Below are 57,671 nucleotides of genomic sequence, written 5' to 3'. Positions count from 1 at the left end.
AGTAATATTGAAAATAAAAATATTTGCGATAGCCTAGAGATTCTTGATGCAATATGTAAAAGATTAAACCTCAGCCTTGAGAGTGTATTAGATGATAATGACGAAAAAAAGCTGACTACTTTATTAGATCAGGTTGAAGAATTATGTAATACGTTTAAACATAAAGAAGCTCATTCACTTTTACAATCCACATCGATAAACGCTTCTGATATTCAAAATAGAGAATTAGAAGTTCGCTGGTTTTATTTTATGGGAATTACAAATTTATTAGGTTACAATAATACAACGGATAGTCTGTTTCATTTTTACAGAGCTGATGAGCTTGGCGATTCAAACTCTGTTTATGCGATCCTTTCTGTCAATAGTTTAGGGATCGTTTACGAAATGGCTAATGAGTTGGATAAAGCGCAAGTCTATTATGAAAAGTCGATCAATATGCTAAAAAAAATAACGATTAAAATACCAATTGAAGCAACTAAAATATTCTTTAATACTGCTAAATTTTATTCGTTGATAAAAGATTACCAAACAGCTTTTAATCTAGCTTCTGAAGGAATGGCCTTAAATAAAATCCATCAATCGTTATATATGCTGGATCTCTTGGCTTATGAAGTCGCTTTTAATGATTTTATGAAGTCACCAGATCTAAAAGCACCTGATTTTAATAGTGCCAAAGTTTTCGCTACCTTTAATGACAATGAAAATTTATTAGCGGTGATTGCAAATGATGAAAAAACATTAGTTGATTCAAAAGCATAGCAGGCTTTGAATGAGAAACGATAAATAAATAATCATAATAAAATCACCCGTTGGGAAAATGCCTTCAGCAAATTCCAACGGGCTTATTTTATTTTCAATCAATCATCATAGAAAAAATGCTTCTCTTTGATAGAACTTTTTTCACATATTCCTTTATTTTATATTACATAAAAATTTATTTTCGTATTATTTGAATAATATAAAATGACATGTTACATTAAAATATGTAAGCGCTATAAAAATATTATTAGGAGGAAATACAATGAAAAAAACAATGCTCTCAGCGGTCCTAACACTCGGTATATTAGTAGGAGGTTTATCTGTTTCAGCTACTGTCACAGATGCTCATGGCTATGTTTCATCCCCAGGTAGCCGCGCATACTTTGGTAGTGCGCAAGGTGGAAAATTAAATAAAAATGTTGGTCGTGCCGAATGGGAACCTCAAAGTATCGAAGCAACTAAAAATACCTTTATTCCAGGAAAATTAGCTAGTGCAGGTGTTAGTGGTTTTGAGCCATTAGATGTTCAAAATGCTGATCGTTGGCATAAATCTGATATTATAACAGGTCCTCTTGCAATCAATTGGACATTAACTGCTCGCCATAGAACGTCTACTTGGGATTACTATATGACAAAACAAGGTTGGAATCCAAATCAGCCTTTAGATATCAAAAATTTTGATTTGATTGGACAAGTCGATGACAAAGCGACTATTCCTGAAACTTCTGTCAAACACACGATCACCGTTCCAAGTGATCGTAAAGGGTATCATGTAATTTATGCTGTGTGGAATGTTTATGATACGACAAACGCTTTTTATCAAGCAATCGATGTTAATGTAAAATAATCTATCAATGAAATGAATGGAGCAGTGTATATGAAAATCAAACAATTTATTTCAGCTTTTCTATTATTCTCAGGTATTGCTGCTGCTAATTTTTATGCAGAAACACCTGTTCAAGCTTCAGATGCTACTAATGAAATGGTCAGTATAGCGAATAAAAAAGTTCTTGTCGGCTATTGGCATAACTGGGCTTCTAAAGGTAGAGATGGTTATGAACAAGGAACATCTGCGAATATTTCTTTAACAGAAGTAAACCAGGCATATAATGTAGTTCCTGTATCATTTATGAAAAGTGATGGCATCAGCCGTATCCCAACATTCGCTCCCTATAACAAAACAGATGCTGCATTTAGACAAGACGTGGCGACACTCAACGGTCAAGGTCGGGCAGTTTTACTTGCACTTGGCGGTGCAGATGCTCATATCCAATTAAAAACAGGGGATGAACAAGCTTTTACGGACGAGATTATTCGTCAAGTAGAAACATATGGTTTTGATGGACTGGACATTGATTTAGAGCAATCAGCAATTACTGCAGGGGATAATCAAACCGTGATCCCAACTGCTTTGAAAAAAGTCAAAGAACATTACCGAGCGCAAGGTAAAAATTTTATCATCACGATGGCACCTGAATTTCCTTATTTAAAACCAGGTGGTGCTTATGAAAAATACATTACTTCTTTGAATGGTTATTATGACTATATCGCACCACAATTGTATAATCAAGGCGGCGATGGTGTTTGGGTAGATGAGGTCAATAAATGGATTCCCCAAAGCAACGATGCGATGAAATATGAGTTCCTCTACTATATGTCTGATTCCTTGATCCATGGTACGCGTTCATTCTTGAAGATTCCAAATGACAAGCTTGTTTTAGGACTCCCTGCAAATGTTGACGGGGCTGGTAGTGGTTATGTGAGTGATCAAACAACTGTCTATAAAGCATTGGATCAATTAGCTAAAGATGGTAACCCACTCAAAGGATTGATGACTTGGTCTGCTAACTGGGATGTTGGTTCCAATGTAAATGGGGTATCTTATAATAATGAATTTGCTACAAGATATGCTGGAATTTTACAGTAAGTAATGAAAGAAGAGACTGGATAAAACTCTATGAGTTATTTTCAGTCTCTTTTTCCTATTTATTTTCCCCGCTACTAACTAAGACTTTATCGCTTACTGATAAATCTGCTACCTTTTTCGTCCGATAAACACCAGATTTTCTTAGATGATGATAAATCGTCGAAGTAGCAATACCGCAGCGTTTCGAAATTTCTTCTGTTGAAATATTGGTATTGTGATATAGTTCGAGTGCCTCATTAACTTGATCAACAAGCGGTGGACGTCCCAAAACAACACCATTCTTTTTAGCTGCGCTTAGTCCTGCTAACACTCGCTCACGAATCAGTTCTGCTTCCATTTCAGCGAATGCACCCATAATCGTAAAAAAGAAGCGACCCATTGGTGTTGAGGTATCGATATTATTTTCAATGCTGACAAAATGAATGTTCCTTCGATCGAATTCTTCTAATAAACCCAAAAGTTGCTTGGTTCCTCTAGCTAATCGATCGAGTTTAAAAATAACAAATGTATCACCTGGTTTCAAAATTGTCAAAGCTTTATTCAACTCATTGCGGAAACTTTTACGTCCACTTTCATATTCTTTGAAAATTGTATCAACACCATACTCTTCCAATGCTTGTTGTTGCGAATCAAATTTTTGATAATGTGTACTGACACGCATATAACCAATAACTGCCATGTTATTCTCCCCTTTGCTCTGCGTATATCCCAACCGCTGCTTCTATGTGATATTCATTGGATCAAAATAGATAGAATGGTAATAGCCTTCTAATGCCAATAACTCTTGATGCGTTCCTTCTTCGACGATTTTCCCTTGATCCATCACTAAAATCCTATCGAAATGTTTGATCGTATTTAAACGATGAGCCACAATAATACATGTAAAATCGTAGGTCTTTAAGCGATTCATAATAAAGTTTTCTGAAATATTATCGAGTGAACTTGTCGGTTCATCCATTAGTAATAAACTGGTTTCTTTTACTAACGCTCGAGCAATAGAAATTCGCTGCATTTGACCACCAGATAAATTCATTCCGCCTTCTGAAATCTGTGTTTCTAGACCCAAAGGCAAATTCATGATGATTTCGTCTACTCTTGAATCAAAAATTGCTTGTTCGACTCGTTCATCTTTCGCTTCTGTCTGGTTCAACACAATATTATCGTACAAAGAAGCATTAAAAATCGTCGGCTTTTGGTTAACAATACTAATACATTTTTTTAATGAGTCTTCATCGATTTTCTTTAGATCGATATCATTAAATTTAATCTGACCTGAAGACGTATCATATAAGCCTGCTAATAATTTTAATAATGTACTTTTTCCTGAACCACTTTTTCCAACAATTGCTACTTTATCTCCTCGTTCAATTTGGAAGGAAACAGAATGTAAGATGTCTTCTTCAAAGTAACTGTATTTAAACGAAACATCCTCAACGGCCACTGAATCAATTGCTATTATTTTTTCCCCTTCAATCGCTAGGCGAGGATTATCTTTAGCTTCTAAGATTTCATTTAACTTACCAAAATAAGAACGTAAAAGTAAGAACTCTGTATAAGAATCAAAAACGGTAACGATCGGTGCAATAAAAGCTCCTGATAATGCATTAAAACTGATTAGTTCTCCCAGTGTCAATTGACCTTTCGTCACTTGGAATAATCCAACGTAAATCAATACGATCGGCAAAATAAACTGGATTGAGGTTTGGATCGTCCTAACCCAAGTAGAAAAGCGATTTTTCTCCGCTCGCAACATGATTTGGTTTTTGAATTCATTCCGCCATTTTGTATAAAATTGGTTTTCAGAACCAGATGATTTAACAGTTTCCATCCCTTCAAATAATTCTACTAAAATCCGTTGTACTTTAGATTGAGCAATCAATTCTTTATTCGTAATGCTTTGGACTCTTTTAGAGTTGACGACAGAAATCGCCCCCATCATAAAAGCACCAAAAATAGCGATCAACGTCAAATTCAAAGATAAATTAACCATTAAAATCAAATAGACGAACACAAATAAAAAATCAACTGAAATCGTCAGCATCCGTTGACTCATGATTTGCTGAATGATCACACTAAGATTGGCACGAAAAATCAAATCTCCAGTTGAACGATTAACAAAGAATCGCAAAGGTAAATGAATGATTTTTTTCATAAATGCTTTCATCAAAGTTAAATCAAATAGATTCTCTAACACGATCAAAACCAGACCTCTAGCCACCTGCAGTAGATAATATGCAATAAAGAGAATTGCAATCGTTGTACCGATTTGAAAGATATTAGAGACTGCAACATTGGAGTTATCGATGATTGTTTGTGTTAATCTTGGAATTGCGATCGTCACCATTTGAATCAAGAGTGTTAATACGATAAACAATACAACTTTTGCTTTTTGATCACTTAAAATATCTTTTAAAATTGTCCAAGTTGCATTTTTTTGCTTTTTCCGTTGTGTGATCGTGACATCGACATCGGTCAAAATCAAGGCAATATTAGAGAAACTATCTTGAAATTCGGAGCGTTTGATTTTTTTCCGTCCACTTGCCGGATCTAAGATCGTCGCTTCTTTTGCAGTTAGTTTTTCTAATACAACATAATGGCGCTCTTCCCAAAAACAAATCGTCGGTGTTGTTTGTTCCTCTAAAATTTCTAAATCTAATACTCGAATTGCCTTTGTTTCAATTCCTCGATCCGATAAGATTTGATTTAGATTTGTCAGCGTATTTCCACCTTTTGGAACGCCATAGACATCACGGAGATGACTTAACGTCACATTATCATCATAATAGTTCAAAACCATCGCTGTACAAGCCAAGCCACATTCACTATGCTCACTTTGTTCAGTAAATGGTACTTTTTTCGTCAATATGCTCCCCCCTTATCTTTCTGGTAGTTCTAACGTTAATATGTCCGCCGTCTGATCTGCCGCATGGATTCTTAAAAGTTGATGGCCAATTCCTGCCAAGCCTGTAAACAAGCCATATTTTGGAATAGTTGGCAAGCCCTCAAACGTATACTGTTCATCAGTGACTTTCTGATTTGCTTTTTGTACTTTCGCTTTGATCTGCTCTTTTTGCTGTTTTGAAGCTAGTGACGTTTTGCTATACTCGATTAAAAACGCCAGATCCCCAAAGTTTCCATGACACAAACAATCATCTCTTTTCTCTTGTATGATCAATCGTTGTGCTGCAATTTGAATTTCTTCAGACAAACGAGCATCTTCAAAATCACTATTTAACAAATCTAAATAAGCTAAACCGATTCCAGTTGATCCATAACACCATAAATCGTTGACCATTGGTGGTATTGGTCGAAGATCCAACCAGCCTTTTTGAACAGGATCAAACGTTGTTCTTTCTTTGACTAAACACTTTTTGATTAATAACTCGATTTCAGGATTTTCTTCGATTTTTAACAAGCTGTTAGCTGCATGAATCACACCAGAATACCCATGAGCAAAACCGCCCTGAGTAATTTTAGCAAGGTCTAAATCTAAAAGTAACTGTTTCGCAAATATAAAGTAACTCGCTTTATTCGTTATTTGATATAAATGAACAAAGACTTTTATGATCGAAGCTGTACCGCCATTCCAGTCATAGCTCTCCACACGTTCCTTTTCATACCTTTCCATGTATTTCAAAGCGATTGATTCAGCTGTTTTTAATAATTTAGGATCGTGATTGTATTTATAGGTATACAACAATGGATATACCGCAGCGAAAGAACCATAAAAGGCCGAAATACTATCCACATAATCAGCTTCAAGTTTGAGCACCAGCGCTTCTGCCAACTTGTACGGTTCTTGGAATTTTCTATCCTTAGTAACATGATACAGTTCGCTAAAATATAGATACATTCCAGTAATTCCGTCATAAAAATTTTCATTCATAACATTGACAATATAATTATCAGGGGATGTTTCTTCAATATCTTTCCAAGCAATTGATTCTTCCCCTAAAAATGCTGCTGTAAGTATAGATTCCCCTACAGCCGCTGCACCATCTAAAAAGTTTGCTTGATGTACTTGTTCTTTCAATGGAATTATTTTTTCTTGCAGGTCTGTCGAGTGATATAAGCCAAATGATGTTTTTAAGTAATCCAGCTGCTGTTTTTCTTCTGCTTCTGAATAATTTTTCAACCTTAATACTTCAAGATCAATCGCTTTTTCTTGATACATATTCTTGATGATTTCATCTTGGCTAGCCATTAGATTTTTTGTACTAGTTGGATTAAAGAATATCGGTACATCATGTTGCAACATATCCCGTACTTCATACGGTACAGGTTTTGAATTTGAATAACCATGCATCCATAGATTTTCAAATAGTTTCTCCCGTTCGATATAATCGACCATACAAGTAGGATGTGTTGAATAATCCAGCAAATCACCATAACTTTGAGTGGTTTTGATCACATTGCGAACTAAACAATTTGAAAATGTTTTTTCTGCTAAAAAGGCCAAAGTCTCTTTGTTTTTCATTGCGAATGCTGAAAATTCTTTAAATCCAGCAATGATTGTTTCAATATACGGAACAAAATCAACCTTTTCGCCATTAAATAAAGGAATATTTTCAGCTGCATCTGTAATATGTTCTTGGTACATAAACTGCATATTGACTGAATCAAAATTAATCAATTTCAACACTTTATACGGTAATTTTTGCTCACCACCACTTAAAGCACTCAGTTGAATTCCTTTGTTAGCACCTTCGACATCTGCTTCAGCTCGTTCTTCGAATAAGTAGATTGGAACGAGACCGCTCATAACTACGGACTCACCATTTTCCTGCATAACTTTAACGATTGCATTTTCGCTATCTGGCATAGGAAAATGATTTTGAATGATTGTTTCAAGATCAATCAAAACAGGATATTTACCAAAAGCCAGCACATTTTCTAAGTGAAAATCATTACCATTGAGTAAATAAACTAAAGCTACAGTCTGTCCAAATTGCCGATAATAATGCGTAACTTCATCTTGCGATAAACATTCAGAATAAATCAAGCGTTCTTCAAACGTATACTTTTCCTTAACTATTTTAGTGGTTAAATAAAAATCAAATTCTGGCGCCATTTTATTGATCTCTTGAACAAAGTAATCAAAACATTTACCGATCATCAAATTTTTAGGTTTAAAAACAACATCGATTTTGTCACTAAAGGTTAGGATTGCCACCGATTTTCCTTGATCATGAGAATCACCTGCACCCATTTTTAAACCTGTTAGACAAATTGGCTTTTCTACTTGAAATACTTGGTTCAGTTCTAGTTCACTCTCGGTAACAGCTTCCAACAATTCTCGAAAATTAATAAGTTGAAATTCAATCGTTTCTGCGTAAAGCCTTGTCAGTACAGGATAGTGATCAAAAAATTCAAGTAATTTTTCTTGTGTATTAAAACGTGCGATCAAGTATTGTTGGAACCCTGCTTTTTCATCCATTGATTCTGATATAGACATCTTCTCTTTTTCTGCATGTAGATCATATACAAAAGTCCGTAAGCCTATATCCATAAATCGATTGATCACTTCACCTATATAGTCTGTCATTGCAGTTGCTTGAACTTGAATAGTTGGAAAATCTGCTATTATTCGCTGTAATTGTTTTTCAAAATAATCAATATGCAATCGTAATGAGTAAGTAAAATTTGCTTTATTCTCGTCTAAAACATCTTCAACTAAACGATCCTCTTGAGCAAAAATCAGCTTCGTCGTTTTTACCCATGATTCGTTATAAATAGCCTCTGAAATATATTCTTTTTCTTCCAGTGTCAGCTCTTTTATCGCTAAATCAAATCCTTCTTCTGTCAACTCTAATGAATCTAAAATCTCCTTAAAACGTTCACTTGTCACAGTTGTAGGACGCTTGCGCCACTTTTTATAATTTTTAAGTTTATCCTCAGAATAAGTCATATGATTTTTTAAGTAATATTCTGTTAGAACATCATACCGTTGTCGAATCGATGTTGCTTTTGCCAAATTTTTGAGACTCATGCTAAACTCCTTTATACTTTTATTTATGTAAAATTTCTTTGGTTAAAAACAAGTGCTAGACAAGTCACCCATCAAGATGAACTCGTCTAGCAACTCGCTTATTTTAGATTACCATCCGCAACATCTTGAAGAGCAGCAGCTATAGCTACATCTTGTAGAGTAACAGCTACTTGATGATGATGATGATGAAGATGATGAAGACCAACTCCAGCCGAAGCTTCCTTGTACTTTATTCATTTCTTCTGGTGTTAATTCTTCAAAGGATTTCCCAACTTTTTTCTCAGCTTGTTTGTTCATAGTGTGTTTTCCTCCTAATTTTGTTTTCGATAATAAAATGTGCACCTTTATTACCATCTATTTAAAATAGATTGTTGTTGAAACAATCTATCTTAAAACACTTTTGCATTCACTGATCCAGCTTAAATTACTAGTCTGATGATAGTGAATTTATTTGCTTCGATTTTGAAGCTTGTTGGTTTAGGGGTGAAAGTATAACTTTTTACAACTGGTTCGATTTCATATTCACCAGGCGGCAAGTAAATACTCATTTGCCCAAATGTATTAGATACAACAGTGGTTTCAAATGTCCCACCTTTAATACACGTGATATTGTATTCCAAGCCTTTTAGTCCTTGTTTTGCATCATTACTTGAAAGATAAACTAAGGCCCGACCTTGTTCTTGTTTCGGTTTATTATAAAAAGTTGCTTCTGTAATTTCTCCTGCAGCAATCGATTTATTTTGAGTCGTTGTATCGATTTCATAGCCGTCTGGCGCCTTTGTTTCAGTGATTGTTACTTCTCCCTCTGGTAAATCCGGGAAGAAAAGCTCACCTTGGGTATCCGTGACGCCTCTATGAATCGTTCCAGTTGAATCCTTTACTTCAAATTCTGCATTTGGTAAGACGGTATCTGTTTCGAAACCATCTTCATCTTTGGCAAATTTTGTGATTTTCAAAGCACCCAAATTTTCTTTTTTGATATTCGCATGTCTCACTTCAGCTATTTTCCCTGATTCAACTGATACTTCATAAAAAGTCGAGTCTTGTTCATAGCCTGGTGGTGCTTCGATTTCAACCACGTAATATTTTCCTGGCTCTAAATCATTTAAAAGAATTTCTCCATTAGCATTTGTCGTGTAAGTTCCTAAGAGTTGTGTATTAGTATCATAGACTTCAAAAACAGCACCTGCTAAATACACAGTGGGGTCTGAGTCTTTCACATATTTAGTGATTTTTAAAGAACCCGTAACCGGTAATTCTATTTTTTTATTGACTATATCAATAGATGCTTTACCATTTGGATCCGTTTTAGATAGTGTGATAAATTTTGGTGTCGTATCTAACTCATAGCCTTCTGGCGCTTTAGTTTCAATCAATTTATACGTGCCATATGGTAGGTCGTTTAATTGACCGATTCCATTGGCATCTGTTGTGATTTTTCCAACCAACTCATCCGTTGCGCTATAAACATCAAATTCAGCTCCAGCTAAGACAGCTCCGTTTTCATCTTTTTTCACTACTTCAAGATTTCCAGTTATTTTTTCTTTTTTATTCACAATAGTTATACTCACTACACCGTTTAGATCATCTTTAGAGATCGTGATCGTCTTCGGTGTTGCATTTAATTCATAGCCTTCTGGGGCTTTGGTTTCAATTAGTTTGTAGGTGCCGTATGGCAAGTCTTTCAATGTTGCTACTCCATTGGCATCTGTTGTGATTTTCCCAACGACCTTGTTGTTTGCATCACGAACGTCGAATTCGGCGCCGACTAATAACTTACCTGTTTCATCTTTTTTGATTACTTTAAGTGCACCTGTTGTGATTTTTTTCTTGTTTAAAATGGTGATACTAACCTTACCGTTCGGATCGGTTTTAGAAACTGTGACATATTTTGGTGTTGTATCTAATTCATAGCCGTCTGGTGCTTTTATTTCCATAATTTTATAGATGCCATATGGTAAGTCTTTTACTACTGCTACTCCATTGGCATTCGTTGTCACTTGTCCAACTAGTGTCGTGTTGCTATTTAAAACGATGAACTCTGCTCCAGCCAAGGCTTTGCCAGTTTCATCCTTTTTGATTATTTCAAGTTCTCCTGTCGTGATTTCTTTCTTATTTACTATATTGATGCTAGCAATTCCACTTGGTGAGCTTGCAGAAATAGTGACGTATTTCGGCGTTGTATCTAGTTGATAACCATTAGGTGCTTTCACTTCGATCAATTTGTATGTTCCATAAGGAAGATTTCCCAAAGTTGCGATCCCGTTAGCATTGGTCGTGATTCTTCCCATATATTGATTATTTGCGTTATAAACATCAAACACAGCACCGGCTAAAACTTGATTTTTTTCATTGGTTTTAATGATTTTAAGACAACCTTTTTGAACTGGTAACGGCTTGTTACTTTTCGTTATACAAATAAATTGCCCTGACCTAAGAAGGCTAAAACGCATCGCGCTTGTCTCCAATTGATAGCCAGATGGAGCTTTTGTTTCGCGTATAGAATAATTGCCGAGACGCAATGACCGTGTTTCAGCGATACCATTGTTGTTTGTTTGAATGACTTGGACAGGTCGATTCCAGCTGTCATAAATTGTGAATTGTGCACCTGACAATCTCGCATTCGTACGTTCATCATATTTGATTACTTGTATACCACCACATGATACTGGAGCAAAAAATCGAGAAGTTGCATTCGTACTCTCTGAAAGATCATTTTGAGTATTTGATATGTAACCATCTGTATACGTAGTTCCTGTCTGATTGTTTATAGCAGACCCTATTGACCACGATCCATTACTTTGAGTTGCTTCAGCTTGCTTGGCACCTAAGACGCCCAAAGTTAATAAAATTAAAGCGAATGAAAAAAATAAATAGCTGATTTTCTGTTTCATAAAATAAAGTTCCCCCAACAAGTTTGATTTTTGACGTTTTTGAATACTAATTTTAATAAGTGATGAACCAAATAAATAATGTGATCATAATGCTCAACTCCTCTCAATTTTTCAAATTAATTTAATTCGAAAATTTATATTATTATTAGATATTCATTTAATGTTTTTGTTATAATAACATAAGCATTACAAATTTATTCGCAAGGCAAAGTATTTTTTACCACTAGAGAGGAGCATCATTTTTGAACCATTATGGAACATTATTAAAGAAGATCCGGCAAGAAAAAGGACTTAGTCAAAAAGATATTTACGAGGGTATCATGACTAGGCAAACCTATTATTTGATTGAAACAAATGCCAATATGCCATCTTTTGACAAATTTCTAATGATTTTGGAAAAATTGTTTATTTCGGTAGATGAATTTCTATTTTTACTGGATCCTGAATCATTTCCAACCGAGAATCATTTATACCACCAATTAAGCCAGGCAGTTTTTAAAAAAGATAAGGAGAAGCTCATTTCACTTACAGAAAGATCTAAACAGTTGTATAAAACAACAGACAATAAAAAATACGCTCACTTAAATTTGATCACACAAGCAATGCTTTATTTAAACTCCGATAAGACCGAGTCTAATACCATTAGTACTATGAAACAGTTGATGCTTCCAATCAAACAATACTTGATTGGTATCGACAAATGGTATCTCTATGAATTAAAGCTTTTAAATAATTCTTTATACTGTTTTGAGCTCTCAGAGGCCATCGCTTTAGGAACCTTAGTCGGAAAAAAAATCGACGTTCTAGGTACTCTAGAGCAATATCAAGACATCAAGCTACGCATCTATCTAAATCTTTCTTGTTTATGTTTAAATAGCCAAGACTATGAAAATACTGTACTTTTTTCAACTTTGGCCAAAGAAACAGCCCAAACTAATTACCGACTATTTGAAACGATCATCGCAAGCTTAAATTATGAAATTGCCCAAGCAGTGATCCATAAACAGCCAGCTAATTCTACTATCAAAAACTACCTTGCTATTTTAGAAACGTTAGAGCAGCAAGTAACTGTAAAAGAATTCAAAAAAATCTTAAAAACGAATGGTATTTATTAAAAATTATTTGTTTTTTTTATAAAAATTATGAACCAAACTGGTTTACTTTGTAATCCCAGCTATATGGTCTAGGTGAAACAACAGGTTCTCCATCACTATCTTCCCCAATATAGGGTGTGATGAACATCGTTACCCAATACTCATTATCCTTTTGATAATCTAAAAGAGCTTCATTGTTCTTGACTAAAGCTGACGTGTTACTAGAAAGGTGCGTTACATTTAAAGCTGAATTTGTCGTAGTTGCAATATAGCCAAAAAATGTATAATATTCTGGAATCAGATCTTTGATTTTAAGCTGCTTTTGTTGTTTTGCTAATGTAATTTCATATTTTGTAAAAAGTTCTTTTGATACATCAGTTGCTGAATCTTTGGTTGTACTTTCAGAAATTAGATTTATATTTTGCTGTGTTTCATCAATCACAGATCTATAAAATCCTTTTGAAGGAACGACTAACTCAGAATTTGGTTTAAGCACACTTTGACGGATATTTAAAATAATTTTTTTCGTTTCTGGAATTTTCTTATTTGTAACAATGATTTGCTGGTGTGCATAGGCCGCAGCAGTAGCTGCAAATTTAAAGTTGCTTTTTATCCCGGTAGTCGCTAAACCATTGATTTCGATCGTCGTTTCATATTCTTGATTGGCTTTTAGTACTTCTTCTACTGCATAATCCTGATCTGCTTTCCATGGATGCACTATTTTTTTGAGCTCATTTGAGTAAAGAGAAAAGTGATCATTTGTTGTATATTGATCTTTACCATAGCTAAAATCAAACAGTTCTGTTCGATCAGCTATTTCCTCACCTTTTTCATTGTGCAATTTTTTTTGCAAACTAACGATGATTGGTTTGACTTTAGGTACAATGAATTCTGTTTGTTTTACCTGATCGTTATAGTCCTTATAAACGATCGTTGTTTTTCCATTTGTTGCAGCCAATCCATTGGAATCAATGATATTGGGTTGTAAAATATCATTTACAGCATTAACACGATACTTAATCTCAGCAAACATAACATCTTCATCAGGCTCACTAGAAACAGACGTCTTGAGCGTTCCTACGTTCCAATTGATCGTGGGTCGACCAAGAACTTCTTTAATCTCAGTAGTACCTTGAGTAGCGTCGACTTCCCCTTCCATTTCAAAACCTAGCCCCATAGGATCGACAACAAATCCTGATTTGATTGCCCCTACGATTTCTCCAGCAATACCGCTAAGAATATCTTCTAAATTATCAGCTGTTGCAGCAAAACTTTTATCCTCAGAAGTAGCAATTTCTTTCATTGTTTGATTTCCTGTAACAACTTCATCATCTTGAGACGTGGAATCCATATCCACACCGATCGTATAAAAATCCGTCACCACATACTCACCATTCGACATTTTTTCGTTTTTAGCAATCGTTGCCTCAGCAATTGCACTGTGTGCATGATTAGCCATTAATCGATTTTTAGAATTGGCTGGCATTTGTTCATACTCAGGAGCAAATGCACCGATTCGATAGCGTGCACCATTTCCATATGTTTTGTTGTAATTGAATTTTTCTTTTGGAATTGTTTTGACACTTTCATAGTAGGTATAGTCATCTTGTCTGTAATCAAATTTATCCATACCGATCAGCTGATTATATGGCTCCGTAGGTGGATAACTATAGGTTGGAACCCCATCTGATATCAACACAATATTTCTTTTTTTTCCTGTTGCCTTTGCCATAACCTCTGTTGCAGATTTTATGCCGGCTTGGGTAAAGGTCCCGCCGTTCACAATGGGTTCTAGTTCTTTGATTTTATCAGTCAACAACCCTTTGTGCGCAGCATCGACAAATTGTTCACTCCAGCCACTGTCATTAAATGTATAGTTTGTGACTTCCGAACTATACGTAATAAGTGCGATTCTATTATCATACTCTTTACGTAAAACCATATTTACAAACTTTTCAGCCGCAGTTTTTGCTTTGATCATGCGGTCATTGTCTTTCATACTTCCTGATGTATCGATGATCAACACGATATCTGTTGGAGGTGGTGGAAATTGATTACGACCCTCGATACGAAGCGTGATATCCCATTGATTGACCATACCAGCAACTGGTTCGGCTGTTTTGCTTAATTCTATTTGTCCCGGCTGTAATTCTGTTTTTTTAGCCGCTTTGACAGGAGCATTCGTATACGACAATGAGGATTGTGCCGCATAAACAGAACCAATCAAGCAAAAAATCAGCATAAACCATTTAAAAAATATCAATTGCCCTTTTTTCTTTTTTTTCAAAGCGGCGCCCTCTTTCCTGTCTTTATAATTTTGAATCTATTCATTGATGGTTTGATTTTTTAATTGATCATCTATCTCTAAAGCTGGATTATTTATGGGTATTTCTCCATTCCACCAAGCATCTCTATAAGCGAACTTTGTCGTGCTGACTCCTTCTGCTTTGACTTCAAATGATAACCGGGCACCTACATATTCTTCGGTGATATTTGCTTGGTTCATTTTCACTTTGGTAAACAAATTTGGTGTACTTTCACCTTTTGTTAGTTTCTTTTTATAATAAAAATAACCATCTTTACCGTTGATCCAGTCATTTAAATTATAATCAATACTTAGGACAGGAGCTGTTCCATCAACAGTTGCAGGCAATAATGTGAGTGAACCACCTGGCTGCTTTTTTGTAAGTACGGGTAATGCCAAGACGCGAATAAAACTTTCCTGCTCGCCTGTATTTTTTATCGATACTTTTTTTAAATACTCTTTTTCAGGTTCAAATGACATTGGCGGATCAAACTCTTCTTCTATTGAAGTTTGAAAGTCACCAAGCCTAAATTCGTTCTGCATTTGGTCACTATCCGTCAAAGCTGCATATGTTTGGTATAATCCATAGGAAAGACTGACAAGAATCACTAAGAAGCTTGTAAATAAAAAGAGCCGTTTAGCAGTTGGATACTTTTTTGAAGTCTGCGTTTTCTTCACAATCTTTTCACTCCTTTTAGTCACTTAAACGCTCATGATACATGTTGTATATCTCTCCAGAGGTACCAATATTCCACATACTTAAAAGTCCTTTTGTCCCATCATGTGCATCCATTACTGGGTTCAATTGATAGAGAGAGCCTTTAAATTTGTTGGGAGCATCAGGGCTTAATCGAATATTTTTCATTACTGCTGCACTTATTTCATTGGGCTGAAGCAATTCAGAGTAGTAAAAATACCCATCTTTATATAACCAATACTGCTTCGTTCCGATTGGAGGCGTTGAAGCATAAACGTTATCGGGAAAGCCTAACTGAAACCAACGTAATGCTGTTTTATTTCTAGTACTATCTCTGAACTTATACATTTCTGTACCCGTAAGTTGACTCGGGACAATTGCGTTTTCAGCAATAAGGTTTTTGCCTTCATACAAATAAGTTCCGCCAACTTTAGCCGCTGGTTTCCATGATTCTGTGTTTTTTTGATCAACGGTTGGTGACACCTCGTTTTTAGAAATTGCTAAGTTACCATTGCCCGTTTGATCTGTGGTATCGATTTTGAATGTTAGTAAGTATTCATATAAATTGATTCGAACAAATGCAGGTATATTTCCAGTATTTTTGACTTGGATGATTTTTTTTGTCGTTAAGCCTGGCTGCCATTCAACCTCAGGTTCAAATTCTTCTACGATTTCGGCTGATAATCTGGTTCCCACAAAATGGTTGACCTCACTATCTTCTGAAACGAACCACGCGTATGTACTTCCTAGAACCATCAAACCAGAAAAGAGAAATGTACAGACTGCAATAATCAGTTTCGTGTTTACTTTTGCTTGTTTCTTTTTTCTTTGTTTGTTTCTTTTGACAGAATTTTGTTTATTCTTTTTCACACTTCACTGCCTCCTATAGCTTGATCGTTCTAAGAAATCCAGTTGCTAATTTTGCATTTATTGATGTTTTATTTTCTTTCTACAAGGTTTTTTTTCCTGTTTTTTATGTTTAACTATCAATAAAGAAATTAATATCAAGAACAAGCCTATACACGAAAAAATCAAAGCATTACGCCATTCTTCTCCTGTATTTGGCAGTCTTAGTTTACTTGTTAGGTTTTCTAAAAAAGTTTTTTCTGGTTGATCTGATTCTGAAGTATCAGGTAAAATCGTTTTTATCGCTTTGAAGTACCAAATATTCTCTACAACATTTTTTTCAAAAAAATCTCTATTAGTATATGATTTTCCATCCAACTCAAAGTGTGCTTCCAACATTTTGGAATCGCCACCTTTAAACGTGCCCAGATTTAATGGCGTTGATTTATCTTGAAGGTTTAACGTTTTGTTTACACCGGATAAAGATCCTTTATAGACTTCTTTCCCTTCGTAAATCAATGTCATCTGAATCGCTTTAGACAAGTCTAATGATCCTTTGACCAGTGTCGATTTACTTATGTTCATTGTTAGGAGATAGGGAATATCTTTTTCAATATTGATGATCGTAATTTTTGTAGACCATTTTTTCCCTGGCGCTACATCTCGGATGTCAACGAGATATTGACCATCATTTTTTATTTTGATGCCTTGATCATCACCGGCCACTATTCCAGGAGGAAGATTGGACTCAGAATTTACTTCAACAGGTTTTAAGGTAAGTGATAGACTAATCAGTAAGATTACGCCTGCGAGTATCCACTTTTCTCCCCTGTATTTTTTTTTCATCCTTTTTCCCCCTCAAAATAGATAGCTGTTTTCATTTATTTAGCAGGTACTAACGCTTTTAATGCTGTAGCTAAAGCATCATTGACACCTGCTGGCAACCAATCATCGACAGCGTCCTTATAAGCCGCAATTCCTTGCCCTTTTACCGTTAGGTCATAGCTCAATTTGCTGTATTCATTTCCAGCTGAACCTAGTAATTTCACTGCATCCATCAACTGTGATGTATTCGCACCTGGATCTAGTACACTTGTATAATAGAAATAACCATCAGCAGCATTGAAATACCATTTATCCGCAACTTTTGGATCGGTTGTGATATTGTTGAATGAAATTTGGATATTTCCTGATCCTGTTGCAGCTGGTGCATTCCAAATCAAGGTGCCATCTTGTGTGAATGTTGGCGCATAAACAGGCGCTTGTGTCCATTGTTTTTCTTCAGCAGCTTTATATTCTAGTGAAACGTAGCTAAGTGCTGGTGTTCCTGATTTTACGCTAATTTGATTTGTTGCATTACGAACAAATCCATCAATTCCACTTGCATAATATAAAGAACCGCCTTTTTCAAAAGCGTAACGATACGTATACGTCGTTTTTGTTCCAACTGTTTCAGCTTTTTCTTTGACTTTCAATGTATAAGTTCCAGCGAAATCTCCTGCTGCTATAGTGATTTTTGGTGCACCAGTACTGTCAAAAGTAGAGTCTGTGAAGCCAGCTGGAGCATCTGTACCTGGTAATACATAAACGTCTTTACTTGTCTTCCCTTCAAGTTCAGCACCAGTTGTCGGTTTTGCTTGATAGTCTTTCAAGAGTTTCAGTGATTCCGCTAAAGAGACACGAGTCAATGTTTTGTATTCACCGATATTTTGAATTGCTACATCTTTGTTTACTTCTGAACCTGGATCCCATTCGGTTGGTGGTTCAAATGTTTCCACTACTTCAATGTCTTTTCCTGTTGCAATCTGACCTTCAAAATGGTTGGTTTTTTGGTCTTCACTCGCAAACCAAGCAAATGTTGCCGCAGCTATTGCTGCAAGTGCGAAGGCACTTGCCAACGCAAGGACTTTTTTCTTTCTGTTTTTATTCATTTCTTCTGTTCCTCCTAATTTTTTTTATTATTAACTTTTTAACAAGGGTGATAGATAGCCTCTTTCACTTCTTATTAGAAAGTAAATATCTTTATTTATTTAAAATATAGTATCTGATGATCGTAATAAAACCGAAAACTGAGATTAAAAAGATAATCGAGACCAGCGTATTTTCACGTACAAAACTTAGAAATGCACCGATTTTAGGAATCACTACGATTTTTTTCCCGACCACTTGTTTTTCATTGACCGGAACATCTTCCGCCAAGTTAGCATCACCTTGTGTGATATAATAAGTGCCTTTTGTATCGCCTAAATGATCTAGCTTTTCTTTCACTCTATGGGTCAAAAAGGCCTGGCTTTTGATACTTGGTCGAAATGTGATAATATCACCTACTTCAGCCTTATTCCCCGCAATATTTTTTATGATGATCACGTCTCCAGAATGAAATCCCCCTTTTTGCTTTTCTGGGTCTCTGGGCACCATTGAATCCGTTAGTACACCCAAAAATCGATAACCAAAAATACTTTTATCCGCATTTTTGGTAGTTGCAAAAATGATCGATCCAACAACCATGAACAAAATACAGCAATAAAAAATAATATTAAATAACACTGTATAAATAGGCTTTTTAGGCTTATGATGCGTGACGGTTTTTTTTCTTTTAGAAGCAGAAACCTGCTTTTTTTTCTTTTTTCCAGATTGCGGTTTCCTGCTTTCTGACTTGGCTGTTGGTTTCGAACGATTAGATTTTTTGCTCCCATTTACTGCCTGTTTCGATGATGATTTTGCAGGTCTTTTTCTTTTATTTGGTTGTTTCTTCTTTCGCTCTTCCGCCATTTTTTTAAACCCTCACTTTGCCTTGAACTTCACAAAACAATGATTCCTCCATTTAATAATTAAAAAAATCAACTAATATAAGCTCTATAGAATAAGCTTTTCATTATGGGATTCAAGCCATTTGCACAGTCCAAAAAACTAATGATATTGAGAAAATCAACTAAAACGCAAAAAAGAAATACGTTTGAGTGGATAAATCCCTTCATAACGTATTTCTATATTGTTTCCTCTAAAAAAATTACAGGCGTTTAAGCTCTATAAAAATCATTAGTTTATTATAGAGGAAACTGAAAGTCAATGGTATTTGAAATTTTTTTTTTACTCTTTGTATTATTGATCTAAAAGGCGGTGGTCATGATGTTTTAGTAACTTTCATTCAGCTGTTTCAACCGTTGAATGAGTCTACAACTTTATACGTTTCACTAGCAACACAACAATCCAACCATCAATCATTTAGAGGTGTTTATCAATGGCAGTGATCGGCTATATGCGTGTCAGTACGCATCAGCAAAAATTTGATTCTCAACAAAAAGCGCTTGAACGATATGGCGTAGATTTCATTTACAAAGAACGTGAAAGTGGTCGAAAGACATCCAGAAGCGAGCTAAACAAAGTATTGTCTTGCTTAAAATCAGGTGATACACTGGTTATATTCAAGCTTGATCGGTTAGCTAGAGGAACGAAGCAACTCCTGAGTTTATTAGAAGAATTTGATCGGAGAAATATTCACTTTGTCAGTATTCAAAACAATATTGATACAACAACTGCAATGGGACGCTTTTTTTTCACCGTTATGGGTGCCTTTGCCGAAATGGAAGCGGAATTGATTCGCGAAAGGGTTATGGCTGGTCTTGATGCAGCCAGAGAAAACGGTAAGCAGCTGGGACGTCCACCACGAACAAAAGAGGTAAACGAAGCCTTAAACCTGTATACTAATTCAGATTTATCTGTTCCTGAAATTGCGAAGAAATGTAATGTCTCAGTCCCCACAGTGTATAACCATATCAAAAAGCAAAATAAAATCAGAAAAGTAAACTAACACACAGGATCTGCACATAAAAATGCAAGGAAAAACTAAGAACAATCAATTAATCTTATGAATGTACAGCATCTATCTAACTTATTTAATATAGGTCATACATACTACAAAAGGAAAAAAACTTGGAGTTTAAGTCTCCAAAACCATAAAATAGAAGACCGAAAATTATAAAAAAAGATTTTCAGTCTTCTATTTTTTAGATAAGTAGGAGAATCATGTTTATTATTTAGCCTATTCAATCAAGACAAAGAAACAGATCGTTCAATTCCTAATACAAGCAGTTTGCGGGAATTGATAGATTTTTGTTTAAATTTTTTCTTTTGTTCTTTATGATACCTGTGCCTCGAGATCTCCAATTTACCTAAATCATTCAATCAATTTTAACCCCATAACGGATACTAAAATGATCCCGATAAACACAATTCTACGCCAATCCTTGGACTCACCATAAAAAACCATCCCTAAAATAGCTCCTCCTGCTGCGCCAATTCCTGTCCAAATCGCATAAGAAATGCCCATCGGCAACTCCCTCATTGCCAAATAAAGAAAAAGGAAACTACTGCCAAAAGTCAGAAACAATAAAAGTAATGCATTTTTATCTTTGTTTTGGTTAAAGCGATTGATAGTTCCAACACCTAGCATTTCAAACATTCCAGCAACAATTAAAAGGACCCAATTCATTTTTGACCCGCTCCTTTCTCACCTGTTACAAATTTCAATCCCATAACGCCAGTTAGTAACACTCCGATCAGTAGAATTTTAGCTAGCTTAAATTCTTCACCAAAAAATAATATACCTGTAATCACTGTACCTGCTGTTCCTAGCCCAACAAATACCGCATAAGCTGTTCCAACTGGTAAAGTTTCTCCTGCTTTTATCAATGCGTAAAAACTAATGCAAATAAAAATAAAAGTCAATAACATTTCCCACCATGTATTACTATGTTTCAGCCCAATCACCCATAATACTTCAAAAAATGCTCCAATCATTAATTTAAACCAATCCTTGTTCATAAAAATCCTCCTAGTTTTATCTTTTTTTACTCTCTCCCATGAAGCTAGATAGCATCGTTTCATCTTGTGCTTCTCAACAAGTGTTCAAAACAACAAATAAAAAAAGCGTCAATCAACAATTCTATCTATGGCCTAAGAATTGTCGACTCACACTTTTACTGATAAGCAGCCGGCGCTAGTTATCAAAAGTTATTTTGATTTAATTAATTATTTCAATCTGTTGAAACTATTTATCATTCTACTCCATAATGATAAAATTGGCAACAGCTAATTTCTTTGGTATTTATTAAATAAAATTTAATAAATTCAAAAAATTATTAAAAACACTTTTTAGGCTACAATAGTAACTATATTGTCTATCAATCCAATCATTTTTATTGCTATTTATTCTAGTCGATCTCCAATAATCGTGTTATATTAAAAAAAATGCAATTTATTTAAATAATTCTGAAAAATGTTGCTCCATGATTTTGTAAATATATTCAACATATGATACACTGATATTATCAAAAAAAGATTCCTAGTGAATCGGTCAACGTTGATATTACTTACTTTAGGCGGTAGTAATATCAACGTCTTTCTTTTGTCCACACAAATTATAACACACTAAAATCTTTTTGAAAATCTTCACATACTTGGCGTAATGAAAATCTCATCTCATTGTTAAAAGAGGTTATTTTTCAACTACTGTTGGTGAAGAAATCCAAGTAAATTAAATTGAATCATCATAAAATAAAGCGTAGGAGAAACTCTTCTGCGTTCTTTTTTGTTTTTCTGAAAAAATGAGTAAGTATAAAGAAATTCTATGTTTAAAATTATAGACTTTACGAAGCTTACAAAGTGATAATTAAGCTTAGAAGGCTAAAATTCAATTGATAAGATTTTTTATAAAACACCTTACGTTCTTCTTTTATTAGGTTTCAGTCGATTTAATTCTAAGGAAAACAGAATATCTTTTTCTATTATTTTACAAAAAAAGATGCCAGTGATTTCTCACCAACATCAGAAAGTACAGAACTGCAAAAATAAGATTTTTTTGTGCTTATAAATAGTCGTGGTTTATGACTACGCCAAAGCGCCCATTGGATCCCAAGGTGCTAAAACAGTGGGTTCTTGTTTCCATACTTCTTGTAATTCTTTCGACAAAAGATCTTTACGAACAACGATTTGATACGTATATTCATCCATCCAAGCATCACTCATCACAAAGAATCCTTTATCGCCGACTTTTTCACCCCAGCTATTTTCTACTTTCCATTTAGTAGAAACACCATCGATCATATCCACTCCAGTTAAGACCATCGCATGTGTCATTAGGCTTTCACCGAAATCTAATCGTTGGGCTTTGGTCATTGTAAAATCAATATCGAATAAATCATTCATATCATAAGCATCTAACGACATGATCCCACTATCTCTTGTAGAAGATTGACCCACATCACAACCAAACCAAACAGATTCTCCTTGTTCTAATTGAGCTATAGCTAATTTCTTGAATGTCGTCATATCCAAATTGATATATTTTACTTCTTTGCCGCCTACAACATTTCCTAGCATTTCTACAGTATAGGTTTGATCGTAAGGTTTGTCCGCAGTTGGCGCATTGATCACACTTACATAATCATCTAGATTCACGCCAACATATTTTTCATAAAATGATTGTGGTGTTAAGCCTCGATCCAAGTGATAGTTTTTTTCTTCGTCACGGTATTCAAAATCAATTTTTTCCGGCGGTGTTCCTAATGAAATCGCTAAAAAATTATAGACTTCTCCAAGCATCGTTTCTTTGGCTGATTGGATATCATTCGCTGTTTTACCACTAGCGATCAATTCACGTAAAATCGTTGCATCTTTTCTTAATTTTTTATTTAAATAAGTATTTAAGTCTCGCGAATTTGAGCTATTACTACTTTCAGGCATAGCCGTTTTAGGCACAACCCCATATTTTTGGAACAGGGAAACGATCATATCCCATTGTCCACCATCTTGTTGTGGTGTTGCCAATAAAAAAGCAACTTTTCGGCTGTCTAGTTCTTGATCAGCAGTCGCAATGATATTTTCATAGAAATAATTCGATTTTTCAAATTTATCCCAGAAAAATGTATAGTTTTGAGAAAGTTCAAAATCTTTTAAATTAAAGCTATTGACCATTTTGTGTCTAAATGTATTCAATGCTGCAAACATCCAGCAACGTCCACTTTGTTTTTGATTAGCTACTTTTCCAGTTGCAATATCCACTGAAAATACTGGAACATTATTTACTTCAGCACTTTGATTTTGGGCCGAAGCTGTAATCCCATTTTTGACAACTCCACGCTGTAAAGCATTTTGTTTGTTATTTTCCACAAATGTGTTGTGAAATTTTTGTGTTACTGCAGGTTCGATTACTGACATATTGATTCATCCTTTCACTGATAGTTTTCTCTTCCCATTATATGCCTGAATTTTCAATCTCTCAAGTTTTTATTAAAATAAAATTGCTTTTTTGCATCACCTGTATTATTATATGTAATACAAAGAGCAAAAAGAGGTGAACACATGTTATTGGAAATAAATACTCAAAGTCAAATGCCAATTTATCAACAGATTTGTAATCAACTTATTTTAGGGATCGCTACAAAGAAACTGAAACCTGGCGAGAGTCTTCCTTCCGTTCGACAAATGGCAGATGAAATTGGCGTAAATATGATGACCGTTTCAAAGGCTTACACATTATTGAAAAATGATGGCTACATTCTAACTGATCGCCGAAATGGAACGAAGGTTGCTGAGAAACAATCGCTGAGTCTTTCTTTTCAGGAACGTTTTTTAAAGGAGTTAGAACTGTTATTAGCAGAGGCTTCTATCCATCAGCTCTCAGAAAATATGATTCAAAAAGAAGTTAAACAGATCTACCAAAAATTTGAACAGTAAAAGGTGTGTTGAAAATGAATTTTTTTCATTATTTATTACTTGTTGGTGTCAACTTTATAATGGCTTTTGCCGGAAGAATTCCTGCAAATCCGCATAAAAATATTATTTTAGAAACGACTTTGCCAAAAAATAAACTTAAAGACGAACAAGTTTTATTCGTTACTAAGACGTACAAAAAAAGATTAGTACAGTGGGCATTTCTATTCTCTATTTTAGCCCTTCCTATCATAGTCATTCCTTATGATTCTTTGACTTTACTCTATTTTCTAGTCATGACGATCGGCTTTATTGGAACTTCTTTTTACTTACAAGTTATCTATATTCGGAAAATGACAACTGTTAAAGTCCAAAATAATTGGATTTTACCTACTAGCCCAATTTTAGTTGATACAAAATTAGTGGCAAATAAAAATCGTAAATTAATTTCCGTTTGGTGGTTTTTACCAAGTATACTGATCACACTTTCAGGTTGTGTGTATACGTTTAAAACAATTGGTTTATCCAATGGAAACTGGATTATTTGCCTTATTTCTCTTCTTTTGGCAGGTATGTTTCTTCTTTTCTATTATTTTATTGCACGTTTCCCAGTAAAACCGTTGACAAGCGACGAAACGATCAATCAGCAAGTCAATGACCAAATGCGTCATCATTGGTCTGTTTTAATGGCTGTTTCAGCATTAGTATTGAGTCCTTTAGCCTTTATGTCCACTTGTTCGGTTATGGTGCCTTATGAACAAATGATGCTCTTTTTAATCGGTTATGCGGTTTTGATTCTCGTCTTTGTAGTATTCACTTTTTACTATTTATTTTCAGCCAGAACGAAACAAGATCAATTAATTGCTCAGGCCAAAGAATATCGCTATAGTGACGAAGATCAATATTGGAAGTACGGCATCTATATCAATCCAAATGATAAGAGAGTCATCGTGCCTGATCGTGTGGGAATGAATATCTCAATGAACTTAGGTACACTTGGTGGAAAACTAGTTATGAGCGTGACTGGTATCTTTGTTTTGCTTGCTTTAATTGCAGCAAGTATTCCGATGTTGCTCAGTGATTTCTCTGCTAATCCGTTCGAATTAACGACTACGCATAATGGCATTTCTTTATCCGCGCCATTAAGTCAATCAAGAAAAATCGATTGGAAAGATATTGAATCTGTCGAACTGATCGATCGTCTACCTAAAGATAGAATCCGTATTTATGGTACTGCTACTGAAAATTATTTAACTGGCGAATTTCAGGTTGATAATAAACCTGCTTATTTACTTGTTTTAACCGATAAAAAACCAATTTTAGAAATAAAAACAAAAGATAAAGTTTACTACTATACAAATAAAGATAATAAATTGACTAAAAAAGACTATCATAATATCCAAACAATTAGAGAGCAATAAAAAACAATGACCTCTCCTCTCAATACTTGCTTATTAAGAATTGATATACTTCCATGTCTGATAAAGTAATTATTTTGCTAAAAAATGCATGATCTTGCAAATTATGCTTTGACATATTTCCATTATGTGATTAAACTAAACATAGTGAATAGGAGTGAACAACAAATGAATGTATTCAGTTTGAGAGATTATCAACAATCTGATTTAGAAAGCATACTTACCATATTTAATGGTACGGTTCAAGCAATCAATAAAAAAGATTATACGCAACAACAAATTGAACAATGGATTCAGCCAGAACCTGATTATGTCAAATGGCATAGAAACCTTTCTTCTAGTTACGCAAGAGTTGCTTTAAATAGAATGGAAGTCATTGGTTTTGGTAATATTACAGATACGGGTGAGCTTGATTACCTGTATGTAGATAAAAAATGGATCGGCTATGGTATCGGAAAAATGATTGCCACAGATTTAATGGACCATGCATTTAAAGCTGGTGTAAAAGAAATTACTGTATATTCATCGATTACAGCTAAACCATTTTTTGAATCTCTTGGATTTGAGTTAGTACAACAAAAAGTCCGTTATCGTAATGGTGTCATGCTGATGAATTATTTGATGGTTTGTCGCAAAGATAACAAATAAATCATTTATATTACCAATCAAAAACAGAGACTTCTACTGATTTTTTCACTGAGGTCTCTGTTTTTGATTTTTATTTTGTTCAGTGCTCATTCTCAATCTTATTTTTCAAGTATTGGATCAATCCACTATACTCGACTTTTTCAAAATCTGTCACATCAAACTCATGAATTTCTCCTAATTCAAATTGATCATATTTTCTTGTTTGAATTATTTTCTTGAATTTATCTTTGGTAATGAGATCATCTGCTTTACTGCGGTCATCTAATCGATCAGAAAAATGATAATGTGTCATTATGTGACTAAGGTGCCGATCTGGTTCTATATCCCGCACTTTTCTTCTTTCCCATAACACTTCGAAATCTGCAACCAATCGTATCGTGATTATTTCATAATTATGCGTATAAGCTAACTGTGCTAATTTATTTTTTTGTTTATCACTGAATGGATACTCTGATACGATCACCTGTTTTCCAGCATCCATATACAATGTCAAAACGCCATAATAAAACTGCCAAACCTTCTTTTCTAACTGCTCTTTTTCAACAAGCGTATCAAAACCGACTGAATCAGCAAATAATTCCTTGCCTTCATCTGGTGTGATCAGAAATAGAGTCGGAATTTGTTCACGGATTTTCTGAATCAAATACGTTTTTCCTGTTGCTGGGCTGCCTGCAAGTAAAATCAAAAATTTCTTCATCTGACTACCCTAAATGGACGGGACTTTCTAGATTCATAAATAAGCCTATTTTATGTTTGACAATATCATGACATACTTCATTGGCTGGCATGACATTGTAACGTAATGATTTATTGATTGCAGTCTCTTCAAATGAGTCCTTGGCAGTTTTAGTCCACTGAACTAAAAGCTCTGTACCAACGTTGAACTTACGAATACCATTGTTGATAAGTTCTGGGTAGTCCTCTTCTTTGACGCCTGTTCCTCCATGGATCACAAGGGGAATATCAACAGTGGCATGGATTTCTTTTAATAACGGTAAATTGACTTCTGTTTTGGATTTAAATTGACCGTGATTCGTTCCAATCGCAATAGCCAAAGCATCAATTCCTGTCGCTTCTACAAAAGCAAGTGCATCTTCTGGTTTTGTATAGACTTTGTCATCTTCTGCTACATGAATCCCCTCTTCAGTCCCTCCAATTGTTCCTAATTCACCTTCAACTGAAACTCCTTTTTGATGAGCATATTCAACGACTGCTTTTGTTTTTAAAATATTTTCTTTAAATGGCAAATGAGAACCGTCATACATGACCGAAGTGTATCCAAGGTCGATCGCATCTTTAATATCGTCAAAATTTCTTGCATGATCTAAATGAAGTACGGCATCCACCATTTCTTTTTCAGCCATGGTTTTGACGACAGAAACCAAGACATCATACCCAATATATTTGGCTGTATCTACACTGGTTTGGATAATGATCGGCGCCCCCATTTCTTTAGCTGCTCGAATCATTTCTGGAAGCATTTCTAAATTGTGAGCATTAAAAGCCCCCACCGTAAAATTCAGTTCTTCCGCTATTTTTGTGACTTCTTTCAATGTTGTATACATTTTGTTCTCCCCTATCTATCAATTTTACTGACCGCTGATCGTAACCTTTTTAGCAATTTGTCTCATATCATCCATCTTATTCATCCATTGATCAATTCCAGCATCATCCCCATTTTTTGCAGCCTCTGCCCGTTTTTGATTGTACAAACTCATTAATTTTTTATATCCTGAGCCAATACTATTTTTAAAAGACTGGCTTTTTTCTAACGAAGCGATGGCTTGATCAATTTCATTTAGTTGAACTAATAATAAGCCCATTTCTTCGTATTTTTCAGCTAGTAATGCCTCTGGTAACTCTGATCCATTGATTGCTACTGTCATTTGATCAATTTTTTGACGGATGTCATTTTTTTGCTGTTCCGTCAGCTGTTCTTCAAGTTCTGTTTTTATGACACTTGTTTTCTTTTTTAGAAAATCAAACATATTTTCACTCCTTCTCTAGAAAGCTTTCATGATCGGGCTAATGATCCAAGCATATAATAAAGCTGCTGCAACAGTGTCCACATCAGTTGCTGTGGCATTGATAAATCCCATGCTGTTAAATATCGTCACTAATAGTGCTGGCAGCAATGTAATGAAAAAGCCATGGGCGACTCCACCGATGATTGCACCACGTCTACCACCGACTGCATTTCCAAAAATACCAGCTGTCCCTCCTGCAAAGAAATTAGTCAGCATCCCTGGCAAAATCATTGCTAAACCAAATGTCGGCAAAATGAACATGGCTAAAACAGCGCCAATCGTTGTTGTGATAAAGCCTAAGATCACTGCATTGGGACTGTACGGAAAAAATACAGGACAATCTAACGCTGGAATAGCATTTGGTACTAGTTTCATTGCGATCCCTCTAAAGGCCGGAACGATCTCTCCAAGTAACAAGCGTACTCCAGCTAACAAAACATACACTCCAACAACAAACTGAATCGCTTGTAAAAAGGCAAACATTACATAATTTTGATTACCCGATAAGGTTGAGCCAAATTCTTCTCCTGCAAATAATACTGTCACAATGTATAAAGGGACCATTACGACCATCACAGATAAATAGGTATCTTGAAGAAATTCAAAAGATTTCGGTAATTTAAGATCTTCCACAGATTTTTTATTTTCGCCTCGTTCACCAAAAAGCCAAGCAACACCTGCTTCAAATAAATACCCTAACGTACAAAAATGACCTAAAGCGATATCATTTGATCCCGTTATTTTTCTGATAAACGGCTGTGCGATCGCCGGCATTGCTACAGCAAAGACCCCTCCGATAAATCCACCAACAACTATCAACACGATTCCGCGAAGTCCAGAAAAATAGCCAAAAACGGTTGTCATCGTCGCCATCCATAAAATAGCTTGACCTGTTAAGAAAATATATTTCCATTTTGTAAAACGAGCAATTAGAATATTAAAAATAAAGATGGCCAAAAACGTTAAAGCTATATCACGCCCTAATCCAAGCTCATTCATTGCCTGACCATTGATTGCCTCAATGGAAGGAATAATTCCTTGCATATGAAAACCTTCAGTAAAAATCTCTCCGAAATAAGTCAAACTTCCAACAATAATACTAGAACCCGCACTTAGTACTTGAAATCCTAACAACGTCTTTAATGATCCAGATAAGACCTGTCCAATCGATTTTTTTTGCAGAATCAATCCTAACATCGCAATCAAGCTGATCGTGATCGATGCCTGAGTCAAAATATTTTCAATGATAAAATTAATTACCCCCATGAAAAGCTCCTCCATTCTATTTTTTTGCTAAATGATGCCTTTTGCTTGTAACACTGGTGTGATTTTTTCATCTATTTCAGTTTTAGAAACAATATTTTTCAGATAGATCATTGCTGTTTTTTCTTCATCTATACTAAATTTCTCAAATTGTGTTTGGAAATTTTGAGCTGTAATAATGATATCCGGATTCATGGAAACAGCCGATGAGATATCTGTATGTTCTAATTTTGCTTCTACCCCTTTTTGATTCAATACATCTTCTGCCGCCATTTGTGCTGCAAAACTACTCCCTAATCCTGCGCCACAAACAAATAAAATAGTTAGTTTGTTCATAATGTTTCGCTCCTGTCGTTTTTATTATTTTGTTTCTTTTGACTCTTCATCGTATAAAATCTTTTCAAATTCAGATACATTCGTACAGTTCGTTAAACGATTTATTTTTGTTTCATCATTGATCAAATCAATCAAACTTTTCATGATATTCAAGTGAGAAAACGAATCTACTGCTGCCAAACAAAAAATAATTTTTACCGGATCATTTTCTTCATTGCCAAAGACAACTGGTTGTGCTAATGTTGCGACACTGATGCCTAAGTTATTCACCCCATCTTCAGGTCTTGCATGAGCCAACGCTAAGTGCTTGCCCATCACAATATATGGACCAAACTCTTTAACAGAGTCGATCATCGCATTTACATAGGATTCTTCGATACAGTTTTCTTTTAATAATGGACAGGCGACTCGTTGAATCGCACTCTCCCAATTTGGACATTTTTCTAATAACAAGATATCGCTCTTCTTTAAGACATCCTTTAGCATCGGCTGCAACTCCCTTTTATTTATCTTTAAATGATTCTTACCAAAGGCCATTTCCAAGCTTTGATACACACTTCTAGAAATGCTTCCACCACTTTCTTCGATCAAATCGAGAACTGTGAAAAAAAACTCAGTAGCATCGCTTTGATTATTCACTAAGCGTTTAAATTGCTTATTTTGTTCTAAAAAGGCTTGAATATTTTTACGGCTTTCAACTTTGATGATCGGATCTACTACTAAGATAGGCTTTTCAAGATAGACTAAATTAAGTGTAGAAAAAATCAAATCGACATCTAATTTTTTGATTAAGTCTATTTCTCCTGTACTTAAAACAGCAACCACATCAATATTGAATAACTCTTTTAAATGTTCTGCCAATAACCGACCGGTAGCTGTTCCATGATTACAAACAACAACTGCCTTATACGTATATTTCAGTTCTTGATTAATTGCACTTACAGAAGTCGAAAAGTGAATGGTCAAAAAGGCTATTTCATCCTCTGTGAGTTTATTTTTAGTGACTGCCTCAATGATCGGTGCAAATGTTTCGATCGCATAATAGATCATTCCATAATAACGTTTTACATTTTCTTTTAATGGGTTCAAAATTTGAATTTCACTCTTTACTCGACTGATAAGACCTGCCATATGTCGATATAACCCTTCGTGTAACGACTCTTCTTTTTTTGAAAAAGGGATTTTTGTTGTTTGTTCCACAAATTGAATTAATTGAATCGATAACAATTGTGCCTGCACCCATTCGACCGAGTTACTTACACTCCCTGTATTAAATGTTTCCAGCATAAAGGTGATATAATTTAGTTCAAATGCTGGTGGTCTGACCGCAAGAGTTCGACAAAGTTGCACGACGAAAGAACGCAATTTATTTTGAGCCGTATCAGAAATTTCCCATGAAGAATTAGCAATCAATTCTTGTTTTAGATAACGACTTAGCCAAACAGCGGTAAACATGACCAATTGATTTCGATAAATGTCTTCTCGTGAGGAGATCGTTTGGCGGTACACATAATCAATCTCTTTCAGTATCTTCTTAGGAATGTAACGAAAGAAATGTCTTTTTGAAACAATCAGACCTGCTTCATTTCCATCAAGAAACCGTAAGCTATCAATTGATTGGTTGATTACATCATAAATCATGGTTCGAATTGTCCGCTCGGATCCTTTTAAAATGATCCCTTGTTTTGGTATACTCAACACTTCAATGCCGTACTTTAGAAGAATAGTTCTAACCCTGCGCATATCTTCGTCCATCGTACTTTTTGAAATTTGATACTCTGTCTCTTTTTGATACAAAAACACTGGCTGCTCAGACAAAGAAAAAGCTAAAATCAAGTCAAAAATCCGTTCTTCTCGATTTAAGTAATCGAATTCATCTTTCTCATCAATAGAGAGCTCTACTTTCTTTTTTTCATTTTGATCAAGTGTTAAAAGCATGCCTTTATTTCTGATTGTTTTTATTTTTGGTAATTTTCGACTGACCAAAAATTCATTGATCTCTTTCATTTCATATCTGATTGTTCGATCACTGATTTGAAAATCTTCGCTTAATTCTCCAAGTGTCACAGGATAATCTGACCAAATAAGTCGTTTCAAAATTTGCATTGTTCGGTCTTTCATTCGCTTCTCTCCTTGTCTGATTTCATTATATCGTTGAAATGATTCCTTGATTAGTGGAGATTATTGCAACATTTATCTGCAAAGATGTAAGCGTAAACATTTTTTACAGATAAATCAAGTAGCTAATTATTCAGTATACAAAAAATAAAAGAAGCGTTAAGTTCCTTGTTTCCAGGAACTTAACGCTTCTTCAGCTCTTTTTTACGCAACAGTAAATTTTGTCTCTGATAATGAATGTTGCAGCTCATCATTTGAGATTTCTCTATTACTTCTTATCAAAGCAGATTTGTTCTCTAAGTCTACACTAACCGTTTGAACGCCTGCAATTTTTCCAACACTTTCCTTGACGATATTTACGCAACCATCGCATTTCATACCGATGATCGTTACTGTTTTTTCCATACGTAAACACTTCCTTAGTTGATTTAGTTTTATTAGTTTAACGCGCGATGTGACACTGACATTGTCCTTTGATACAATTACAGGGAACACTCTCTACAGCTGATTTTCGTTTTTCTTTTAATAGTGACTCTAATGCATCAATGTCCTCAAAGCTCAGTTGACTCTCATTGATTATCGATTCAAGAACATTCCCCACTTTTTTACTGCAAACTTTGGTCAAGATCTCTTTTGAAAGTACCTCAATACTTTTGCGTTCTTCGACTAGTGGAAAATAGATAAATTTGTTGCCTTTTCGTGTTGTTCCTAGCATGCCTTTATCGACTAAGCGGCTGAGTAACGTTTTGACGGTGGTGCTTTTCCACTCAGTCTTCTCATTAAGAATATCTGTCACTTCTTTACTTGTTGTTTCTTTAGTTGCCCAGGCAACACGCATAACTTCCCATTCTGCGTCAGTAATAGTTAGTATTTTTTTCTTTTCAGACATAAAAAGTCTCCTTTTTAATGCGTTCATCATAACTTCCGTAAGAACTACATTCGTAGTCGTTATTTATACTAATAATAACTCCTTTTTTTACATTTGTCAAAGGGAAAATTTTCTCTATCTTTCTATCACTAACCGCTATTCCTACTCTATTTTTATTGATAACTATTTTCTTTTCCGTCCCAAACAGACATACCTTGTGAAACTGAAACTACATTGTATCCATAATTCTCAAGAAAAGAGCATGCATGCTCTGAGCGTACACCATGTTGACAGATCACATAATGCGGCTGATCACGATCGATCTCTGTCATAGCCTCTGGTAATGTGGATAATGGATAGTTCTTTGCATTGGCGATATGACCTGCTGCAAATTCCTCTACTTCTCGAACATCAATAATTGAAACGGGTTCATTGACTGTTAATTCTATTAATTTTTTTAATTCTTTTATCGACACTCTTTCCATCTTATTACTATTCCTCCTGCAGCTTTTTCAAACATCTGACTCATTTTGAAATCAGAAAATTCGTCTCACTAGCAGTATAACACTGTTCCTTTTTACTACAACATTTTACACTCTTTTTTTGAAAATTTATAAAAAAAGGGTGAGACAAGAGTGTTTTTCACATTTGCCTCAACCGCCTATTTTTATTCTTTTTGCATCCCATTTGCAGCAATTATTTGTTTATACCAATAAAATGATTGTTTTCTAGAACGGTCCAATGTTCCATTCCCCTCATCATCCATATCAACATAAATAAAACCATAGCGTTTTTTCATTTCACCTGTTCCAGCACTTACTAAATCAATACAGCCCCATGGTGTATAGCCAATTAAGTCAACACCATCTAATTCAATCGCATCTTGCATGGCAGAGATATGCTTACTAAAATAATCAATGCGATAATCATCCTGGATCGTACCATCCGCTTCAATTTTGTCTACTGCACCAAATCCATTTTCTACAACGAATAATGGAATATTGTAACGGTCATACAATTTACATAAAGAAATTCGTAAACCTAAAGGATCTACAGCCCAGCCCCAATCTGATTCTTTTAAATAGGGATTTTTGACTGCTGGCATTTGATTTCCGCCTACAAATTTCACTTCATCGGGATTCGAAGCTGAAACAGTCGACATATAGTAACTAAAACCAATATAGTCAACCGTCCCTTCTTTGATGATTTCATCGTCTCCTGCTTCTTTTTTGATCTTAATATTTTCTCGTTCAAATTCTTTTAATTTGTGTGCTGGATAATACCCTTTAACTTGTACATCGATGTAAAATTCTTGCTCCCGATTAAATTTAATCGCTTCCATCACATCATCTGGATTACAACTCATTGGATAACTTGGAATATATGCGACCATCATTCCTATTTTAAAATCAGGATCGATCTCATGTCCTAATTTTACAGCCTTAGCACTTGCAACAAATAAATGATGCGCTGCTTGATATTTCGCTTGTTTATCATTTTGATGAATACCGATTTGTGTCCAACTACGTAAAAAATTGATTTCGTTAAACGTCATCCAGTATTTGACTTTATCTTTGTAACGCTTAAATAATGTTTCACAGAAAAACAAGAAATAATCAATTACTTTTCGATTTGACCAACCATCTAATTCATCCGCTAAATACATTGGAATGTCAAAGTGATTGATAGTCACGATCGGTTCAATTCCGTAACTTAATAATTCATCAAAAACTTTATCATAAAAAGCCAAGCCTTCTTCATTGATTTCCATTGTTCCTTTTGGACAAATTCTAGACCAAGCAATTGAAAGTCTAAAACATTTAAAACCCATTTCTGCAAATAAAGCAATATCTTCTTTATAGTGATGGTAAAAATCGGTTGCTACATGACTTGGGTAATATCGGTTAGGATCGACATATCCTTTTGCCCCTTCTGGTAAAGCCTCTCCTCTAGAAGAGGTTTCAATCTTACCTTCTTTGGTTTTGTAAGTAATCATTCTTGGCGTTGTATGACTGCCCCCTGTAATTGCATCAAGAGTACTTAGTTCTTTGCCACCAGAAAGATAGCCGCCTTCATATTGATTTGCAGCAGTCGCGCCACCCCATAAAAAATTTTCTGGAAATACAGATTTGCTCATTGGTCATTTCTCCTCACTATTTTTTACTGTTGTTTAGCCCTATGAATGAAAAGGTCCTTGGCACTTGATCTCTTCATTTTTTCCTGAAACGATTAAAACCATAATAAAGCAAATACGACAAATGAATCGTCATCTTTACTCTATTATGGTTATGCCTGAAAATCAGTTACATTCCGTTATCTATAATTATAGCATACAAGAAAACGCTGTCAATATTTCTGAGAATAAAAAATCTATTTAAAAGTGCTCCAATAAACGGCGAGACAAAAGCATATTTTTCGAAAATAAATGCTTTTGTCTCGACCTCCTATTATTAAGTGAATGTTTTAGGGAATAACTATTCTAGCCTAAATTTTTGTTATGATGTGCTTTCCATCTATTAAGCAATAGATAAATCAGTAGAATGATTCCTCCGATTGGCGCTAGCCTATCGATCTCACTACCATTATTCGGAAACTTTTTTAGTTCTATGTGATTTTGTTTTGGTTGTGCCAATTTTGTATCTGGTTTTAATTCTTGTTCTTTTGATGGTTGTGTATCGGTCTCATTTCCGCCAATTTGCCCATGAATTTCTACATTAGTGGCTGCATAAGCATGATCTTGGTAAAAACCGATAGCACTCACCAAAAAAATCAATGTGATGATGTGACAACTTAATTGCTTCATTGTTTATCACAGCCTTTTATTAAATTATGGTGTTACGCCAATTGTTGTACCATCTTTTTGGATCGATGTGAATTTCAATGTCAATGTATAGTTTTCAGCAGTCGTATTTTGAGCAACATCTGCTGGTAAAGAAGCGACTGTTGTACCAGTATAATTGAATTTTGCAGAATTAGCATATGCTGAAGCAGCATCAGTATCAATGTTCAAACGTCCATCTTTATTGGCTAAACGCATCCAAACTGGCGCATTTGTTAAATCAACTAGTGCATTGCTTTCAACTAAATTGGTCGCAGCAGGTGTTGCAACTAAATTGTTTCCTTTTGCATTGATTGTTAAAGTATCAACATACTTAGGCGTTCCATTCATTTTGTTTAATGTTACAGCGACACCACGACCTGAATTATTCACAATGCTATAGTCAGCAGACGCAATGTTTTTGTGTGCACTTGCTGTGGTTGTATGGAATGCTGTTGCTGTATCAACAGTTACATTGATCCATTCATCCGAACCTTCTGGAATATTTGTATCAGGATCTGTATTATCTAATTTACCGATCGTTCCGTTGATAATAACATCTGCCGAGTTTTCCCCGTCGATTGTTTCAGCAGAAGCGAATTGTGTTAAACCAGATAGACTTATACCTAGCATCATTGCAGTAAGTAAAAAATTTGTTTTTTTCATGTTGTTTCTCCTTCTATGTGTAAAATGATTTATTTTTAACAGAAATTCTGTTAATAACGATATTAGTTGTTGACGCGAATGGTTATTCCAGCTTGAACTTGACCACGTTTTTGGTTTGTTTTTGAATCATAGATATCAAACGTAGCCGTTGCTGGGTACTCTCCTTGAGTCAATTTCTTATCTAATTTTGCGCCATTTATTTCATAACCCGGTTGAATTGCTCCGGAGGAATAAACTTGTTCATTATCACTATCCAAACGAATTATCACATTGATAGGATAACCATTCTCTATTGGATTTTGAATGTATAAGTTGCCTTCACTGTCGCCGTTTTCAAATACAGCCTCTGACTTGATGACCATATTAAATTTACTCTCGTCAACAGCTTTTTGTTCAGCTTCTTTAACTTCTTTATCACTCATTTTTTTAGCACCTTTTGCTTCTGGTAAGTAGTCTCCGGAAATCACTTGAACAGGTTCTGTTTTAGTCGAAAAATAATAATACAACCCCCCTGCCGATGCAGCGATCAAGAACAATAGTAGTAAAATCAGCAGTCGTTTCTTTTTCTTTTTTTCTTCGTTAGTTTGGGTTGTTTTATCCATAAAATCCCTCTTATTCTTCATTTTTTTCAACTTTTAATGTCATTTTATATGATGGAAATACTGCTTGTTTCCTTGGATTAAAGTACTTTCCCGTGAGACTCAAATGTTTTTGTTCATTTACCTTTAAATCACCGATCGATAAAGGATTATTTGATACATCACTTGTTAAAAAAAGCGGATCTGATTGGTTGTTATCTACAAGCAGTTGCAAAGCTAACTCATCTTGTCCTTGATTTCCAGACAGGCTATTTAACAATAACAATTGATCAGCTACTGCGTTATCCTTCGTTAGATTTGTGATGGAGAGCTTTGTCGGCGTATTTCCTTTGTTTATAACTTGGTAGTTATCTGAATAAATTTGGCCTTCTTTTACAGTTCCCAGATTTTTATTTTGGGTCTGAAAAGCCATTTCGATAGGAACTTCTACTTTAATGATTTCCGTTACAGTTTGAAATTCAGTTAGAGGAGTCATCGCTAAAATGACTGCTTCTCCTGAAACCCCAGTAACGCTCACGCGAACATAATACGTAACATCTCCATCAAGTCCTTTTAATTTCGTTGTAAAATTTTGATTCTTATCACCTGAAAGAGTTGCAATTTGTGCCATTGTTTCATTTGCTGGAAAATCTTTGTTTTTGCTATATTCCACTTTAACTTGTTGATACTGACCACCATAATTAGCAGTTTGATTTGGGACTGCAGCTGCTTCTCCGTTGGTAAAGTCTGTCCACGTACCTGTATCACTCGCTAATTCACCATTGATGATTGCAGATGTTGTTGTGACATCTGCTGTGATTTTTTTTAGCTGAGGATTTGTAGCAAACTTAGCTGCAGTGGAAAAATCACTTTCTCCTGCTTGATTGATGACAACCATTTGTGCCCAATAATTTGTATTTGGATTCAAATCCTTTATCGTTACGTTATACATTGAATCCAGTGCTGTGTTTTGTTGATCGTCAAAATTGTTTAGCGTCACAATATGTTTGGCTTTCGTTAAATCATTGGTGTCCGCTTCTTTAGTAAACAAGAAAAATTTGACTTGTGATGCTGGACTTCCATTATTGACCGATGAACCATGTAAGGAAACAGACGTATCTGTTTGATTAGCAGCAAGTAATCCTAATTGATCTGGAACTTCCATAAACTCACTAAAAACAATTTTCTGTGAATTTTTTAAATCTAACATTTCTTGCGTCGAAAAAGGATCTGGAGAGCCTGGAATATTTGTAAAATTGTTACCTTGAACATTTAGATCAGATGCTTTTTTAAACATTTCTTGTGTTGGCGTGCTATCTGTTTTAGTTGAAAAAGTCTGTATTTTTTGTAAATAGTTACTTGTAAAAGACAAGTTATTCACACCGTTTCCACCACTTAATCCAATTGTCCCAGGGCTAGTACTAGAAAAAGCAACTTGCTTTGGTTTGTTCATATTGATTGAAAATGAACTGGAAGATGCTGTTGTAAAAATGGAACCACTTTCGACATCGATTGAAACATCGGCGTTTTCATCGACCGTCAGTCCGCCTCCTGACCTGTTAAGATTGATTGGTAACGGTAATTTAAGCGTTGCTTGCGCATTCTCTTGAAAATCAAATACAACTGGCTGCGTTTGTGAAGAAGCAAAAAATTGATTTCTTGTGCCTCCAGTAGCAAGGGTCACCTTATCCAAATTGAAAACAGCATTTTTTTCAACAATATAACTTGGCGCTAATGTACCATATGTCATATTACTATTTGTTTGAATATCAAGTTGGGCATCTTCTTTGACTACAATTTGGGAGGTTCCTGCATGAGGGTTTGCTGAAGAAGTACTCGTTGACCAAATAAATGCACTCGTTTGATTGGACGAATGTTTGATTGAAGTATGACCACTTTGGATTTCTACATAGTTGATTTCTGCCCATTCCTGAGAATATGCACTCGTTCCTCTTTGATCGATCGTATTTTGCCCCCGCATGAGCACCGATCCGTTTGTGTTATAAATCATTTGCCCATTTGTAGAGTAGTAATCCACACTATCAAAGATAAAGGTCATATTTGCAGCAGATCCTCCAGATAAAAAACCATAGTAGCCAACAGCTCCCGAGCCATCAGTATTACCAAATTGTGTATTGCGAATCTCGATCACCGCGTTTGCTTGATTTGCATAAAAACCTCTGGAGGCAGAACCTCCTTTATTGTATGTAATAACATGATTTGCGCCATCGATAATCATGCCATCTGTGAGTTGGTATCCTGCTGATCCCAAGTCGATATCATTGGTTAAACGAAATTTCAATTTTTGGCTGTCTTTTAAATATTCTGTTAAAGTAGCAGCTGAATCGACTAGCCAAAAACCATCCGCATCTTGCTCAAACGCAGCTTTTAAAGCACTTTTACTAACTATTTCAGACTTATTTTCATCTGTTGAATTAGTTATACTGTCGCTTTCTGTTGTATTTTCATTCTCTATTGATTTCTCTTCCCCCGTTGATTCCTGGCTAGATGAAGAATCGTCGATAGACATCGCAGACGAATCTGGCATTGGGCTTTCTTCCCCTGATTCAGTAGTTAATACAGGTTCATTAGCAGATTGCTCTATTTCTATAGCGTAGGACCAATCAATCGGAAAAATCATTAAAATGATAAGGCTAATAAATAGTAAATGAATATTTCTTTTCATGACTGTCCTCCTCTACTTTTTTATATAAATTATCATAATGATATCTCTTGTGCCTTTATCATTGTATTGCAATTTATACTGAATATCAATTTAATAACGTATGTTTTTCAGAAATATATCATTTTTGTTTAATGTAAAATATATATTTTTCGTATAAATATATTCACAGCACTGTTTAAGCTGATTTGTTTATCATTCTACAATTGTTAATTTTCCTTTAAGAAACAAATTTTTTTCTTTATTTTTTGATATTTTTATGAATTCACCTCTGTTTATTTATACAAAGCAGCTCCAAATCAAAAAACAGGTGTGCCACAAAAGTAAAATTCACTTTTGTTTCACACCCTAAACACGAATAAACGGTGATGTAAAAGCAGCTATTATGCTCCGCTTCAAGCACATCGAATTCTAAGTACTAGACACTAAAATTTGAAGGTTCCGAAAAGCTGAAATTTCTCGAAGCTAAACGCCTTTGTCCCAATCTCGTTTTTCTTATTTTGATTCTTTTTACTTATTTAGAAGTATGTATTTCTAAATAAGTTCCTGTTTTTTTTCTGATTTTTTGTTGGTTCACAATTAAAAATGTGGTAAACATTTTTTGTAGCAAGAAACGATCATGCGAAACAATTAGCATTGTCCCTTCAAATGATTCTAGTATTTCTTCTATCTCTTCTCTTGTTTCGATGTCTAAATGATTAGTCGGTTCATCTAACACTAAAAAATTCACCTCATTGTGCATCAGTTTGGCTAATTCCAAACGAATTTTTTCACCACCACTTAAAAAACGAACTTGTTTCATGACATCTTCACTATAAAAAGAGTACTTAGCTAACGCACGACGGCTTTCTTGTTCACTTAGAGAACAGGCTTCACTGAACGTTTGTACTATAGTTTGTTTAGGATCATCATAAGTAATGACTTGTGGTAAATAGCCTACTTGGAGGTTCGTTCCTCTTTTGATTTCACCGCTATCAACCGTTTCTAATGCTAGCGCAAGTTTCAGAAAAGTACTCTTTCCTACACCATTTTCTCCTATGATCGCTGCGTGTTCTTTCCAAAATAATGAAACTTCTGCCTGATCAAATAACAGTTGATTTGCGTAGCTTTTACTGACTTCCTTAAACTGAAGAACTTCTTTACCCGAGCGGTTCGTTTCTTTAAATTTTTTACCTAATTTGGCTGTTTCATTTTTAGGTTTTGGAATTTTTTGAATTTTTTCTAAACGTCTCTCGAGTTGCTTGGCCTTTTTGAAGAATTTTTCATTATCCCCTTCGTTTCCCCATTGTCGAAAACGACGAATTGCTAGTTTCAATTTTTGAACTTCTTTTTGTTGCTCCGCAAAATCTTTTCTAAGCTTTTCAAGTTGTTCTTCTTTTTGGTGTTTATATGCAGAGTAATTCCCTTTGTATTCTTGTATACGACCATCCTCTAATTCTACAATTTTTTCCACTGTATGGTCTAAAAATAACCGATCATGTGAAACAATCAGATACGCTGTTTTCTCGTGAGTCAAGTAGCCTTCCAGCCAAGCTATTCTTTTAGCATCAAGATGATTGGTTGGCTCATCTAGCAATACAAGATCATTTTCCTGTAGTAAAATCCTCGCTAAACAAACGATCGTCTGTTCACCGCCGCTTAATTCTGAAAGCTTTTTAGGTAACAATTCATTAATCATCAAACCATTAGCAATCATTTCTAGCCGATTGTCCATTTTATAACCGCCAGCTTGTTGAAATTCTTCTTGTTTTTGACCATAACGACTCATTATTTTTTCTAAGTCACATTCTGGCATCATCATCTGTTCCTCCAACCGCGTTAATTGACTTTGAATCGAATTCAGTACTGTGAATGTTTCGAGCAAATAGTCCTTGACCATCTGCTCGCCCAATTCTGGTATCTGAGCTAAGTATCCAATACGGCTATTTTTTTGCTGCTGACCGTTCCTGAATCAACGGTTTCGATTCCTGTAATGATTTTTAAAATGGTCGATTTTCCCGAACCGTTCGTACCAATCAGCCCTATTTTTTCCCCTTTGTTTATTTGTAAATTTACTTCTTCAAAAAGTGGGTCTGTTCCATAATTTTTAGTTATTCTTTGTAATTGTACTACCATACTTTCCTCTTTCTGCCATTCAGACAGATCACCTTGTAAATATCATTTTGTTTTAAAATTAGTTTTAGCTGATTTTTTGGATACACAAAAAAGCTGAACCATCTTCTCCGTTCAACCTTCATCATTTACTATTAGCTAGAGATTTCCACTGACTTCTGTGCGTAAAAATCACTATGTTCGTTATTTTATGATTGATTTCGTTTAAGTAAATAAGTCTGAATGGTCTGTTTTATTTAATTTTTTATCTATTTTTGGATACACTTGTCCCTTGAGATAAAAAATTGGAAATAATAACATGACAAAAAGCTAGGTACGCTATTATATAAGAAAAGCTTGCTGTTATTTTTGACATGTTGACCATTGTACTTATTCACCACCTTCATCATTTCTTGGTTTTATTGTAGCATGTTCCTTTGAATTGTGCAAAATTCAAATGGACTTTAGTGGTTCCTTTATTGATAGCGTTTTAATCGTTCTTCTAAACTGCCAGTATGAAGTTCAAATAGATGATGATCGAAATCGTAGAAGTAAATAGAATTTGCTTCCCCTGCTACTCGCTGGCGTCCTTCTTTTATTTCCAATCCCAAAGCATTGATTTTTTCTAAATAATTGTCATACTCACTTTCTTCAATTTTAAAGGCAACGTGGTTGTATGTCTTTATTGGCAATGAATCTCCTTGCATAATGGCTATCCAAAGATCGTCAATCAAGAAAAATTTTTCTTGCGCTAACGAAAACGTATTTACACCACTTGAATAGACTTCTTTTGCAGTAAATATTTCTTCAAAAAATAAAGTAGCTTTATCTAAATTTTGAACGATAAAGGTTATGTGACTGATCATTATTTCCACTTACTTTCCTATTTATAATGAAGAATAGACGAAAATTAGAAACTAAGCTTATCGATGAATAAGGTTGGGACAGAAGTATTTAACTCCGAGAAATCAGACGGAGCTGCTTGTGCTCCCAACGTATATTCGGGTTCCTTAAGGCTAGGGAGTTATACCCTAGCCTCATTCTCTTTTTATTCACTTATCAGGGTTATTTCATATCGAGATCGATCTATTTTGAAATGGTTTGATATCTTGTATGCATTAAAAACAAATCGTTTCTTCTTCGGTTTCTGTCTTTTCTCCATGTGCTTTTTTTGCTGTTAATAACGCCATATTTTTAAAAGAATCATTTAAACCGATCCCACCTTTTTTCGGCATTTTTACAATGGCTACTTGATTTTTATAGCTAGCTGTTGCTGGATTTTCAACAGACATTGCTGCAACTGCTGGAATGCCATATTGATTAAAGGAGATTGCTAATTTAGCTGCCATTTCACCAAAGTTCGGATACTGCATGGCCGGACCACAAAGAACAGCATCTGCTTCAAATTTTTTAGCAAAACCAACAAATTTTTTCGTCACTTCTTCTTGATTGTCTAAATAGTACTGATCTCCGCAATAAAGCGTCGCTACGATTTGAGCATCATTTTCTTCAAAATAGGGGCTTAAGGTTTGTCCTGGCCCCATAGTTGTTTTCTTTCCTCCAGGAGCAAGATGCGCGTTTTCATCACTACCCATTCCGGCTTGCACATGGTTTAATACCAGTATAATTCTTTTCATCAAAGAACCTTCTTTCTAAATATCATCAAAGTCAAAATCGTCGAAGTCAATATCTTCTTCTTCTTTAATCTCAACTGCTTGCGCTTCTTCGCGTAAATATTGATCATCCATCACTTTGATAAAGGGATAATAAATGAACATTCCTAAAACAAATAGTATCGCTTGTAAAGCAGCACCTTGCCAGCCACTTACCAAAAATCCAGAGAATATGATCGGTGTCGTCCATGGCAATTGGATCCCGTTTGTCAATGGAACTAATCCCCAGTTCATAGCAAAATAGGCAATAATAATATTGATTGTCGGCACTAAAACAAAGGGAATTAATATCAATGGATTCAAAACGATCGGTAATCCAAAAATAATCGGTTCATTGATTCCAAAAATCCCAGGTACTAAAGACAATTGTGATAGTTTTTTGATCCGTTGACTCTTACAAAATATGACCATTACTACGATCAATGATAGTGTAGAACCAGCACCGCCAAATGTGGCGAACATGTCTTGAAATTGTCCTGTGATGATGTTTGGAATTTCTTGTCCATGTTTGTACGCATCCAAATTTTCAACTGATAATGCTCTCAAAACTGGATTAAAGACTGCACCAACGACACTGCTTCCGTTGATTCCAAAGAACCAGAAAAAATGCAAGAATACATAAGCAATGATCATCGCTCCGAGTGTATTTCCTAAAGCTAATAAAGGCGTTTGTAAAAAATCAAAAATAATTGCTTGTAAGCTTCCATATGAGGTTAAACTAACGAACCAATCTGCCACGAAAAAAATCATGACTACAATAAAACTTGGAATCAAGGCTTCAAAAGATTTCACCACAGTTGGCGGCACACCTTCTGGCATTTTTATCGTCCAGCCTTTACTTAAAACCCAAACAAAGATCCTTGTGGAAATCAATGCTACGATCATTCCCAAAAATAATCCGTTAGAACCCATCCATTTTAGTGGAAGACTGGCAACTTCAATTAGTTGTTCTGTGCCTTCTGGCGTGTACTCAGTGTAATAAGGCGTTACAATGAAAAATGACACCAATGCAATAATCCCCGCTTGCATCGCATCTACTTTAAATTGTCGTCCTAAACTATAGGAAATACCGACCACCGCTAAAATTGTCATCACATCAAAACTTGCATTGGCTGGAACAGCCATATGCTGCGCCCAGTCAGCTCCTAAAATTGCTGACATCCACTGATCCCATTGAGGTAGTGGAAAGTTTGCAATCAAAAGAAAAAGCGATCCTACGATCAATAATGGCGTAGATAATAAAAAGCCATCACGAATCGCAACAAGATATTTGTTTTCTCCGATAACCTTGGCCATCGGCGTCAAGATACGTTCTAACCAGTCCAAAAACTTTTTCATATAAGTGCGCTCCAGTCTTCGTTATTTTTTGTTTGATTTAATTAATTTCAACGCTTCTTTTAATGCTTTTTCACCATCCATCATGCCATAGATTTCTGGTGTGATCGCGGCCACCGGAATTCCTTGTGGTGTAAATTGCTCTTTTGTTTTTTCTAGTAAAAAGCGAACTTGAGGACCTAATAAAATTGCGACTGGTTTTTCCTGATCCACTACTTCTTGTGCTCTTGCAACTGGAAATGCTGTGATCTCTAAAGGCATTTGATGCTTTTCCACTACTTCCATCATTTTATTGACCATAATACTTGTGGACATCCCTGCATCACAAAATAGATAAATTTTCTTTTTACTCATATTCTTCTCTCCTTCATTTTTTATTAATCAATAGGTGCTTTGATTCTTTTTTCGTATGCATCCAACCATTCTTGCGTGATTGGTTCAATAATCGTTTGATGATTTTCACCCATGTTTGCTAGATAGATTGCTGGTTTTTCTCGGTCATTGACTACACTGAATGTAAATTCAACATTGGTCGCAACCCCCCATTGTCCACTATTATTCATGGCAACCAATGAGAATGCGCCAGCTTTGCCGTAGCGTTTTGCTAATTTATCATGAAATGTATAGACAGCTTGATCACAAGCTTCTTGTGGGGTTTTACCTTCTCCCATCAAACGAACAATTTCATAAGCTAAACAGCCTTTCATCAAATCTTCACCTAATCCCGTAGCTGTTGCGCCACCGATCTCACTGTCTACATAAAAACCTGAACCAGATAGCGGTGAGTCTCCTACACGACCTGGTTTTTTCATAAATAAACCAGAACTTGATGTTCCAGCAGCCATACTACCTTTTGTATCCAGCGAAATCGCACCGATCGTATCGTGGCCATCGTAAGGACTTAAATTATTTTTAGCGATTTCTTCCACTCTTTTTTCCCAAATGCGATGCGCTCGTTCAGTCAGCATATTTTTTCGCTCAAAACCATTTAACATCGCATATTTTGTTGCACCATTTCCTACTCTAAAACTATTAAACTTTTCATCACTTAATTTTCGGGCAACTGAGATCGGATTTTTGGTATCTGTGATCCCGGCAACTGCGCCAATTTTGAATGTATCGCCATCCATATAAGCTGCATCCAGTTCTAAAATCCCCTCAGCATTAGGTAAACCACCAAAACCAACTGATTTATAATATGGATAATCTTCCACAGTCTGAATGGTCGTTTCAATTGCATCTCCTGCTTGCCCATTGTTTGTCAGTAACTCACTCGCTTTTACCACACCATCATGTGCCATACGCCAAGTAGCGATTATTCCCCATGACATCTACATCCACATCCTTTAAAATAGCGTTTTCAAACTTTTATAATTGCATTATACACGATATATACATTTTAGTATATACTAAAATAAAATTTACTAGTAAAAAAGTAGGATGAGATGAACGTACGAAACGATTCTATCTTATTCTACTTTTTATCAGTCAATCTTTCATTTAATTGTCAGTTGTTTTAAATTTTACTGCTGTACCATAAGCGGCTACAGATTGCATATCGGTCCCAATCGATCCAGAATCAAAACGCATCATCACGACTGCATCTGCACCTAATTTTTCAGCATTGCTTTTTAACCTTTCAATGGCAGTCTCTCTGGATTCTTCTAGCATTTCAGTATACGCTTGAATTTCGCCGCCTACGATATTTTTTAAATTCGCCCCAATATTTTTAAAAATATTTTTAGAATGAGTCGTCAACCCAAAAACCTCTCCTAATATCTCGTACTCTTTTCCCGGGATTTTTTCTGTTGTTGTAATTAACATTATTATTCCTCCATTCATTTTATTTCATACATTTAGCTTTGCAAAATCCCTTTTTTCGCAGTTAACGAACGAATTTTCCGTCAGCTCTCATTCGTTATCTCTACTTTTCATATTTATTTTATAGTATCAAGAATATCGCTTTACAACTACTAAAACGCTTCGCTTGGTAGCAAATAAGGGCCTTTTTTATTGCTTTCTAAACACCTGTTGTAAACTACAATTATTGAAACGATATATCTGAGTTGATAAGCGTATCTTTTTCTTATTTTTTTTTTGAAAAGTATACTTAATTAAAATATATATGTCATTCATGATAGTTCAGAAGGAGGAATTTTATATGAACACAAACGAAACGTTACACAGTTCAAATACGAAACTTTTTGGCGGTGCCGTATTGATGCTTGTTGGCTTTTGGGGATTAGTGACTTTTTCTTGGGCCTGGTGGGGACTTTTTCTTGGGAGTGCCCTTGCTTGGATGTTAGCTTTTGGAAAAAATAGCAAAGTAGCATTTCACGCGCCACGTAAATTATGGGTGATTCCTGTCGCCGTTATAAGTTATTTTATTGTAAGTATATTGATTGGTCTATTATCGAAGAAATTAGGATTTAATTGGGTTGCAAATCCTGCATCTGGCCACTTAGGTACTATTATTTTTATGATCCCCTTTATGTTGATGGGAGAAGAATTATTAGGCATTGGTGTACTTGAGGCTGCTCAAAGCAAGGGGCTTTCACTAACAGTTAGTAGTTTAGTAAGTGCTCTAATTTTTGGTCTAATACACATTCCATCATACTGGGATGGCTCTTGGTTTTCTACGATGACCCACGTTTTACTTCTACAAGGCGTGGCCCGTTTGATTTTAAATAGCGTCTACTTGAAAACTGGCAGGAGTATTTGGGGATCATGGCTTGCTCATTTACTTATTGATTTGATTGCTTTATCGATAGCAATGTAATCAGCATGTATAACTAAAAATAGCCAATCTCATTGAAGCAAATAAGAGACTGGCTATTTTTAGTTTCATCTTTATTTTTCTATGGCTAGTTTATAAAGTGCTAAGGTATAAATTTCTAGGTTTAACAGTAAATCTTTTAAATCCATATATTCATTTTTATTGTGAGCGATCCCTTTTTGCCCTGGAAATGACGGGCCAAAGGCGACGATATTCGGCATTGCTCGAGCATAAGTTGCACCAGTTGTCGTAACAGGTGTACCATCTAAACCGGTAACCTCTTCATAAACATCTGCTAAAGCAAGAACGTTCGGATCATCTTTTGGAAAATTAGTCCCTTTCATACTTCTTATAACAGCTAATTGTGTATCCTCTAGTAAAACATCTTTAACTCGTGTAAGGATTTCTTCCTCTTGAAATGTCACCGGATAGCGAATTGCAATGGATAATGACATTCCATCTGCTTTTTTATGCAATTCATAAGGTGTAAGGATGAGTTTACCTGAATCATCATCAGCTAAAGCTAGATTCAATCCTTCCCCAAAATGTTTCTCATGTAAACAATCAACTATCCATTTAAAATACGCTTTGAGTGATTCACTTAAATTTGCTTCACTCATCAGATTTTTTGCTAACAACGTAATTGCATTTTCACCTAATTCTGGTGCATTCGTGGGTGCTCGTTTGCCAGTTACTTCAACTTGATGACCATTTTTTAATTCTATTGATAATTCGTCGGGTACATGGTCTTTAGCTTGATCGCCTTTGATTGAACCAAGAACGGACAAATCTATTTCTGAAAATGGTGTTGTTAGTTCAATATTGACGATCCCACGCTCACCATATACCACTGGATATTTGCAGTCTGGCGTAAATCCAAAAGTCGGTGGACACTCTTTTGCTAAGTATAATGGCAAATCAGCTGAACCACTTTCTTCGTCGGTTCCAAAAATAATACGAATTGTTTTGTCTAAAGGAATATCTAATTCTTTTAGTAATTTCAATCCATATAAACATGCAAACGCTGGGCCTTTATTATCCAAAATCCCTCTGCCAAATAACCGACCGTCTTTTTCGCTTAAATGAAACGGCGGAAAATCCCAGCCATTACCAGCAGGAACTACATCTAAATGTCCGACAACCCCAATGTATTCTTGTTCATTTCCATATTGTGCAAAGCCAACTGCATCTTTAACCATTGTTGTTTGAAAACCATAACTTTCAGCTAAAGCTAACGTTTTTTCTAAGGCTTTTTTTGGTTCTATCCCAAAAGGAGCGTTCACTTTTGCCTTACCTTTGACACTGGGGATTTCCATGATTTGGTTTAACTCTTGTAAAAAATGTTGTTGATTTTTTTTGATTGCGTCTTGAATGCGCGCTCTGATCATATCCATTTGATTCACCTGACTTTTTTTATTGGCATGCTAATTGATCGTGCGGTGCAGCGTATTTTTAAAGGTGTAACGATCCGCACGATAATATGATGTATCATATAAAATAGGTGTAGCTGTGACAGAATACGTAATGGAATGAACCATTAAAAGTGGTTCTCCTATATTAACTTTAAGCAGAGGACTTAACTCTTCTGTTACTAAAATCGCTTCGACTTCTTGATGTGAATAGGCGATTTCGATTTGTTTTTCAATCAAGGTAAAAAGTGAACCTTCTAATTGTTTTTCTGTCACTTCCGGTAAATAAATCGATCGAATATAAAGATCCTCTACTGTCATTGGTTCGTTATCAAATGAACGTAAACGAACTAAATGGTACACTTCTTCTTGACCATTCAATTGTAAAGCCCTTGTCACTTCATCTGGTACATCTGCCAGAGGTTCAAAGCTGATCACTTCTGTCTTTGATGTTTTTCCATAAGATTTAGCTGCCTCTGTAAACCCTTGTAGTCCAGCACGTCCACTTTGAACTTTTTGCTGGGTCATCACATAGGTTCCTTTTCCTTTTTGTTTCACTAAAATGTTTCTAGATATCAGCTCATCGATTGCTTTTCTGACCGTTAAACGACTGACGCCAAATTCTTTCGCTAAATCATATTCAGAAGGTAAACGCTGTGAACTAATATAAAGTCCTTTATCGATTTTCCCTTGAATTTGCTTCGCAACTTCTTGAAAGACACTTTGTTTTTTTGCCATATTCATTCTCCTGTCTAATCATATATCCTTAACTTCATTATAATCGAAAGTCGTTTCAAGAACTATCTTCGCATTGATTTACCATTCATAAAAAGCAGTATTTGTGGATACACCTGGAGAGACGCTAACAAAGGCACACGCGTCAGCTTCACTAATGGCTGCGTTCAATTGTTTCAACTCTTTTTTAGCTACAACAACCACTAATAATTTCTTTTGCTGGTGATCAAAAGCTCCTTCTACGTCATTGATGACGGTGATGCCTCTTTTTAAGATATGATGCAATTCGTCAATAACATATTCAGCTTGATCCGTCACAATCATGACCTGAACTTTCTGCTGTTTTGTATTGACATAATCAACCATACGACCACTAATAAATACAGATAATGCGCTATAAAATGCAAATTGCCAACCATAAAGAAAACCTGCGGCAAATTGTACACATAAATTAAAAACAATAAAAACAGTTCCGATACTTTTTCCTGTCAATTTTCTAACAACGATCCCGATGATATCTAGTCCGCCTGTTGAGAAATCACTTTTCAATGTAATGCCAACAGATATCCCGTGCAATACACCACCGAACACTGCACAAATTACAGGATCGGTCGTTAGCGGAACAACTGGGATCAAACGCATAAATAATGAGGTCATAAAAACAGCAAAAATTGTATAAACAGTAAATTCACGATCGATTTTAAACCAAGAGAGGACAAGTAATGGTATATTGAAGAACAAAACCAACAATGGTATCGACACTGACACACCTTGTGTCGTTTTTAAAACAGTCGAAATCAATTGAGACAACCCTGTGATGCCGTTAGCATAAATATTTCCCGGCAGCCAAAAAATATTTAAAGCCAGTGAAGACAAAAAGGCATATGCTAGCGCTATCAATAATTTATACGCTACCAAATTTTTGATGGTAAGAATCTCCTTTCCTAACTTTTTTCTTCATTATACTAGGTATATACTTTTTTGTATATACTAAAAAAAGAATTCATTAGCATGTATGTGATACTCCCTTCATTTATTACGCTTTTTGAAATTGAATATTTCTATTCAACGTTGGTTTGGCAGCAGTACTTTTACATCTTGCTTCACTTACATAAAAAGGAACAGAGTACACAACTTGCCTTCGTTTCATATCAACAGAAGATTGCTTCGTTCTCTCAATATACAAAACTTCTTTATCTAACTCGATGAAATGACCTACATGTCTTTATTCTTAAATTTTTCTGACAAATTTCACTAATAGTCTTTCATAAAAAAGGATGGGACAGAAGTGTCTAATCCCGAAAAAATAAGAATGAATTCATGAAATTTGACGAGCAATTCTCATGAATTTCAGCTTATTTTCGAAAGGATTGCTTCTGATCCCACCATTTATAGGAGTTCCAGGTGAATGGAATATGACTCAAAGCGTTATGTCTCACTCAAAAAAATTATTTGAATAAGTAACTTAAATTCATTTTTTGTATCCTATTTAATAAACCAATAATCCCTAGATTTTAGTCACTTATTTAGATTTTTTCTTCTGAATCCGAAACATTTTATCAATCTCCGTAACGAGTAAAACACATATTCCAGCCAATATAGTGATTCCCCATTCTAAAACTGTAAGTCCTTCTGTTTGAAAAACGACTTGCATAAAAGGAACGTAAGTTAAAATAACTTGGAAAAATAGCATTACTCCAATAATTTTAAAAACCATTGGATTGCTTAAAAAATCTTTTGAAAAAATTAGTTTAGCTGTTCGAATGTTAAATAAATAGAAGATTTTACACATCACAATGATGTTCACCATCATAGTACTTGCAGTGGCCTGATTGGCTCCTTCATTGATTAGCCAATCATATGACAATAAACTGATCAAAGCGATTAATATCGAGACATAGGCCATTTGAATAATATCATGGCGATTTAGCAAAGTCCCACCAGTTTTTCGTGGTTTTCTACTCATAATCCCCTCTTCAGCAGGTTCAAATATAAACGAAAATTGAATCGTAATTGCTGAAACCATATTAATCCATAGTAATTGAGTGGGTTGTAAAGGCATCTCCTTTTGCATCATAATAGTAAAGGCAATAATTAAACCTTCCGCAAAAGATGTAGGTAACAGAAACAAAATACTTTTTTTGATATTGTCGTAAATTCGGCGTCCTTCCCGAATCGCAACAGATATTGTTGAAAAATTATCGTTTGTTAAAATCATATCAGCAGAATCTTTTGCGACATCCGTTCCTTTAATTCCCATTGCAACACCTATATCTGCTCTTTTTAACGCAGGCGCATCATTAACACCATCACCGGTCATCGCAGTTACTCTTCCATTTGCCTGCAGAGCTTCCACAATTTCTAATTTATTTGTAGGCGTTGTGCGAGCAAAAACTTGGTGATTTAAGACTACTTTTTTTAATTGTTCAAATGATAACTCATCTATCTCTGGTCCTGTAATAACATTGATTACTGGGGCTAAACCTAAACGTTCACCTATAGTTTTGGCAGTTAATGGATGATCTCCTGTAATCATTTTCACATCAATCTCTGCTTTTCTCATATCTGCTAAAGAATCAATAACTTCTTCACGAGGCGGGTCGATAATTCCGGCTAGGCCGATCAACTGAATCCCATCCTTCAATAAGTCGTGCGTTACTTCATCTGTAGTAGATGAAACTTTTTTATACCCAACAGCGACTACTCGCTTCCCTTGCTCGGATAATGCTTTAACTCGCTGATTCCACTTCTCTAACGGAAAGTCGTTCTCTACAGCTTGTGCCATAGGAAATAATTTGTCTGGAGATCCTTTAATGAAAAGGATACGTTCTTTTTGCTTATTTTCTACTAATTTTGCCATATAACGATAATCCGAATCAAAAGGGAGCATATCAAGTTCTTTGTAATCTGGACGCTGTTCGATTGGAAATACTTTGTGATATAAAGTTAAAAACGATCCATCGGTAGGTTCCCCGTTGATTCCCCAGATCCCATCATCACACGTTAAAACAGTATCATTTGCCTCAAATCCTGCTTCTAAAAACAGTTTTAACAAGTGTGTTAATTCCGAGCGATGACCTGATTCCATAATATCCCCTTTTGGTTCATACCCGTTACCTGAAACTTGATAAGTTGTATCATCAATTATGATGTCTGTGACCGTCATTTCATTTTTCGTCAAGGTTCCTGTTTTATCAGTAGCTATAACATCCACTGATCCAAGTGTCTCTACTGCAGGCAAAGTCTTCACGATTGTGTGTTTATTTTTAGCCATATCGCTAACTCCCATCGCTAAAACAACGGAGGTTGTACCGGGCAGCCCTTCTGGAATTGAACCAACGATCATTGTAACAACTGCCAACGATAATACTGATAGTGAATATGTTTCAACAAGCAAACTGAAGATAAATAGAAAAATAGCTGCCCCCATTATCACATAAGTAATTCCCTTACCCAATCGATCAATCTCTTGCATTAGAGGTGTTTTTCGTTCTTTTACCTCATTCACTTCTTTTGAAATTTTACCAATTTCCGTATTTTCTCCAGTCGCAATAACTATACCTAATCCACTTCCATTGGTTACAGAGGTTGAAGCAAATGCTATATTGAGACGTTCAGCCAAAGGCGTTTTTTCATCCACTAATGGTTCGGCAGTTTTTTCTACGGAATCTGCTTCTCCTGTTAAAGCAGATTCTTGTATTCTTAAATTATCAGTATCAACAATTCTTAAATCAGCTGGTATATTGTCTCCTGCTTCTAAAAATACAACATCTCCTACAACTAATTCTTCGGTTGGTATATCTATTCTTAATCCATCTCTATAAACAGTTGTCTCAGAGGAGAGCAGCTCTTTAATTCTTTCTAGTGCATCAGACGCATTAGACTCTTGGTAGTAACCGATCAGAGCATTGATAATCACTACAATACCGATAATCACAGAGTCTGAGTAATGTCCCATAAAAAAAGTCAACAAGGCTGACAGAAGTAAGATATAAATAATCATGTTGTTAAATTGTCTGATTAGTAATTTCCATTTAGGTGTTCTTTCACTCTTTAGTTTATTCGGTCCATTTTCTTTTAAACGTTGGGCTGCCGTTTGTTTACTTAAGCCTTGCCCTAAATCCTCTAATCTATATTTTTTTTGGATTTCGGATGCTGTCAATAGATAATCTGATTTATACATTTCACATTCCTCACAATTTAATTGAATTTTGATACGCTAAATAGGCACCTTATCATTTTGAATGACAACGCACTTAGGTAAAGTTATTCTTTTAAATAATAGGGAACATTAAAATTCAGTGTCGAATCGCTCTCGTCTGAATCGTCTGACATTATTACCACCTCCACATTCAAGTTAAAATAAAGAATATCAAACCGCTTCCATTTTGTCAAATCAGACTATTTTTATTTGTTGAAGCTGTTGATTGATTTTCATTCTTTTGACTCACGCATCGTTTGATTCCTCCAAATGAGGGAGAAACTTTTTGTTAATTTTCAAAGGAGTTGCTTTTTTCGCTGTTTATTCGGATTTCTTAAGGCTGGGATATAATTCGTAGAGTTATGTCCCAGCCTCTGTAATCCTAATGAAGAAATAGGCGTATAAATCTCCCTAAGTGGTTATTCACCTGTTAGAATACGTTGTATATACCATATCATTTTTTTCATATACTTGCTTAAATTTTAAATTCACGGGTCCCTCGAATTCATTAAATAGACGAATTCCCTTACCTAAAATTGTTGGTATGGTCGTAAGAATATACGTATCAATCAACTTCGCTTCGACCAATGGTGCGATAATACTAGCTCCACCAACGACCCAAATGGCTTCTCCATTTTGCTCTTTTAAGTCTTGTATTAACTCAACAGGCGTTTGACTTGTAAAGATCAGTTTTTCAGTGTTTTCCTCTGGATGGCTGGTAACAATATAAGATGACTGCTCTTCATAAGGATATTGATCTGGTGATAACTCATTCACCACTTGATCATATGTCGTTCGTCCCATCACGACTGTATCAATTTTTTTCATCAATTCTTGATAACTAGTATCTTCTTCCACAGCTTCAATACCGCCACCTAAAAAGTCGATGCTACCATCCGCTTCTGCGATATACCCATCAACACTTGCTGCGATATATAAGATAACTTCTCTAATCATAAAATCTCCTCCTAAGTTGTTTACACATTTTCATATCCTTTTAATACTCTGAACTGTTTATTGTACTAGTTTTATTTTTCTAGTCAACTAAACTGTTCACTAAAAAAAGTATCGCTAAAATGGCAAGAATTTGCTCAGTTAGCGATACTTTTATGTCCTAGTGATGTTGCTCAAACCGTTTAGTCGGATTCCTTAAAGCTAGAATATAACGCGTAGAGGTATACCTTAGCCTCTTTTAAGTAGCAAGAAAATAAGAATGAGTTTATTACAGTTTTGGGGAAGATACGAGCAATCATGTATCAACAGTAGTGAGTGCTCATTCTTTTTTCTTACTCATTTGTAAAAATCGTTTTTTTAAATTAAATTCGCATCTTTTAATAACTCTTCAATATAGCTTCCTCTAATTTTCTTCAACGCTTCTTTTTCAACAATTCGATCTACTAAAGGCATATCCATTTCAGCCAGTCCTTTTTGATCATTCAGATAGTAAAGTGTTTCTAAAACAGTCCGTGCATCGAAAGAGGAAGCAAACACTTCTGGAACACCACGGTCAATATTTAACAATGTATAAACAGCTTCCATCGCCGTTCTAACCGAATATTCTGTAGTAAAAACAGTATCGCGATCCGTTTCTGCAAAATTACCAATAAAGGCCAAATTTTGTGATCCTTTTGGTACGACTAATGGACGGTCACCCACAGCTCTTGGCATAAAGTAAGATGTGATATACGGCATATGGCTTGGTACTGTATTCGCAGCATTTGCCGCAATATCATGAATCTCAGCCGTTGGAACACCAATGTGATAAAGCCATTCTTCGCACAATTCGATTCCTGAACATTCCGTAATGTTCTTCTTCACAAAATCGCCTTTTTTGTCTGAGAAAAGACCATATACCCAAACGATGGTTTCATTTGGTTTTTGTGCTTTGAAAACAGGTTGTCGACTAATCGAATAACCATAAAACCAGCTGGAATCTTTAATTGTGACAGGTCCACTTGTTACAATTGATCCACTATGAGGATTTTTCTTACTTATATTTTCAATATATGGTAAGACACGATCATCTGTAAGCGTAATGGTTCCTGAAATCACCCAGTTTGCTTCTGGAATGTTCTCACAGAATTTTTCTGGTCTACCAAAATCCGTGTCTTGTTCAGCCAAAGCTTTCCATAATACCCACGAAGCGCCTAATTCATGCTTAGGATTAGCTGGAGCTAGATTACTTCCGTACGTAGTACTTTCTGTAATAGAGCCATTCGTTACAAAAACTAAATCATCTTCAGTCAAATAAAAATTTTGTTCAACGCCATCAACAACTAACTCTAATAAAGTAGCTATTTTTTTATCTTCTTCTTTTTTTACAACCACATTTGTGACGACAGTATTGTATTGAAATTGAACATTATGTTCTTGTAGATAGTGAATCAATGGTTTTACTAACGATTCATATTGATTATATTTAGTAAATCTTAACGATGACATGTCCGCTAATGCTCCTACATGATGCACAAATCTTAATAGATAGCGACGCATTTCCATCGCTGAAGCCCATGGTTCAAAAGCAAACATTGATGCCCAGTATAACCAAAAGTTTGATTCAAAAAATTCTGGACTGAATACCTCGTTAATTTTTTTATCATTTAACTCTTCTTCAGTCATTAAGACTAATGCTAAAACCTCTTTGATGTCTTTTTTCGATAAAGTAAGTTGTCCATCTGTAGCCATTCTCGTTCCTTTGTTTTCAATCACACGAGCATGAGAAAAACTTGGATCTTCTTTCGCTATCCAGAAAAATTCATCTAAAACTGTAGCATTTTCAGTATCTAAAGATGGAATAGAGCGGAATAAATCCCACAATGTTTCAAAATGTTCTTCCATTTCTCGGCCACCGCGCATCACAAATCCATTTTCTGGTTGTACTGCAGCGTCAAGACTTCCTCCAGGTAACGATAACTCTTCTAAGATATGAATATTTTCACCAGGCATTTGTCCGTCACGAATCAAAAAGACAGCAGCTGCTAGCGATGCTAAACCAGATCCAACTAAATACGCTGATTTTCCTTCAACACCTTCTGGTTTTTTAGGATGTGCAAATGCTTGATAATTCCCATTAGAATGATACATATTTAACGCCCTCCTCGAGCTATCTATCCTATTTTTCTATATAAACTCTTGTTAATTTATAGTAATTCTGACTCTTGTAGTAATTCTTCTATGAATGTACCCTCTATTTTTTTCAGTTCGTGCTTTTCGATCAATCCAGCTAGTAATGGTACTTTTAGCTCTTTGATTCCTTTTTTGTCATTTAAGTAGTAAGAAGCTTTTAAGAGCATTCTGATATCATAAGATGACGCAAATACTTCTGGAACACCTCGATCAACCTCTAACAATTTATAAACAGCTTCCATCGCAGTTCTGACTGAATATTCTGTTGTAAAAACAGTATCTCTTTCAGTTTCAGCAAAGTTACCAATAAAGGCTAAATTTTTAGATCCTTCTGGAATCACCAATGGACGGTCACCATTTGCTCTAGGCATAAAGTACGATGTAATATATGGCATATAACAAGGAACTGTATTACAAGAATTAATTGCTAAATCCGCAATTTCGTTTACTGGTACACCCATTTGGTATAACCATTCTTGTGCAATTTCATTTCCTGTACATTCTGTAATTGACTTTTTAATATAATCTCCTGGTTTGTCAGATAACAATGCATAAACCCAAACGACTAACTGATCTTTTGGCTGACTCTTGAAATGAGGTTGTCTGTTTAATGTATAACTCATTTTCCAATTTGAATCCTTCGCATGAACGATCCCGCCTGTCACTACTTTGCCTGCA

At 35.3% G+C, this 57,671-nt stretch carries 52 protein-coding genes (2 of these 52 cut by a window edge); 9 read left to right on the top strand and 43 right to left on the bottom strand.

Annotated elements, in window-relative coordinates; translation table 11 throughout:
- From AC4BC4_RS03295 to AC4BC4_RS03285, 3 genes are all read left to right on the top strand, one after another.
- Window positions 1-759, top strand: the 3' portion of a protein-coding gene (locus AC4BC4_RS03295) for a helix-turn-helix domain-containing protein (RefSeq protein WP_490476770.1). Its footprint begins 96 nt before the window's first position; the window shows 759 of its 855 coding nt (coding positions 97-855); its start codon lies off the left edge, out of view; its stop codon occupies window positions 757-759.
- Window positions 760-1,021: 262 nt separating this feature from the next.
- Entirely contained in the window at window positions 1,022-1,606 is a 585-nt protein-coding gene (locus tag AC4BC4_RS03290) for a lytic polysaccharide monooxygenase (protein WP_438757214.1), read from the top strand.
- A 30-nt stretch (window positions 1,607-1,636) separates the two neighbouring features.
- On the top strand, window positions 1,637-2,686 hold the full coding sequence (locus tag AC4BC4_RS03285) for a glycosyl hydrolase family 18 protein (protein ID WP_490476769.1): 1,050 nt from the start codon (window positions 1,637-1,639) through the stop codon (window positions 2,684-2,686).
- 55 nt (window positions 2,687-2,741) lie between these two features.
- Here the strand turns inward: AC4BC4_RS03285 and AC4BC4_RS03280 are convergent, their stop codons facing one another.
- From AC4BC4_RS03280 to AC4BC4_RS03260, 5 genes are all read right to left on the bottom strand, one after another.
- On the bottom strand, window positions 2,742-3,365 hold the full coding sequence (locus AC4BC4_RS03280; protein WP_490476768.1) for a recombinase family protein: 624 nt from the start codon (window positions 3,363-3,365) through the stop codon (window positions 2,742-2,744).
- Between the two features lie 42 nt (window positions 3,366-3,407).
- Window positions 3,408-5,549 carry a peptidase domain-containing ABC transporter gene (locus AC4BC4_RS03275; protein ID WP_490476767.1) on the bottom strand — a complete coding sequence of 714 codons (2,142 nt, stop codon included), beginning with the start codon at window positions 5,547-5,549 and terminating at the stop codon, window positions 3,408-3,410.
- Window positions 5,550-5,561: 12 nt separating this feature from the next.
- A complete protein-coding gene (lanM, locus tag AC4BC4_RS03270; protein ID WP_490476766.1) occupies window positions 5,562-8,675 on the bottom strand; it encodes a type 2 lanthipeptide synthetase LanM in 3,114 nt (1,037 codons plus the stop codon).
- Window positions 8,676-8,783: 108 nt separating this feature from the next.
- Window positions 8,784-8,972: a serine-rich class II lanthipeptide gene (locus tag AC4BC4_RS03265; protein ID WP_490476765.1), complete on the bottom strand. Its 189-nt coding sequence runs from the start codon at window positions 8,970-8,972 to the stop codon at window positions 8,784-8,786.
- Between the two features lie 122 nt (window positions 8,973-9,094).
- Complete coding sequence (locus AC4BC4_RS03260) at window positions 9,095-11,569, bottom strand: SpaA isopeptide-forming pilin-related protein (protein WP_490476764.1); 2,475 nt, start codon at window positions 11,567-11,569, stop codon at window positions 9,095-9,097.
- A 242-nt stretch (window positions 11,570-11,811) separates the two neighbouring features.
- Here AC4BC4_RS03260 and AC4BC4_RS03255 point away from each other — a divergent pair, with 242 nt between their 5' ends.
- Window positions 11,812-12,684 (top strand): helix-turn-helix domain-containing protein, encoded by an 873-nt coding sequence (locus AC4BC4_RS03255; protein ID WP_438757220.1) that lies wholly within the window; start codon window positions 11,812-11,814, stop codon window positions 12,682-12,684.
- 25 nt (window positions 12,685-12,709) lie between these two features.
- Here the strand turns inward: AC4BC4_RS03255 and AC4BC4_RS03250 are convergent, their stop codons facing one another.
- The 6 genes from AC4BC4_RS03250 to AC4BC4_RS03225 form a co-directional block, all read right to left on the bottom strand.
- On the bottom strand, window positions 12,710-14,950 hold the full coding sequence (locus AC4BC4_RS03250; RefSeq protein WP_490476763.1) for a vWA domain-containing protein: 2,241 nt from the start codon (window positions 14,948-14,950) through the stop codon (window positions 12,710-12,712).
- 36 nt (window positions 14,951-14,986) lie between these two features.
- Window positions 14,987-15,646 (bottom strand): hypothetical protein, encoded by a 660-nt coding sequence (locus AC4BC4_RS03245; protein WP_438757222.1) that lies wholly within the window; start codon window positions 15,644-15,646, stop codon window positions 14,987-14,989.
- Between the two features lie 16 nt (window positions 15,647-15,662).
- The gene (locus AC4BC4_RS03240) at window positions 15,663-16,535 is read right to left on the bottom strand and encodes a BsaA family SipW-dependent biofilm matrix protein (RefSeq protein WP_490476762.1); all 873 of its coding nucleotides are present in this window, start codon (window positions 16,533-16,535) and stop codon (window positions 15,663-15,665) included.
- A gap of 57 nt (window positions 16,536-16,592) precedes the next feature.
- Entirely contained in the window at window positions 16,593-17,357 is a 765-nt protein-coding gene (locus AC4BC4_RS03235; protein ID WP_490476761.1) for a hypothetical protein, read from the bottom strand.
- Window positions 17,358-17,392: 35 nt separating this feature from the next.
- Window positions 17,393-18,442: a BsaA family SipW-dependent biofilm matrix protein gene (locus AC4BC4_RS03230; RefSeq protein ID WP_438757225.1), complete on the bottom strand. Its 1,050-nt coding sequence runs from the start codon at window positions 18,440-18,442 to the stop codon at window positions 17,393-17,395.
- A 91-nt stretch (window positions 18,443-18,533) separates the two neighbouring features.
- A complete protein-coding gene (locus AC4BC4_RS03225) occupies window positions 18,534-19,283 on the bottom strand; it encodes a signal peptidase I (RefSeq protein ID WP_490476760.1) in 750 nt (249 codons plus the stop codon).
- A 469-nt stretch (window positions 19,284-19,752) separates the two neighbouring features.
- On the opposite strand from AC4BC4_RS03225, the gene AC4BC4_RS03220 reads away from it, so the two are divergent.
- Window positions 19,753-20,322: a recombinase family protein gene (locus AC4BC4_RS03220; RefSeq protein WP_438757227.1), complete on the top strand. Its 570-nt coding sequence runs from the start codon at window positions 19,753-19,755 to the stop codon at window positions 20,320-20,322.
- A gap of 366 nt (window positions 20,323-20,688) precedes the next feature.
- On the opposite strand, the gene AC4BC4_RS03215 is transcribed toward AC4BC4_RS03220, so the two are convergent.
- The 3 genes from AC4BC4_RS03215 to AC4BC4_RS03205 all read right to left on the bottom strand — a co-directional run bounded on the left by AC4BC4_RS03215 (window position 20,689) and on the right by AC4BC4_RS03205 (window position 23,729).
- Window positions 20,689-21,003 (bottom strand): DMT family transporter, encoded by a 315-nt coding sequence (locus AC4BC4_RS03215; protein ID WP_490476759.1) that lies wholly within the window; start codon window positions 21,001-21,003, stop codon window positions 20,689-20,691.
- Window positions 21,000-21,335 carry a DMT family transporter gene (locus AC4BC4_RS03210; RefSeq protein WP_438757229.1) on the bottom strand — a complete coding sequence of 112 codons (336 nt, stop codon included), beginning with the start codon at window positions 21,333-21,335 and terminating at the stop codon, window positions 21,000-21,002. The genes AC4BC4_RS03215 and AC4BC4_RS03210 overlap by 4 nt, the downstream gene beginning before the upstream one ends.
- Before the next feature lie 1,065 nt (window positions 21,336-22,400).
- Window positions 22,401-23,729, bottom strand: a complete 1,329-nt coding sequence (locus AC4BC4_RS03205; protein ID WP_490476758.1) for a C1 family peptidase — start codon at window positions 23,727-23,729, stop codon at window positions 22,401-22,403.
- A 144-nt stretch (window positions 23,730-23,873) separates the two neighbouring features.
- On the opposite strand from AC4BC4_RS03205, the gene AC4BC4_RS03200 reads away from it, so the two are divergent.
- The 3 genes from AC4BC4_RS03200 (at window position 23,874) to AC4BC4_RS03190 (ending at window position 26,290) form a co-directional block, all read left to right on the top strand.
- Complete coding sequence (locus AC4BC4_RS03200; protein ID WP_490476757.1) at window positions 23,874-24,248, top strand: GntR family transcriptional regulator; 375 nt, start codon at window positions 23,874-23,876, stop codon at window positions 24,246-24,248.
- A 14-nt stretch (window positions 24,249-24,262) separates the two neighbouring features.
- Window positions 24,263-25,645 carry a PH domain-containing protein gene (locus AC4BC4_RS03195; RefSeq protein WP_490476756.1) on the top strand — a complete coding sequence of 461 codons (1,383 nt, stop codon included), beginning with the start codon at window positions 24,263-24,265 and terminating at the stop codon, window positions 25,643-25,645.
- Between the two features lie 165 nt (window positions 25,646-25,810).
- Window positions 25,811-26,290, top strand: coding sequence for a GNAT family N-acetyltransferase (locus AC4BC4_RS03190; RefSeq protein ID WP_490476755.1), 480 nt, complete (start codon window positions 25,811-25,813; stop codon window positions 26,288-26,290).
- 79 nt (window positions 26,291-26,369) lie between these two features.
- On the opposite strand, the gene AC4BC4_RS03185 is transcribed toward AC4BC4_RS03190, so the two are convergent.
- The 22 genes from AC4BC4_RS03185 to AC4BC4_RS03080 all read right to left on the bottom strand — a co-directional run bounded on the left by AC4BC4_RS03185 (window position 26,370) and on the right by AC4BC4_RS03080 (window position 46,570).
- Complete coding sequence (locus AC4BC4_RS03185) at window positions 26,370-26,987, bottom strand: P-loop nucleotide/nucleoside kinase family protein (RefSeq protein ID WP_490476754.1); 618 nt, start codon at window positions 26,985-26,987, stop codon at window positions 26,370-26,372.
- A gap of 4 nt (window positions 26,988-26,991) precedes the next feature.
- Window positions 26,992-27,855, bottom strand: coding sequence for a class II fructose-bisphosphate aldolase (locus AC4BC4_RS03180; RefSeq protein ID WP_490476753.1), 864 nt, complete (start codon window positions 27,853-27,855; stop codon window positions 26,992-26,994).
- A gap of 24 nt (window positions 27,856-27,879) precedes the next feature.
- Window positions 27,880-28,278 (bottom strand): tetratricopeptide repeat protein, encoded by a 399-nt coding sequence (locus AC4BC4_RS03175; RefSeq protein ID WP_490476752.1) that lies wholly within the window; start codon window positions 28,276-28,278, stop codon window positions 27,880-27,882.
- A 15-nt stretch (window positions 28,279-28,293) separates the two neighbouring features.
- Complete coding sequence (locus AC4BC4_RS03170) at window positions 28,294-29,583, bottom strand: PTS sugar transporter subunit IIC (protein WP_490476751.1); 1,290 nt, start codon at window positions 29,581-29,583, stop codon at window positions 28,294-28,296.
- Window positions 29,584-29,610: 27 nt separating this feature from the next.
- Window positions 29,611-29,916, bottom strand: a complete 306-nt coding sequence (locus tag AC4BC4_RS03165) for a PTS sugar transporter subunit IIB (RefSeq protein WP_438757238.1) — start codon at window positions 29,914-29,916, stop codon at window positions 29,611-29,613.
- A 24-nt stretch (window positions 29,917-29,940) separates the two neighbouring features.
- Entirely contained in the window at window positions 29,941-32,037 is a 2,097-nt protein-coding gene (locus tag AC4BC4_RS03160; RefSeq protein WP_490476750.1) for a BglG family transcription antiterminator, read from the bottom strand.
- 201 nt (window positions 32,038-32,238) lie between these two features.
- A complete protein-coding gene (locus AC4BC4_RS03155; protein WP_490476749.1) occupies window positions 32,239-32,439 on the bottom strand; it encodes a heavy-metal-associated domain-containing protein in 201 nt (66 codons plus the stop codon).
- Window positions 32,440-32,476: 37 nt separating this feature from the next.
- Entirely contained in the window at window positions 32,477-32,923 is a 447-nt protein-coding gene (locus tag AC4BC4_RS03150; protein WP_438757241.1) for a CopY/TcrY family copper transport repressor, read from the bottom strand.
- Window positions 32,924-33,075: 152 nt separating this feature from the next.
- The gene (locus AC4BC4_RS03145; protein ID WP_438757242.1) at window positions 33,076-33,387 is read right to left on the bottom strand and encodes a rhodanese-like domain-containing protein; all 312 of its coding nucleotides are present in this window, start codon (window positions 33,385-33,387) and stop codon (window positions 33,076-33,078) included.
- A 182-nt stretch (window positions 33,388-33,569) separates the two neighbouring features.
- Window positions 33,570-35,039 carry a glycoside hydrolase family 1 protein gene (locus AC4BC4_RS03140; protein WP_490476748.1) on the bottom strand — a complete coding sequence of 490 codons (1,470 nt, stop codon included), beginning with the start codon at window positions 35,037-35,039 and terminating at the stop codon, window positions 33,570-33,572.
- A gap of 342 nt (window positions 35,040-35,381) precedes the next feature.
- Window positions 35,382-35,705: a hypothetical protein gene (locus AC4BC4_RS03135; RefSeq protein WP_438757244.1), complete on the bottom strand. Its 324-nt coding sequence runs from the start codon at window positions 35,703-35,705 to the stop codon at window positions 35,382-35,384.
- 24 nt (window positions 35,706-35,729) lie between these two features.
- Complete coding sequence (locus tag AC4BC4_RS03130) at window positions 35,730-36,386, bottom strand: hypothetical protein (RefSeq protein ID WP_438757245.1); 657 nt, start codon at window positions 36,384-36,386, stop codon at window positions 35,730-35,732.
- Between the two features lie 62 nt (window positions 36,387-36,448).
- Window positions 36,449-36,988: a hypothetical protein gene (locus tag AC4BC4_RS03125; protein WP_490476747.1), complete on the bottom strand. Its 540-nt coding sequence runs from the start codon at window positions 36,986-36,988 to the stop codon at window positions 36,449-36,451.
- 10 nt (window positions 36,989-36,998) lie between these two features.
- Window positions 36,999-39,650: a fibronectin type III domain-containing protein gene (locus AC4BC4_RS03120; RefSeq protein ID WP_490476746.1), complete on the bottom strand. Its 2,652-nt coding sequence runs from the start codon at window positions 39,648-39,650 to the stop codon at window positions 36,999-37,001.
- 511 nt (window positions 39,651-40,161) lie between these two features.
- Complete coding sequence (locus tag AC4BC4_RS03115; protein ID WP_490476745.1) at window positions 40,162-41,526, bottom strand: ABC-F family ATP-binding cassette domain-containing protein; 1,365 nt, start codon at window positions 41,524-41,526, stop codon at window positions 40,162-40,164.
- Between the two features lie 26 nt (window positions 41,527-41,552).
- Window positions 41,553-41,762, bottom strand: a complete 210-nt coding sequence (locus AC4BC4_RS03110; protein ID WP_490476744.1) for an ATP-binding cassette domain-containing protein — start codon at window positions 41,760-41,762, stop codon at window positions 41,553-41,555.
- A 452-nt stretch (window positions 41,763-42,214) separates the two neighbouring features.
- Entirely contained in the window at window positions 42,215-42,604 is a 390-nt protein-coding gene (gene fosX / locus AC4BC4_RS03105) for a FosX/FosE/FosI family fosfomycin resistance hydrolase (RefSeq protein WP_438757249.1), read from the bottom strand.
- A gap of 252 nt (window positions 42,605-42,856) precedes the next feature.
- Window positions 42,857-43,375, bottom strand: coding sequence for a GrdB-related putative oxidoreductase (locus tag AC4BC4_RS03100; RefSeq protein ID WP_438757250.1), 519 nt, complete (start codon window positions 43,373-43,375; stop codon window positions 42,857-42,859).
- A 15-nt stretch (window positions 43,376-43,390) separates the two neighbouring features.
- Window positions 43,391-44,749, bottom strand: coding sequence for a PTS cellobiose transporter subunit IIC (gene celB / locus AC4BC4_RS03095; RefSeq protein ID WP_490476743.1), 1,359 nt, complete (start codon window positions 44,747-44,749; stop codon window positions 43,391-43,393).
- Between the two features lie 21 nt (window positions 44,750-44,770).
- Complete coding sequence (locus AC4BC4_RS03090) at window positions 44,771-45,100, bottom strand: PTS sugar transporter subunit IIB (RefSeq protein ID WP_438757252.1); 330 nt, start codon at window positions 45,098-45,100, stop codon at window positions 44,771-44,773.
- A 23-nt stretch (window positions 45,101-45,123) separates the two neighbouring features.
- Entirely contained in the window at window positions 45,124-46,077 is a 954-nt protein-coding gene (locus AC4BC4_RS03085) for a glycosylasparaginase (RefSeq protein ID WP_490476742.1), read from the bottom strand.
- A 169-nt stretch (window positions 46,078-46,246) separates the two neighbouring features.
- Window positions 46,247-46,570, bottom strand: coding sequence for a heavy metal-binding domain-containing protein (locus AC4BC4_RS03080; RefSeq protein ID WP_490476741.1), 324 nt, complete (start codon window positions 46,568-46,570; stop codon window positions 46,247-46,249).
- A 337-nt stretch (window positions 46,571-46,907) separates the two neighbouring features.
- On the opposite strand from AC4BC4_RS03080, the gene AC4BC4_RS03075 reads away from it, so the two are divergent.
- A complete protein-coding gene (locus AC4BC4_RS03075) occupies window positions 46,908-47,525 on the top strand; it encodes a CPBP family intramembrane glutamic endopeptidase (protein WP_490476740.1) in 618 nt (205 codons plus the stop codon).
- Between the two features lie 71 nt (window positions 47,526-47,596).
- Here AC4BC4_RS03075 and AC4BC4_RS03070 read toward each other — a convergent pair whose 3' ends face one another.
- The 7 genes from AC4BC4_RS03070 to AC4BC4_RS03040 all read right to left on the bottom strand — a co-directional run.
- Window positions 47,597-48,910 carry a Sapep family Mn(2+)-dependent dipeptidase gene (locus AC4BC4_RS03070; protein ID WP_490477341.1) on the bottom strand — a complete coding sequence of 438 codons (1,314 nt, stop codon included), beginning with the start codon at window positions 48,908-48,910 and terminating at the stop codon, window positions 47,597-47,599.
- A 36-nt stretch (window positions 48,911-48,946) separates the two neighbouring features.
- Entirely contained in the window at window positions 48,947-49,669 is a 723-nt protein-coding gene (locus tag AC4BC4_RS03065; protein ID WP_438757256.1) for a GntR family transcriptional regulator, LSA1692 subfamily, read from the bottom strand.
- A gap of 78 nt (window positions 49,670-49,747) precedes the next feature.
- Window positions 49,748-50,584: a YitT family protein gene (locus tag AC4BC4_RS03060; protein ID WP_490476739.1), complete on the bottom strand. Its 837-nt coding sequence runs from the start codon at window positions 50,582-50,584 to the stop codon at window positions 49,748-49,750.
- A 604-nt stretch (window positions 50,585-51,188) separates the two neighbouring features.
- The gene (locus AC4BC4_RS03055) at window positions 51,189-53,849 is read right to left on the bottom strand and encodes an HAD-IC family P-type ATPase (protein ID WP_490476738.1); all 2,661 of its coding nucleotides are present in this window, start codon (window positions 53,847-53,849) and stop codon (window positions 51,189-51,191) included.
- Between the two features lie 441 nt (window positions 53,850-54,290).
- A complete protein-coding gene (locus AC4BC4_RS03050; RefSeq protein ID WP_490476737.1) occupies window positions 54,291-54,824 on the bottom strand; it encodes a dihydrofolate reductase family protein in 534 nt (177 codons plus the stop codon).
- Window positions 54,825-55,178: 354 nt separating this feature from the next.
- Window positions 55,179-56,951 (bottom strand): oleate hydratase, encoded by a 1,773-nt coding sequence (locus tag AC4BC4_RS03045; protein WP_490476736.1) that lies wholly within the window; start codon window positions 56,949-56,951, stop codon window positions 55,179-55,181.
- A 56-nt stretch (window positions 56,952-57,007) separates the two neighbouring features.
- Window positions 57,008-57,671, bottom strand: the 3' end of a protein-coding gene (locus AC4BC4_RS03040) for an oleate hydratase (RefSeq protein WP_490476735.1). The gene runs 1,109 nt beyond the window's last position; only the last 664 of its 1,773 coding nucleotides appear in the window; its start codon lies beyond the right edge, outside the window; its stop codon occupies window positions 57,008-57,010.

It is taken from the genome of Enterococcus sp. AMC1086, assembly GCF_058216575.1.
Note: the sequence above shows the minus strand (reverse complement) of the source record. Positions and strands in the feature narration are given on the sequence as shown.

Bases quoted from the DNA above. Each gene is read 5' to 3' on its own strand.
- AC4BC4_RS03145 (WP_438757242.1), bottom strand. From the start codon at position 33,387: ATGGAAAGAGTGTCGATAAAAGAATTAAAAAAATTAATAGAATTAACA.
- AC4BC4_RS03210 (WP_438757229.1), bottom strand. From the start codon at position 21,335: ATGAACAAGGATTGGTTTAAATTAATGATTGGAGCATTTTTTGAAGTA.
- AC4BC4_RS03285 (WP_490476769.1), top strand. From the start codon at position 1,637: ATGAAAATCAAACAATTTATTTCAGCTTTTCTATTATTCTCAGGTATT.
- AC4BC4_RS03165 (WP_438757238.1), bottom strand. From the start codon at position 29,916: ATGAACAAACTAACTATTTTATTTGTTTGTGGCGCAGGATTAGGGAGT.
- lanM (WP_490476766.1), bottom strand. From the start codon at position 8,675: ATGAGTCTCAAAAATTTGGCAAAAGCAACATCGATTCGACAACGGTAT.
- AC4BC4_RS03205 (WP_490476758.1), bottom strand. From the start codon at position 23,729: ATGTCAGTAATCGAACCTGCAGTAACACAAAAATTTCACAACACATTT.
- AC4BC4_RS03075 (WP_490476740.1), top strand. From the start codon at position 46,908: ATGAACACAAACGAAACGTTACACAGTTCAAATACGAAACTTTTTGGC.
- AC4BC4_RS03135 (WP_438757244.1), bottom strand. From the start codon at position 35,705: ATGAAGCAATTAAGTTGTCACATCATCACATTGATTTTTTTGGTGAGT.
- AC4BC4_RS03230 (WP_438757225.1), bottom strand. From the start codon at position 18,442: ATGAATAAAAACAGAAAGAAAAAAGTCCTTGCGTTGGCAAGTGCCTTC.
- AC4BC4_RS03125 (WP_490476747.1), bottom strand. From the start codon at position 36,988: ATGGATAAAACAACCCAAACTAACGAAGAAAAAAAGAAAAAGAAACGA.
- AC4BC4_RS03260 (WP_490476764.1), bottom strand. From the start codon at position 11,569: ATGAAACAGAAAATCAGCTATTTATTTTTTTCATTCGCTTTAATTTTA.
- AC4BC4_RS03290 (WP_438757214.1), top strand. From the start codon at position 1,022: ATGAAAAAAACAATGCTCTCAGCGGTCCTAACACTCGGTATATTAGTA.
- AC4BC4_RS03220 (WP_438757227.1), top strand. From the start codon at position 19,753: ATGGCAGTGATCGGCTATATGCGTGTCAGTACGCATCAGCAAAAATTT.
- fosX (WP_438757249.1), bottom strand. From the start codon at position 42,604: ATGATCAGTCACATAACCTTTATCGTTCAAAATTTAGATAAAGCTACT.
- AC4BC4_RS03110 (WP_490476744.1), bottom strand. From the start codon at position 41,762: ATGGTAGTACAATTACAAAGAATAACTAAAAATTATGGAACAGACCCA.
- AC4BC4_RS03155 (WP_490476749.1), bottom strand. From the start codon at position 32,439: ATGGAAAAAACAGTAACGATCATCGGTATGAAATGCGATGGTTGCGTA.
- AC4BC4_RS03055 (WP_490476738.1), bottom strand. From the start codon at position 53,849: ATGTATAAATCAGATTATCTATTGACAGCATCCGAAATCCAAAAAAAA.
- AC4BC4_RS03280 (WP_490476768.1), bottom strand. From the start codon at position 3,365: ATGGCAGTTATTGGTTATATGCGTGTCAGTACACATTATCAAAAATTT.
- AC4BC4_RS03085 (WP_490476742.1), bottom strand. From the start codon at position 46,077: ATGTCATGGGGAATAATCGCTACTTGGCGTATGGCACATGATGGTGTG.
- AC4BC4_RS03140 (WP_490476748.1), bottom strand. From the start codon at position 35,039: ATGAGCAAATCTGTATTTCCAGAAAATTTTTTATGGGGTGGCGCGACT.
- celB (WP_490476743.1), bottom strand. From the start codon at position 44,749: ATGAAAAAGTTTTTGGACTGGTTAGAACGTATCTTGACGCCGATGGCC.
- AC4BC4_RS03070 (WP_490477341.1), bottom strand. From the start codon at position 48,910: ATGATCAGAGCGCGCATTCAAGACGCAATCAAAAAAAATCAACAACAT.
- AC4BC4_RS03065 (WP_438757256.1), bottom strand. From the start codon at position 49,669: ATGGCAAAAAAACAAAGTGTCTTTCAAGAAGTTGCGAAGCAAATTCAA.
- AC4BC4_RS03175 (WP_490476752.1), bottom strand. From the start codon at position 28,278: ATGTTTGATTTTCTAAAAAAGAAAACAAGTGTCATAAAAACAGAACTT.
- AC4BC4_RS03170 (WP_490476751.1), bottom strand. From the start codon at position 29,583: ATGGGGGTAATTAATTTTATCATTGAAAATATTTTGACTCAGGCATCG.
- AC4BC4_RS03045 (WP_490476736.1), bottom strand. From the start codon at position 56,951: ATGTATCATTCTAATGGGAATTATCAAGCATTTGCACATCCTAAAAAA.
- AC4BC4_RS03130 (WP_438757245.1), bottom strand. From the start codon at position 36,386: ATGAAAAAAACAAATTTTTTACTTACTGCAATGATGCTAGGTATAAGT.
- AC4BC4_RS03190 (WP_490476755.1), top strand. From the start codon at position 25,811: ATGAATGTATTCAGTTTGAGAGATTATCAACAATCTGATTTAGAAAGC.
- AC4BC4_RS03215 (WP_490476759.1), bottom strand. From the start codon at position 21,003: ATGAATTGGGTCCTTTTAATTGTTGCTGGAATGTTTGAAATGCTAGGT.
- AC4BC4_RS03225 (WP_490476760.1), bottom strand. From the start codon at position 19,283: ATGGCGGAAGAGCGAAAGAAGAAACAACCAAATAAAAGAAAAAGACCT.
- AC4BC4_RS03200 (WP_490476757.1), top strand. From the start codon at position 23,874: ATGTTATTGGAAATAAATACTCAAAGTCAAATGCCAATTTATCAACAG.
- AC4BC4_RS03120 (WP_490476746.1), bottom strand. From the start codon at position 39,650: ATGAAAAGAAATATTCATTTACTATTTATTAGCCTTATCATTTTAATG.
- AC4BC4_RS03100 (WP_438757250.1), bottom strand. From the start codon at position 43,375: ATGAAAAGAATTATACTGGTATTAAACCATGTGCAAGCCGGAATGGGT.
- AC4BC4_RS03235 (WP_490476761.1), bottom strand. From the start codon at position 17,357: ATGAAAAAAAAATACAGGGGAGAAAAGTGGATACTCGCAGGCGTAATC.
- AC4BC4_RS03050 (WP_490476737.1), bottom strand. From the start codon at position 54,824: ATGATTAGAGAAGTTATCTTATATATCGCAGCAAGTGTTGATGGGTAT.
- AC4BC4_RS03150 (WP_438757241.1), bottom strand. From the start codon at position 32,923: ATGTCTGAAAAGAAAAAAATACTAACTATTACTGACGCAGAATGGGAA.
- AC4BC4_RS03265 (WP_490476765.1), bottom strand. From the start codon at position 8,972: ATGAACAAACAAGCTGAGAAAAAAGTTGGGAAATCCTTTGAAGAATTA.
- AC4BC4_RS03180 (WP_490476753.1), bottom strand. From the start codon at position 27,855: ATGTATACAACATTGAAAGAAGTCACAAAAATAGCGGAAGAACTGAAT.
- AC4BC4_RS03185 (WP_490476754.1), bottom strand. From the start codon at position 26,987: ATGAAGAAATTTTTGATTTTACTTGCAGGCAGCCCAGCAACAGGAAAA.
- AC4BC4_RS03195 (WP_490476756.1), top strand. From the start codon at position 24,263: ATGAATTTTTTTCATTATTTATTACTTGTTGGTGTCAACTTTATAATG.
- AC4BC4_RS03080 (WP_490476741.1), bottom strand. From the start codon at position 46,570: ATGTTAATTACAACAACAGAAAAAATCCCGGGAAAAGAGTACGAGATA.
- AC4BC4_RS03090 (WP_438757252.1), bottom strand. From the start codon at position 45,100: ATGAGTAAAAAGAAAATTTATCTATTTTGTGATGCAGGGATGTCCACA.
- AC4BC4_RS03115 (WP_490476745.1), bottom strand. From the start codon at position 41,526: ATGGTCAAGGACTATTTGCTCGAAACATTCACAGTACTGAATTCGATT.
- AC4BC4_RS03160 (WP_490476750.1), bottom strand. From the start codon at position 32,037: ATGAAAGACCGAACAATGCAAATTTTGAAACGACTTATTTGGTCAGAT.